Below are 54653 nucleotides of genomic sequence, written 5' to 3'. Positions count from 1 at the left end.
GTCCATTTTGCAGCTTTTCCAATCCGCTGCAACTGGGATATTAGTTGACAGTCCCAAATCATGGTAACTAGGATATCAGATTGGCCACGGCGCACGGAGGCGTCGACGGCCAAATCGGGGAGGGCGTCGTGGCGATCTTGGATGACAATCGGCTGTTTCCGACGGACCCGAATGTGCGTGCCTTGGCGCGCGATCTCTATGAAGGCGTGAAAGCCCTGCCGATCATCAGCCCGCATGGCCACACCGACCCGCGCTGGTTCGCCGAGAACGTGGCCTTCTCTGATCCCGCGCAGCTGTTCGTGACGCCCGATCACTATGTCTTTCGCATGCTCCACTCGCAGGGCATCGCGCTGGAGTCTCTGGGCGTGCCGCGCGTGGACGGGGGTGAGACGGAGCAGGATCCCCGCAAGATCTGGAGCCTGTTCGCCAGCAACTACCATCTGTTTCGCGGCACACCGTCGCGTATTTGGGTCGATCATGCGTTGCAGGAGGTCTTCGGCGTCACCATGCGCCTGTCGGCGCAGACGGCGGACGCGATCTACGATCGGATTGACGATCAGTTGAAGCAGGAGGCGTTCCGCCCTCGCGCCCTGTTCGAGCGGTTCAACATCGAGGCGATATCCACGACAGAACGCGCGGTCGACGACCTGCGGTGGCACCGGATGATCCGCGAAAGCGGCTGGACCGGCAAGGTCGTGACCGCCTATCGCCCCGACGCCGTGGTGGACCCCGATTTCGACGGGTTTGCCCGCAACGTGCAGCTAATGGGCGAAATGGCTGGTGAGGACGCGACGACCTGGACCGGCTACCTTGCCGCGCATCGCAATCGACGGGCCTTCTTCAAGACGTTCGGAGCTACATCTAGCGATCACGGCCACCCGACGGCCCGGACCGAAGATCTGCCGCAGGCAGAGGCGGCAGCCTTGTTCGACAAAGCCCTTCAAGGGACCTGCTCATCCGAGGAGGCCGACCGTTTCCGCGGCCATATGATAACCGAGATGGCGCGGATGAGCTTGGACGACGGGCTGGTCCTGCAAATTCATCCGGGCTCTGCGCGCAACCATTCGCACGATATCCTGCGCCGGTTCGGGCGCGACAAGGGTTATGACATCCCGACGCGCACCGATTACGTCACCGCGCTGCGCCCGCTGTTGAATGCGGTTGGCGGTCGGGCCGACCTGACGGTGATCCTCTTCACGCTGGACGAGACGAGCTATGCGCGCGAACTCGCCCCGCTGGCCGGGGTTTACCCCGCATTGCGACTGGGGCCGCCTTGGTGGTTCCACGACAGTTACGAAGGTATGTGGCGCTTCCGCGAGATGACGACCGAAACCGCCGGTTTCTACAACACGGTCGGCTTCAATGATGACACGCGCGCCTTCTGTTCCATACCCGCGCGTCACGATGTGGCGCGACGGGTCGATTGCTCGTTCCTTGCGACCCTCGTCGAAACCGGTCGGTTGGGACGAGATGAAGCGCCGGAAGTTGCCCATGATCTTTCGTATCGGCTTGCTAAACAGGCATATCGGCTTTGACCGATAAAAGTCTTTTACGGAGCGGGCCTCTGTCGAAACGACCTGTGCCCTGCGGGCCAACCATGTCGCACGCGATCGCTGATAGATATTCTAAGCAATGAGAACTGAGTAAATGCTGAAACCCGAAACCCGATATGCCATCAACCCCGCGACGGCCAGAACGCTGGACACCGATCAGTTGCGCGATCATTTTCATGTCGGAGATCTATTTTCCGAGGGCGAGATTAGGCTGGTCTACAGTCACTATGACCGCCTGATCCTTGGTTCTGCAGTGCCGGCGGGCGGGACACTGACGCTGGACAGCGTTGCATCGACGGGAACAGCCACGATCCTGGAGCGTCGGGAAATGGGCGTGCTCAACATCGGCGCGGACGGGACAATTCGGGTGGGCGGCGAAACCCACGAGGTGAGCAACGGCGAAGTTCTGTACATCGGGAAGGGTGCTGGCCCCGTGGAATTCGGCGGGGCCGGGCGGTTCTACATCCTGTCTGCCCCGGCGCACCACTCCTATCCGACACGTTTGATCCGGCAGGACGACGCGCGCCGCGTCGAGATGGGCGCAGGGGAAAGCGCGAACAAACGGGTAATCCTCCAGTTCCTGCACCCCGAGGTTTGCCCCAGTTGTCAGCTTTCGATGGGCTACACGCAGTTTTCCGAGGGTTCGATCTGGAACACGATGCCCGCGCATGTGCATGATCGGCGGATGGAGGCCTATCTCTACTTCGACCTGCCCGAAGATGGTCGGGTATTTCACCTGATGGGCGAGCCAAGCCAGACCCGCCACATCGTCATGGCCAACGAGGAGGCGGTCATTTCGCCGCCATGGTCCATCCATGCGGGGGCTGGCACGGCATCCTACACGTTCTGCTGGGCGATGGCGGGCGACAACGCTGATTTCACCGACATGGACATGATCGAAATGGGGGATCTGCGATGACAAATCCTTTCTCACTTGAGGGGCGCCGCGCGATGGTGACGGGGGCCAACACGGGTATCGGTCAGGCGATCGCCGAGGGTCTAGCGCAGGCGGGCGCAGAGGTGATCTGCGTCGGCCGCCGCTCTTGCGACGAAACCGTCGCCCGGATCGAAAGTGCCGGCGGGACCGCATCCTCCCTCATGGTGGACTTCAGCGATCCGATGGCCGGCCAGAGCCTGTTCCAGGGACGCGATATCGACATCCTGATTAACAACGCGGGCATAATCCGCCGCGCCGACGCCATCGACTTCTCCGAGGAGGACTGGGACGACGTGATGGACGTGAACCTCAAGGCGCTGTTCTTTACCACGCAAGGCTTCGCGCGGGCCGTGATGGACAGGCACGGGCAGGGGGCAGTCGTGAATATCGCCTCGCTTCTATCGTATCAGGGCGGGATACGCGTGCCGTCATATACGGCGTCCAAACACGGAGTGGCCGGATTGACCAAACTTCTGGCGAACGAATGGGCGGCGAAGGGCATCAATGTGAACGCCATTGCCCCCGGCTACATTGAGACGAACAATACCGAGGCCCTGCGTGCCGACCCTGAGCGCAACAAGGCCATCCTTGACCGTATTCCAGCCGGTCGCTGGGGCGAGGCGTCGGACATCGCGGGGGCGGCAGTCTATCTTTGCACACCGGCGGCCCGTTATGTGCATGGCGCAGTCCTGAGCGTAGACGGGGGCTGGCTTGGCCGCTGACGCACCGGACCCGCGCCCGGCAACCGGCATCGTGCACCTGGGCCTCGGGGCGTTCTTTCGCGGTTTCGGCTGCGTCTACGTGGCCGATGCGATGGCGGCATCGGGCGGAGATTGGGGCATCGTCGGCGTCTCTCTGCGCAAGCCGGACACGCGCGATGCCCTGCGGGCGCGCCACTGGGCCTATACCTCGGTAACGCTGGGTCAGGATGGTGAGAAATGGCGCGATATCAATGTTCTGAATGATGTTCTTGTGGCACCCGAGGCACCGGAGGACGTCCTGGCCGCGATGGCCGACCCCGCCGTCAAGATCGTCACGTTGACCGTGACTGAAAAGGGTTACTGCCATAACCCGGCCACGGGGGCGTTGAACCTGGATCACCCGGATATCCGGCATGACCTGAGCCATGATTTGCCCATCTCGACGTCCGGCTTCCTTGTACGCGCGCTCGCCCGTCGATGGGCGGCGGGCGTTCCGCCCTTTACTGTTCTGAGCTGTGACAACCTGCCGGATAACGGGAAGCTGGTGCGGCGCGTGGTTCTGCAACTGGCCAAGCGTATCGACCCAGATCTGGCCGACTGGATTACAGAACAGGGGCGCTTTCCGTCAACGATGGTGGATCGCATTACCCCCGCCACCACACCGGAAGATATCGCCCGCATCGACTCCCTGACGGGGTACCACGATGCAGCCCCCGTCCTGCACGAGCCGTTTTCCCAATGGGCGGTCGAAGATGACTTCGTAGATGGTGCACGGCCCGACCTTGCTGCGGCTGGGGTTCAGATGGTGGTCGACGTCATGCCGCACGAGCATATGAAGCTGCGGATGCTGAACGGTACGCATTCCGCGCTTGCCTATACCGGCTACCTAGCGGGGCACGAGACCATCGCCGAAGCGATGGCCGATCCGGTTTTTGCAGACTACGTCCGTGCACTTTGGCATGAGATCGCGCCGACCGTTCGCGCGCCCGACGGCGTAGACCTTGCAGAATATGCGCAGGCGTTGTTCGCGCGCTACGCCAACCCGGCCATTCGCCACCGAACCTGGCAGATCGCGATGGATGGGAGCCAGAAGCTGCCACAACGCATTCTCGGCACACTTCGCGACAACCTCGACGCCGGGCGCGTCGTGCCGGGCCTGTGCCTCGCCGTGGCGGCGTGGATGCGCTACGTCTGCGGCACCGACGAGGCAGGACAGCCGATCGACCTGCGCGACCCCCTTGCTGGGACCCTGCGCGCGCTTACCGAAAACTGTACGACGCCGGCCGAGGTTGTGGCGGCGCTTCTTTCAATGGACGAGATTTTCCCCGCGGATTTGGCGCGCAGGCTGCGTGTCCCTGTGACCGAAGCCGCGACGACGCTGTGGGCCGGCGGCGCACGTAGAGCCATCAAAGGGGTGACAACATGATCGAGAGCTGGCGCTGGTACGGCGAATTCGACAGCATCACCCTTGCCGAGGTTGCCCAGACGGGCGCGCGCGGCATCGTGACTGCGCTTCACGGTATTCCATACGGCGAGGTGTGGTCGCGCGCGGCGATTGCCGACCGCAGGGCGCGGATCACGCAGGCCGGTTTCGACTGGGTCGTGGTGGAAAGCCTGCCGGTGCATGAACGGATCAAGCGCGGTGAAGGCGATCTGTCGGGTCTGTTCGCCAACTATCGCCAGTCGATGGTGCACCTGGCCGCCGAGGGCGTGACGACCATCTGCTATAATTTCATGCCTCTGCTGGACTGGACCCGGACGGACCTGACCGCGCCCGTGGACGGCGGCGCAACTTGTCTGCGATTCGATGCGACGCGGATGGCGGCATTCGAGATCCACATGCTGGGGCGGCGCGATGCCGAGGGCGATTACCCCGAGGGTGTGCTGACCAACGCCGCCAACTGGTTTCAACAGGCCACGCAAGCGGACCGGGACGGCCTTCTGGCGGCGATCATGGCCGGGATGCCCGGTGCATTCGATCGCTACGACGTGGCAGGGCTGAAGACAGCAATCGGGGGGTATGACGGGATCGGCCGTGATGGATTGCGAGCGAACTACAAGCGGTTTCTGGAAGAAGTCGTACCAACGGCCGAAAATCTGGGCATCCGGCTCTGCGTCCATCCCGACGACCCGCCGCGTGACATCATGGGGCTACCCCGGATCGTGTCGAATGGTGACGACCTGGAATGGGTGCTGCGCGCGTATGACAGCCCGGCCAATGGGATCACGCTGTGTTCCGGCTCGCTTGGGGCCAATCCTGCCAATGACGTGACGGCAATCGCGGCGAAGGTGGCTGATCATATTCACTTCGCCCACCTGCGCAACGTGCGCAAGGAAGCCGACGGCTCCTTCGAGGAGGCCGCGCATTTGGACGGCGACACCGATATGGTCAGCCTGATCAAGGTCCTGATGACCGAGGAGGCGCGCCGCTTGGATGCCGGGCGCGGCGACCACGCGATCCCGTTCCGCCCGGATCACGGTCACCACATGCTCTCGGATCAGGTGCGCGAGATGATTCCGGGCTATCCGCTTGTCGGTCGTCTGCGTGGCCTTGCGGAGTTGCGTGGAGTCATGCGCGGTCTGGCCTACACCTAGGCCCGACCGCGATGTTGAGTGCGCCGCGTCCCGCCAACACGCAAGGCCGCTCCAACGGACGATCTGTGACGGCAATACCGCCGACCGGCACGGGTTGATGATTTCGATACGCCGGACGCCCGTCTTCCGGTCAGACAATCCGGTTCGTAAGCCTGCCCAGACCGCTGATGCTGACCTCCATGATGTCCCCTGCGATCAGGTATCTCGGAGGCTTAAAACCGATGCCCACACCTTCCGGGGTGCCGGTTGCAATGATGTCGCCCGGCAAGAGAGTCATTGTCTGGCTGATGGTCGAGATGAGCGTCGGGATGTCGAAAATCAGGTCCGCGACACTGGCCTTTTGACGGACTTCGGTGTTGATCGTGGTCTCCAACTGCATAGCGCGCGGGTCGCCTGCTTCGTCGGCTGTCACGAGCCAGGGGCCCATGGGGCAAAAGGTGTCGATTCCTTTGCCGATAACCCATTGGTTGTGCTTTTGTTGCAGCTCCCGCGATGTGACATCGTTGATGATGACGTATCCAAAGATACAATCCATCGCCGCGTCGCGCGATACTTGGAAGGCACGCGTCCCGATCACCACGCCCAATTCGCCCTCGTAATCAACGGTTCCGGTCGTATCGAGTGAGCCTCTGACCTCCGCATCCGGGCCCACAACCGTTGTCGTTGCCTTGGTGAAGACGACCGGGTCGCTCGGCACCGCTGCCTTGGCGGTCGTGTCGAAGCCCGAGGAGTGAAACTCCGCGGCGTGAGCACGGTAGTTCTTGCCGACGCAAAAGATGTCGCGACGGGGTTCGGGGATGGGGGCAAGCAGTTGGACATCGGACACCGGATGGCGCGCATCGGCCTTGGCCTTCCAGTCGGCCAGGGATCCTGACGCACCGGATACCAGATCGCGTACCGCATTGCCTGCATCAGGTCCGGACGCGCAGGTCACCACGGCATCACCGTCCAGGAATCCCGCACAGACTTTACCGCCAATCTCGAATGTAACCAATTTCATTTCATTGATTCCCCAAATTTAATCGATGAAATGGCGTTTCATCGATAGAAAGGACTGTCAAATGCCTTTGGCCCACCATATTTTCAGGGCACCGTAAGCGATTAAATCTTGAAAGGTCGGTCAGTGCTGCAAGATCATGCACCCAGCGTGTCAGATGCCCGCGCCACCTCGCTCTCGCGTGAAGGTGGCGGGACGCTAACAGACGCGGCCTACGATGCGCTGCGGGTGGACATCATCCGTGGCCTGCGCGGTCCGGGCGAACGATTGCGGATTGAACGGCTCAAGGCCCTCTACGGTGTCGGGCCGACCCCCTTGCGCGAAGCGCTCCAAAGGTTGTCGGCTGACGGTCTGGTAGCGGCATCGGGCAACCGGGGGTTTTCCGTCGCATCGCTCGATGCCGCCGAATTCATCGATCTCAATATCGCGCGAACTGCGCTTGAGACCCAAGCCCTCCGCCTGTCGATCACCAACGGCGACGACCTGTGGGAGGCGGGGGTCGTCTCGGCGGCCTATCGGATGGCCAAGGCAGACACGACGCTGATGTCCGATGGGGGGGCCTCCATCGACGCTTGGGAGGGAATGAACGAGATGTTCCACCTTGCAATGGTCGCGGCATGCGGGTCGGACTGGCTCCTTCGGGTGCGCAAGAGACTGCACGATCAATGCGAACGCTATCGCCGGGCCGCGCTTGACCGGCGGCGCGGCGCGCGAGATCTCAGGGCCGAACACGCCGCCATCGCCGACGCGGTGTTGGCGCGCGACGTGGAGCGCGCTCTCGACCTGACCAAGTCTCATTTTGACGCCACCGTCGAAACACTGTCGGGGCGCGCCGCTCGCTGACTGTGACCGGTTTCGCCGTCTACGTTCTGGCGGTCGCGATAGTTATACTCGTTTCGGGAATGCGATTGCCGAACGGATATCGCATATTGGCGGGCTGACTGCGCCGCTCCTGCTGAGCTGGATCGTGCCGCGTCAGCCGTATTCGAGGAAGACCTGCAACAGGTCCGCACGGTCGAGCATCCCGACAAGTTCTCCATCCTGGACCACCGGGTAGCGGCGAAACGGTCGGTCCAGAAAGATATTCGCGGCCGCCACGATATCGGTATCGTGGTCCATCGTGGACACATACGTGCTCATCGCGTCCGCGACCGTTCCGCTCCATTGTTGATAGTAGCTGGCGTTCAGCGCGGGGCGAAAACAATCCTTCTCGGTCAGGATCCCGATCAGCCGCCCCGCGGCGTCAAGGACGGGTGCCGCTGACTGCCGCTGATCAAGAAGGCGCGCTGTGGCCGTGCGGATCGGGGTATCAGCAGACAGTCGAAGGACGTTGGTCCGCATAACGGATGAGATGCGCCCGTCAGTCATCGGAATTCGCGGTTTGGAGGCGGCGCGGACAGACATCGCATCTCCCTCCGCCGATGCAGGACACACCCTCGCACGCCGTCCGGGGCGGTCGCCCCGTCAGCACAAGTCCAAGCGCCAAGCCCCCGAACACGAGGGTGAATATGCAGATGGACAGGATCAGCTCCATGGGATTGGAAGGCCTCAAGTGTGGTCATTTTTCCAAAATGGTACCGCATGGCCGGTCGCCGGTCCATCGAGGTATTAGATTCAGGCAAACGATGATTTCTGGCGCTGGCAGGTGTGTTCTGAATGCCTCTCCAGCAAGAGTCGTATCGGGAAAACGGACTGACCCTTCGAACAGTCCACCCTCTACTCTCGAACCCGGTGCGACGAATGCGGGGGTCGCATTGACAAGCCCCGATATAAGAGCTGCTCGCTCCTGGATATGGACGTGCGAAAGCCGGACCTGGGCCGTCTGATTCCGGCCATGCGTAAGCGCATGGCGAGTGAACGACTTTCGGGGATTAATCACTCTGCGGGGCATGGGTATCTGACGCCTGACGCACGAGGTATTTGCGCATATTTCAGGCGAGAGGCTTTCCATGACAGTCGTAACCCGGCGCGAATGGGCTCTGCTCGCGTTCATTCTCGTGTATAGTTTTATTCCGACTTTCGGCGGGTTGTTTCGCGTCGTCGAACTGTTTGGCGGCCCGTCGATCGCACCGCCAAATCCGCGCGCCGTCGCCGCCCCGCTCCCCGTCGTGTTGCACATTCTGAGCAGTTTCCTGTTTTGCATCGTCGGCGGGCTGCAATTCCTGCCGAGTCTCAGGCACCATCATCCGGCATTGCACCGCGCGGTCGGGCGCGTAATCGCCAGCGCCGGTTGCGTCAGTGGCTTGACCGGGCTGTGGATGACCCACGCCTATGCGCTCCCGACCGAGCTTCAGGGTGAATGGCTCTATCGCACTCGGATCATACTGAGCCTTTCGATGGTCGGGCTGATCGCCTGGGCCTTTCTGGCCATCAGGGTCCGGAACGTCACAGGGCATCGCGCCGCCATGCTGCGCGCCTATGCAATCGCTCAGGGGGCCTCGACGCAAACGGTTCTTGGCATCTGCTGGATGATCGCGTCCGGGACGGAGCTTTTGGGACCGGTCAGGGATGGCATGATGATTTTTTCATGGGCTATCAATTTTTTGGCTGCCGAAATCGTGATCGGCAAAGTCTTTGCGTCACCATCCCCGCAGACCTGAGGGCTACGGCGCGATCGTGAGTCATTCCGAATGGGTCATGTCGCCCCGATGTGTCGCTCATCAAAATACTTCAACGATTTGTGGTCCAAACCTCGGGACCGTCGCGTTTCCAGCGCAGGTTTTACCCCGGTGCTTGCCGCGGTCAGGCCCGCACCATAACGGGTCGGCAAGGGCCACGCGCATCAAGGATTGGCCCCGGTTGCGATGGGGACAGACGGATCAGTCGGTTGTGATCGTTTCGGGCCGGACCAGCCATTCATGTCCCCTGAGCATGCCTTGCCAATAAAACGGCGGCAGGATCTTTTCCTTTAACAGCCATGCCGCGCGGCTGGGCCGGGTTCCATCGATCAGCATCTTAGGGAAGCTGGGCAGCAGAGTGCCACCGTATCCGAACTCGGCCAAGACAACCTTTCCCCGCTCCACCGTCAGCGGACAGGATCCGTAACCGTTGTACTGTGCCACCGGGGCGCGTCCGCGGATGTCGGCCGTGATGTTTGCGGCCACGACCGGGGCCTGCATCCGGGCCGCCGCCGCGGTCTTGGCGTTGGGCGCATTCATGACATCGCCCAGCGACCAGATGTTGTCCCACCTGGTATGGCGCAGCGTTGCCTGATCGACTGTGACCCAGCCCGCATCGTCCGCCAGCGGTGAAACCCGTATAAAATCTGGGGCGGTCTGGGGCGGGCAGACGTGCAGCATGTCGAACGGCATCTCCACCCGCTCGGGTCGAGTGTCAGGGTGCGACACTTGGAAGGTCGCAATCTTTGCGGGCCCGTCGACGGAAATCAGGTTGTGATGAAAGTCGAGGGCCACGCCGTACAGATCAATGTATTCCATCAGGGCAGGGACATAATCCTTCACCCCGAACAGCACCCCGCCCGCGTTGGCGAAATGGATGTCGATATCGCCAAGGACGCCGCGCCGTTTCCACGCGTCGGCAGACAGGTAAATTGCCTTTTGGGGCGCACCCGCGCATTTGATCGGCATCGGCGGCTGCGTGAACACGGCCCGCCCCTTGCTCAAACCCTGGACAAGCTCCCAAGTGTAGGGTGCAAGATCATAGCGATAGTTTGACGTCACGCCATTGCGGCCCAGCGTCTCGACCAATCCGTCAACCGCGTGCCAGTCGAGTTTAAGCCCCGGACATACGATCAGGCGATCGTATCGCACCACGCGGCACCCATCGAGGATGATCACGTCCGCGTCCGGCTCGAACGCGGCAACGGCGGCCTTTATCCAGCGAACGTCCTTGGGGATGAGCGAGCCCATCGTCCGGGCGGTCTCCGCCGCGTCGAATATACCGCCCCCGACCATGGTCCAGCCGGGTTGGTAATAGTGCGTGTCGGCAGGGTCGATGATCGCGATCTCGACGCGGGGCAGGCGCTTGCGCAAACTGGCCGCGACGGCGATACCGGCTGCCCCGCCGCCGACGATTACGATTTCAAAGGTTGCATCGGCCTGTTCCGTCGGGGTGCGCCCGCCGTTGGCAATACGGCGCACGACGCCGCCCATGTCATAGCCCGCCGCCTTGCTGGTCGCCAAAATCTCGGCCACGTCCAACCGGTCGGCCTGCGACAGCGACCAGAGCGTCGCCGATCGAGTTCCTGTCCGGCAGAAGGCCAACACCGGGCCGGGTAATTCGGTCAGTGCGCGGTCAAATTCCTGCGTATCGGTGTCGGTCACTTTGCCTGTTTCGATGGGCAGGTAGCGGGCCTCCAGCCCCTCTTTGCGGGCGGCGGCCTCGATCTCGGCGAACGACGGCTGATCCGGCCCCTCCCCATCGGGCCGGTTGCAGATGATCGCGCGGTATCCGGCGGCAGCAATGGCCTTCATGTCGCCCGGCGCGATTTGCGGGCTGACGGTGAGGCCGGAGGTGAGTTTGCGGAACTCCATGAGCTTTCCTTCAGATACCGTTGACAGGAACCTTAAGCACCGGGTGTCCGTCAGGATCGCGCGGCAGTTCGCCGGCCCGCATGTTCACCTGCAATGACGGCAGGATCAGCTTGGGCACGTCCAACGTCTTGTCGCGCTCGGTGCGCATCTTGACGAAGGCTTCGCGGGTCGTCCCACCGCCGACATGGATATTGTTCGCCTTTTCTTCGCCGACCGTCGTCTCCCACGCGATGTCGCGTCCGTTGGGACCGTAATCGTGGCACATGAACAGGCGCATCGCGTCCGGAAGGGCCAGTACCTTCTGGATGCTGTCGTAGAGCACACCGGCATCCCCGCCCGGAAAATCAGCGCGGGCCGAGCCTCCGTCGGGCATGAAGAGCGTGTCACCTACGAAGGCCGCATCGCCCATCACGTGCGTCATGCAGGCGGGCGTGTGGCCTGGCGTGTGCATCGCAAGGCAGGCCATACCGCCAACTTCATAGGTGTCGCCGTCGCGGAACAACCGGTCGAACTGGCTGCCGTCGCGCTGAAACTCGGTCCCCTCGTTGAAAACCTTGCCGAAGGTTTCCTGCACGGTGACGATATCGGCCCCGATGCCGATCTTGCCGCCCAGTTGCTCCTGAATATAGGGCGCGGCCGAAAGGTGGTCGGCGTGGACATGCGTCTCGATGATCCAGTCCAGCGTCAGGCCTCGACTGCGGATTTCTTCGATCAGGGCGTCTGCGTGGCCCTGCGTGATCCGCCCCGCAGCGTAGTCGATGTCCATGACGCTGTCGATGACGGCGCAATGCGTGCTGTCTGGGTCCTTCACGATATAGCTGATCGTGTTGGTCGCCGGGTCGAAATGGGCCGAAACATCGGGACGGACATCCATATTCACGGGATAGTTGGTCATGGTTCCTCCTCTCAGACGTCCGCCGCGTGCGGAGCGGTCAGGCGTTGAAGGGCGCGGGCAATCCAGATGCCCGCGATGACGGCGGCGACGAAGATGAAAACCGCAGGGGTACCGGTTCCAAGCGCCGGAAGCGCTCCACCGGGGCAGAAGCCCGCGATGCCCCAGCCGACGCCGAATAGCGCCGAGCCACCGATCAGACGTGCATCCAGATCGGTGCGGGTCGGAACAAGAAACCGGGTTGCCAGCAGCGGCCTGTTGGCGCGCAATACAAACCGGTAACCGATGGCCGTTACGATCAGCGCGCTGCCCATAACGAAGGCAAGGCTAGGATCCCAACTGCCGAAGATGTCGAAAAAATTCAGAACCTTCGCCGGGTTCGCCATCCCTGAAAGGGAAATGCCGACGCCAAAGACGAGGCCGACAATGTAGCTTGCGATCAGTCTCATCCGATCACCCCGCAATCACGTGGCGGATCACATAGACCGTGACCGCGGTTGCAATCATGAAGGTGACCGTCGCGACGATCGACCGGGGCGACAGGCGCGCCATGCCGCAGACGCCATGCCCGGAGGTGCAGCCCGATCCGAAGGTGACGCCGATTCCGACGGTCAACCCGCCGAGGATCAGCATAGGCGTGGTGACAGGTACCTGAACTGGCGGCATTGCCCCCGTCATCAAGAGAACGGCGGCAGGCCCGCTGACCATCCCGATCAAAAGCACCGTGCGCCAGGTCCATTCAGAGCGATTGCTTGGTGCCACGATCCCGGCAAGAATGCCTGTCGCGCCCATGATGCGGCCCATCAATCCCATCAGCATAACAGCCGCGAGCCCGATCAGGGCACCGCCCAGAAGCGATTGCACGGGGGTGAAAAGTGTTTCCATGGCTCAGACCCTATCGCGCGGGGCAGATGGATCATTGATCGTCATCAACGCAGAGGGGTGTAAGCGGGAGTGATTGAACATGAGTCGAACCTCCTTTGGACCCGACCACTGTGTCAGATCCGCGGTAGTGGGTCGGTGACAATGTCACCGTGGTCTCAGGTCCGGGGGATCAGGTACTGTCGCCTAGGCGTTGCAGGCCATCGCGGTCCAGCAGGTCGATCGTACCGCGCGATTGGGCGATCCAGCCGCGGCGCTGGAATTCCTGCAACTGGCGGGTGATGACTTCGCGCGCGGTGCCAAGTTCGACCGCCAGTTTCTGGTGCGTCGTCGAGAGCACATCCGCGCCGTCCGACAGCTCCAGTAATTTCTGGGCCAGCCGTACGTCGATCCGTTGAAACGCGACCTCTTCAATTACCAGGAACAAGTCCGTTATCCGCTTGGAAAAGGTCGCAAAGACGAAGTTCCGAAAAGCCGAAGATTTCGCGACCAGATCATCGAAAACCGTGCGTGGGACGGCTACGGCCCTTACTTGGGTTTCGGCCAGTCCTTCAGCTGAATAATCGTCGTATGCCAACAGGCACGCCGTCGTCAAAACACAGCTTTCGCCTGCATGAATCCGGTAGAGCACGATTTCGCGCCCGGTGTCCGACACCTGTTGCACCCGGACCGAGCCATCCAGAAGGAAAAGCATGTTTTCAGGCGACTTTCCCGGCCCGAAAACGACGGTTCCGGCGGGCATCTTGACCACTTGGCTCCGTGACAGCAGAAGGTCGCGGATCGGCTGTTCCAGGCGTGAAAGGCCGGGAAAGCGTGCGGTCCAGTCAAAGATGGTATCAGTCATGTCTTGCCGCCGCGATCAAACCGTTCCGGCGACCCAATCGGCCAGCGCGGGCAGGATCGGGTCCAAGGCTTGTTGAAATGCCGGAATCAGAAGATCAGGACTTTCGGACGCAGCCACGACCGTACCCGTAAAATCGCGGGAGCCCAGAAAGCGCTGATCGCGGTCCCGGATAAGGCTGCCCGATAGGGCGACGCGAACCGGGATCGCGGCCTGATCGGGGATGGGTTCCGCCTGAAACGCGTCGATACGTAGCAGAAGCGCGACGTCAGGTACCGGGCCGCTTTCGGCCGTGCCGACGTGACCAAGGCGCCCGGTCCCGGCGATGGAGCGGATGACCAGCGATTGCACCAGCATCGGCACCTCCTCGGACCAGCGGGCGTCGGGCAGATAGGCCACCGAAAGCGGGTCTGGTTTCACCAGGATACGGTCGGTGGCGATGGCGGCGGGCGCTTCGGGGCGCGCCACGACCAGCGTCACCTGGCGACGCGCGCCGGTACGGCCGGGCACCGGGGCCAATTCGTACGTCGGCAAGGCCCGCGATGCGCCCGCGAACGCCCCGAGCGTCGTGCAACCCGAGCAGCTTGCGGCAAGGCCTATCATCAGGGCACGGCGGGGCAGGGGCATCATCGCATCATCTCCGGTATTCGGGCACTTGGCTGCCTTGAATGAAGCCCGCCGGGTTCTGTTCGATCCGACGCACCACATCAGACAGGTTGCGGATCAGCGACCGGGCATCGGTGGCGAGCCGTCCGTATTCCGGCAAGGTCGAGGTGCCAAAGGTCCTCAGACCGGGGGTCACGGCGGCGACGGCACCGCCAATGTCTACAAGGACGGATTCCGCACGTGCCGTCAACGTAGGAAGGTCGCGCGCGACAGCGGCGGCGGCGGCGCGGATGTCCGACATTGCCGGACCGATGTCGGCCCGAAGGGTGTCGGCCGCCGAGGTCAGCGCGCTGTCTGCGGCGGCAAGCGCGCTGTCCAGCCGGTCAAGGCTTGGGCCTGCCCGGTCCAGCAGTTCGGTTGCGCTGGCGATGGCTGCCCGGGTCTCCGTGGCCAGCGGGTCCAGCTGATCCGTGGCACCGGCGATGTCCTCGGTTATCCGCCCCAAGGCGGCGCGGGTTTCTGTGCCTGCCGCCCGCAGATCGGCCAAGGCCGCAGGGAGATCGTCACGCAGGGCAGGGGCCGCAGCGTCCATCGCCGCGCGCGCGGAGGACAGGAGCGCGGTACCGTCACCCGACGCCAGCGCTTCGATCCGGTCCGAAGTCTGTTCAAGCGACGCGAACGCCGTCTCGGCAGAGGCCAGCGCGGCGTCAAGGCGCCCCACGCCCGACCGCCAGGCGTCCAGCGTCTGCGGCGCGTCCTCGGCCAGTAAGGTCTTGGTCAGATCGACGACTTCGCGCGCCTCCTCCAAGGCCGGCGTGGCTGCCTCGAAGGCCTCCGCCGCCGCGATCAAGGCTGCATCGGCGTTGGTCAGCGTGTCGCGGACCTGGCCCTCCAGCGCGCTGATCGTATCGCCCAAGCCACCAATTTGCGTGGCGGCCGATGCCAGCCCTTCGGTCAGCCCTGCCATCCCGTCGAGCGTCTCGTCCAGCTTGCCCGAGGCCGCATCCAAATTGGTCAGGATACGAGCGACCTTATCCCGCGTCTCGGGTTGGACGAAGCCGCGCAGATCGGCGATCAACGCTGCGGCATCCGCAATCATTTCCGGTGCATCGGTCAGCAGGGCCTGAAACCCGGTCTGCTGCGACGGGATCAATGGGGGGGCGGCATTGTCCGTGACCAACCGAGGGGCATTGGAGGTGCTGCCCGTGAGTGAGACATAGGCAACGCCTGTGACACCTTGGGACGACAACTGGGCCATCGTGTCCTCGCGGATCGGCGTTTCGGCTTCGACCTCGATCCGGGTGTAGATCAGCGAAGGATCCTGTTCGTAAAGCCGCAGGTCCGTCACACGTCCCACCGGCAGACCGTTGTAAACGACCTCGCCATTGACCGTCAGACCGGAGACATCGGTGAACAAAACGCCGTAAACCGCCGTCTCCCGATCCAGCCGGACCGCGCCCAGCCACAGGAACGCGCCCAGCACGGCACCCATCCCAAGCAGGGTGAACAGGCCGATCAGCAGGAAGTTCGCCTTGATTTCCATCAGCCAGCCCCAATCGCGGCCCGTCCCCTCGGGCCTCCGAGATACTCTTGAAGCCAAGGATGTTGCAACTCGCGTAATTCCGCCAGCGTGCCGGTGGCCAACACGCGCCCCTCGGCCAGAACGGCCACGCGGTCGCAGATCGCGTGCAGCGTATCCAGATCATGCGTCACCAGAAACACGGTCAGCCCAAGAGCATCGCGCAGTTGCGCGACCAGTGAATCGAGCGCCGCGGCCCCTATCGGGTCAAGCCCAGCAGTCGGCTCGTCAAGAAAAACGATCTCTGGGTCGAGCGCGATGGCCCGGGCGAACCCGGCCCGTTTGCGCATCCCACCCGACAGGGCGGATGGCGGTTTGTTCATCGCGTTTTCGGGCAGGCCGACCATCCGGACCTTTATAGCGGCCAACGTGCGGCGCAGATCCTCGGGCAGGTCCATCTGCTCGCGCATGGGGGCCTCCACGTTCTCGCGCACGCTGAGCGATGAGAAGAGCGCGCCGCCCTGAAACATCACGCCCCAGCGGCGGCGCAGGCGCACGAACGCCTCGGGGCTGGTGTCACGGACCGGCTCTCCAAGTACCTCGATCTCGCCGGCAGACGGTTCCAGCAGGCCGACGATCTGGCGCAGCAAGACCGACTTGCCGGTGCCCGACCCGCCGATCACGCCCAGGATTTCGCCACGATGCACGTCGAGGTCCAGCCCTTGGTGAACAACGTTGTCGCCGAACCGGGTTTCCAGCGCGCGGACCTTGATCACCGGGTCATTCATTAGACCCCCACAATGGCGAAAAATACCGAGAAGATTGCGTCAGCGACGATCACGAGGAAAATTGCCGCTACCACGGAGGATGACGTCTGACGTCCAAGGCTTTCGGCGTCGCCCCCGACCCGAAGTCCGTTCCGGCAGCCCACCACGCCGACGATCAGGGCAAAGAACGGTGCCTTGATGAGGCCGACTGCCAAATGCCACGGACCAATGCCCTCGGCGATCCGCGCCGCGAAGGCGACCGGAGTGATGCCGAGGTCCAGCCAAGCCATCGTTGCACCGCCGATCAACCCGGAAATGTCGGACAATATGCCAAGGATCGGCAGGACCAGCACCAGGGCCAGGATACGCGGGGCCACCAGCACCGTGATCGGGTCGAGGCCCAGGGCGCGAAGGGCGTCGATTTCCTCGCGCATCTTCATCGATCCGATGGAGGCCGTGAACGCCGAGGCGGAGCGGCCCGCTACGATGATCGCGGTCAGCAGGATGCCGAGTTCCCGCAGAACGGAAATGGCGATCAGGTCGACCACAAATATCTCGGCACCGAATTGCTGAAGTTGGCTGGCCCCTTGAAAGGCGACGACGACACCGATCAGGAAGGACATCAGGACGACGATCGGAACCGCGTCGACGCCCGTAGCCTGCATATGGTGGACCAACGAAGTCACGCGCAGGCGGCCGGGATGGCGCAGCAGGCGGAACATCTCGACCACCACCTGACCCAGAAATGCGGTCAGGGTCAGCCCCTCGCGCGCGATGTCCCAGACGGCATGACCCAGACCCACAAGTGTATTGCGCAACGGGCGGTGGGTCTCAGGCTCCGGATCCGAGGAAAGGTTCCGGCGGACGGTTTCGATCAGGGCGGCCTGCGTCTCGGTGGCCCCTTCGATGGTGGCCCCTCCCAGTCGCTGTGCGAGGTCAAGAACCAGCCAGGCACCCGCCGTATCAAGGCGCGACACATCGGTCAGCAGAACGCGATCCGCCTTCGCGTCGGCCGGCAACGCGACCTCGCTGACGTGGGCGATCGACAGGTCACCCGACAGGTAAAGACTGCTATCAGAGAGGCGCAGATCGACCCCGCTCACCTAGGGTGTCCCAGCCCGATGCGGGTACCGGCGTTCCCTTCCAGCATCTCGGCGGCGTCCTCCAGCCGTCCTATATATGCACTTCGGCCCGTGCGTCGGGCAAAATCCGCCGCTGCATCGACCTTCGGGGCCATGGATCCGGCCGGCAGGTCCATGTGGCCGGCTTCGTCGGGGGTCATGTGGGGGATGCCGCGGGCGTGGCTGGTGCCGAAGTCCGCCATGACCGACCGCACGTCGGTCAGTAACAAGAGGGCCCCTGCCTCCAGTCTCCGCGCCAGAAGCGATGTTGTCCGGTCCTTGTCGACAACGGCCTCGACACCGCTGAGTCGTCCATCCGGACCGCGGACCACCGGGATGCCTCCACCGCCGCCGCAGATGATCACCGCGCCGCTCTGCAATAGCAGTCGCAGAGCGCGCATATCCGGAATTTCGATAGGCGTCGGAGAAGCCACGACCCGGCGCCAGCCGTTGCCGTCCTTCGCGATTTTCCAACCCTTCGGAAGAGCGCGGGCCTCGGCCTCGGCCCGCGTCCAGACGGGGCCGACGAACTTGGTGGGGTTTTTGAACGCAGGGTCGGCGGCGTCGACAAGGACCTGGGTCAAGAGGGTTGCGACAGGGCGGTCATGGTCCAGCGCATTCTCAAGCTCTCGTTCAATGACATAACCGATCATCCCATCGGTCTCGGCCCCCAGGATATCGAGGGGCCAGAGGTCGGACTGCATCGCCAACATTCCGATCTGCGGCCCGTTTCCATGGGTGATCACCAGATCATGTCCCGCTCGGACGATTCTGGCCAATGCCTCGGCGGCGCGCCCTACATTGCCGCTCTGCGCCTCGGGAGTCATCGCCTGGCCGCGCTGCAAGAGAGCATTGCCGCCAAGTGCGGCCACCACCAGCATGGTTCATCGCCCCAAGGTGACCACGAGGGCCGCCTTGATCCAGTGCTTCCCACGGTCGCCGACAATGGAATGTGGACTTTTGAAGATGTTGTTCGACACCTCGGTTTCCTTCAACCCAAACCGCGCGCAAAGCGTTGCGCGTACCCCTGTCTTGTCATCATGGATATACGATTGGCAATGGATGCTCCGCAGGCCACCGCCCCGAGTGCGCGGTATTTCGATCGACTGGGGGCGGCGTGCTGCGGGGCGATTGCGGGCAAGACGGGCGATGATGCATCCAGCTGCATCGCAGCGCGATTACGATAAGTGTTGCTGGCGATGAGGCGCTCCTTCCGGCCGGTCAGAAGTCGGTCATGTTTCAAGAGTGTTCATACCCAGCAGGCGGTAGAGCGGGCACATACGGAGCAGCCCGGTAGCGACCAGAACCAGTCCGACGATGATCGAGCCGTAGGCCAGCACACCGCTTGACCAGATGGCCGGAATATTGAGTAACGGGGCCAAGATCAGGACCAGGCCCACGACAAGTCGGACCACGCGGTCCACGGTTCCCACATTCGGTGTCATATTGTTCTCCTTAGACGTCGAGCCCGGCTCCTTGTGAAACCTGTGAGCCCATTGCGGTTATGCGCGCGGTCTCGGTCAGATAATCTGACACGATATCGTGCACGAAGTTCGCCCCGATCTGTTGCGCATCAGTCGGCGAAGTGCAGTTGAACAACTGATGCTGAATTTCGGCGTCCTTGGTCAGGCGCTCCGCTAGAAATCGGGCCCATTCGCCTTGAATCCGTGTGGCCCCTTCGAGCATGGTCAGCGGCATTTGTGCCCCGATAGCCCATGGCACCATCGGGAACATGCTCGATGCCGCAGACGCCGGGAATGGGGCGTCGATCTTTGGCGACTTGGACTGCCGTTCGGTCATCATCTGTCTCCTGTTCGGGGCGTTTTCCTGTCATAAAGTTAGGCGCGACGCGGGCCTCGTGCCTTGATCCCCGTCAAGTTGTGCCGGTGTGACCTGCTCCATGATCCATGTGGGACAGTAGGAGCTAATAAATGCTCGAGCACGGACACTCCCCAGAGGAAATCGCCTCCCGGCTGGCGGCCCCGGACGGACCCGGCCATCTGCGCGACGCTCTCTATGGGGGAATTGACGGAGCGGTCACGACCTTTGCGATCGTCGCGGGCGTGGCCGGGGCGGGACTGCCGGTTAGCGTGGTCTTGATATTGGGCATGGCCAATGTCCTGGCCGACGGGTTCTCGATGGCGGTCGGGAATTATGCGGGGACCAAGGCCGACCGCGACCAACGTGCGCGCCTGCGTGTGCGCGAAGACTGGCATATCCGGATGCATCCCGACGGCGAGCGGGAAGAGCTGCGCCAGATTCTTGCACTCAAAGGGTTAAAAGGCGCGTCTCTCGCTTCTGCTGTCGATGCAATCGCTTCGAACAAAGAGGCCTGGATCGAGATGATGCTGACGGACGAATACGGCCTGGCCCCAACAGACCCGGCACCTTTCGTTGCGGCAGGGGTCACCTTCGGGGCGTTCCTTGCCGCCGGAATGATGCCGTTGCTGCCGTTCATGTTGCCGCTGCCGGACCCGTTCGCGGTGTCGGTCGTCATCACCTTGCTGACGTTCCTGCTGATCGGCGCGATCAAGAGTCGTTGGTCGCTGGCGCGGTGGTGGGTTTCCTCGATCGAAACGTTGGTCATTGGCGGCGCAGCGGCGTGCATTGCCTATCTGGTCGGAGGGCTGTTCAATGTGGGGTAGATCGATACGCCTGACCCGTGTCGCTGGTATCGACATCCGCCTCGACGCCAGCTGGTTCCTGATTGCCGCGCTGCTGACGTGGTCGCTGGCCGAGGGTTATTTTCCAGCGTTGGTTCCAGGGACAGGCCCGGCCGAACTTCTGATTGCAGCACTGATTTCCATGCTGGGACTGTTCGGGTCGCTGATCTTGCACGAGTTGTCACACGCGATGGTCGCCCGCGCCTATGGCATGTCGGTCGAGGGGATAACCTTGTTTGTCTTTGGCGGTGTGGCCGAGTTGCGCAACGAACCGCCGGATGCCTTGACCGAATTTCGCGTGGCCATCGTGGGCCCGCTGGCCAGCTTAGCTATCGCCGCGATATTTCTGATGGCCCGTTGGGTCGCGGCCGCGGTCGGGGCAGCCGACCTGGCGGTTGCGGTCCTGGAGTACATTTCGCTCGCGAATTTCGTGCTGGCGGTTTTCAACCTGTTACCGGCCTTTCCGCTCGACGGCGGTCGAGTGCTTCGCGCATTCCTCTGGCGGCGCAGCCGAGATTTTGCCCAAGCGACGCGTACGGCGGATCGCATATCCACGGGTATCGCGCTGGCAATGATGACCCTTGGGGGCATTCAGATTTTGTGGGGTGCCGGGGCGGCAGGGCTTTGGCCGGTCTTGCTTGCGTTGTTCATCCTCGCGGCCTCGCATTCTGCGCGGCTGCAGACGGATATGCGCGAAGCTCTGGCGGGGCTGACGGTTCGGCAGGTGATGCGGCGCGATCCCATCTCGGTCGACCCGGACCTGACCCTCGCCGTTCTGGTGGAAGACGTGATGATGCAAAACGGGATCACCTTCGTCGCGGTGGTGGAAGACGGCCAGCTTCTGGGCATCGTCGATCATGAGACGGTTCGGCGGATCGAGCGCGAAAATTGGGCCCATACCCGTGTTGACGATGTGTTCCTTGCTCTCGGACCCGAGGATGTCGTGACCCCCGATGTCGACGCGACAGATGTGTTCGAACGGATGATCCGTGGCGATCGGCGCAAGTTCCCCGTGGTCACACACGGGCGTCTCGTGGGGGTCGTGACGCTGGCCGATCTGATGGCCCGCGGTCGGCTCAACACCGAGCTTGGTCATTCGCGGGGCTGAACCGGACTGGTCGGACGTGGCGTGACCTGTCATCGTCTGGGAGGCACAACCGAGGGGCCACGGATGGAAGAGGATAACAAAGCGCTGCTGGACGCGTTGCTGGGCGCTGCGGTGGATGCAATCCTGATCGCAGACGCCGACGGTCGCATTTTGCGCGTCAACGCAGCCGCGGCCACCCTATTCCGGTATTCCGCCGATGCCATTTCGGGGCAAAACCTGTCGATGCTGATGCCCGATGACATGGCCGCTAAACATGGGGAGTTTGTCGATCAGTACCTAACAACCGGCGTCAAGCGTATCATCGGATCGGGACGTGACGTTCAGGGCAAACGCAGCGATGGAACGAGGTTTCCCCTCCATCTGTCGCTGGGACGGACCGATATCAACGGCGAGCCGACATTCGTTGCAATCATGCACGATCAGACCCGCAGGCTGATCGCGGAAGAGGCGTTGACCCGCGCCCAGCGCATGGACGCAATCGGTCAGATGACCGGTGGTATTGCGCATGATTTCAATAATTTGCTAACGATCATCGTTGGTAACCTGGAGCTTTTGGAGCTTGCCGGAGTGGATGGCAAGTCCACCGAACTGATCACGGACGCGCTGTCTGCTGCCGAGATGGGGGCGGATCTGACGTCCCGGCTCTTGCTGTTTTCCCGCAAGGGCGAGCTTCGGCCCGAGCGTCTGGATATTGGCGAGGCTGTGAAAGAAACCATGCGCCTGCTGAGACGTACGCTCAGCGCGCGCATCGAGGTCGAGGAGCGTGTCGGATCGGACCCGTGGCCGGTCTCGCTCGACCCGATGCAGTTGCAGACCGCGATCATCAACCTCGCGCTGAATGCACAGGACGCGATGCCCGGCGGCGGCCGACTGCGGCTGGAGGTCGAGAATGTGACGATCGACGACGATTACATTGCGCAGGACGTAGAGTTTCCGCCCGGACAATACGTCCGACTTTCCGTCAGCGACACCGGCGTGGGCATGACACCTGATCAGCGACGTCGCGCGCTGGAGCCGTTCTTCACCACCAAATCGCCCGGAAAGGGCACGGGTCTGGGCCTGTCGATGGTGTATGGTTATGCGCGTCAATCGGGTGGCCACCTGACGCTTTACAGCGAAGTTGGTAGGGGTACGACCGTATCGATGTATTTTCCACGGGCTGAAAAACAGCCATTTCCCAAAAGCCTCCCACACAAGGAAGTCGCCACGTTTGGAGACCGGCGCATGGTGCTGGTGGTCGAAGATGATCCTGTCGTCCGCCGCTTGTCGGAAGCCCGCGTGGCCTCCCTCGGGTTCGATGTCGTTGGTGCGTTCAACGCGCAGGAGGCTTGGGATATTCTGACCGCCCGCGACGACGTGGCCCTCGTCTTCACGGATCTGATCATGCCGGGCGAGATGACCGGCGAGGATCTGGCCCATCGCATTGGTCAGGAACGACCTGACGTCGCAGTCCTGCTGACCTCGGGGTTCTCGGGCGGAATGGCGAACCTGGAAGGGATCGAGGGGGCACCGCGGTTGCTGCGCAAGCCCTATCGCCAAGCCGATCTGGCGGAAGCTTTCGCGACTGTACTCAAGGAGAAGCCCGAGTGACTCAGTGGTCGATTTCCGGCCGCTCCGTCAGCATATAGCCCACGCCCCGGACCGTGCGGATCAGGTCTGGATGCGCCGGGTCACGTTCAATCTTCTTGCGCAGGCGCGCGACCTGGTTGTCGATCGTCCGGTCCAGTGGCGACCAATCTGTCCCGTTGACCAGGTCCATCAACCGATCCCGAGACAGCGGCCGCATCGGATTTTCGACAAGCGCGCGCAGAAGTTTGATGTCTGCCGCCGTCACTTCGCAGGGGGCACCGTTCCGGTCGCGCACTTCCATCCGGTCCAGATCGATCCGCAGGCCGTCCAGCAAAAGGCCCTCGGGCGACTTGTCGGGCCGACTTTTGGTCGATGTCCGGCGGAAGATCGTTTTCACCCGCGCCAGAACCTCGCGCAGATGAAACGGCTTGCAGATATAGTCGTCCGCACCCAATTCCAGCCCGACGACGCGGTCGATGACATCGCCTTTGCCGGTGATGATGATGATGGGGATGTCGGTCTCAGTGCTGATCTCGCGGGCTAGATCCAATCCGTCCTCCCGCTCAAGGTTCAGGTCCAGCGTCACAAGGTCCGGTGTGCGGTCCGACAGGGCGCGGCGCGCAGCCGCGATGTCTGCGGCTTCGTCCACGTCAAAGCCCTCGCTCTCGAAGGTCTTGCGCAACAAGGCGCGGATTTTCTCCTCGTCGTCGATGACGAGTATTCTCCGTGCATTCATGCCATTTCTCCGACGGCAAATGGTGATCCGGCACGGTTCTGGCCCAACCGATCATGCTTTGAAAGCGCTTCTCGCTACAATCTGTGACAAAAAGATACACTGACCACGTAATGACTGCGACAAGGCAAGTCGATGGTGGAGGCTTCCAAACTGGGGGGTTTGAAATGCTTGCGCTTAATCCTAGCGAACGACGCGTCCACGTTGCACCGCGCCGGATACAACTTCATCCTGTCCGCACGCTCCGCGAAGGTGAGTCTCTCTTTCGCGAGACTGATCCCGCGTCGTACCTCTTCGAGGTCGTGTCAGGGGTCTTGCGACTGACCCGCCTGCTGGAGACGGGACGCCGCCATGTGATCGGCTTTGCACATGCAGGCGATATCGTGGGCTTTTCAGCCGATGGAAGGCATTCCGCCGATTGCGAGGCGCTTTCGCCTGCAGCGCTTCTTGCTCACCCAAGGGGTGTTCTGGAGGGTTCGGAAGACGATGGCGACACGCATCAACAGGTTCAGCTGGCCGCCCTGCGTCAGATCGAGACGTTGCAGGATCACCTGCTGCTGATGGCAAGACCGGGAGCCTGTGGAAAACTGGCGTCCTTCATCCTCGCGCTTGCGAACCGTCATGGTTCTGATGTCGAGGGACGCCTCGTCGTGGAGTTGGAGATGCCGCGCGCCGACATCGCCGACTATCTGTGCATGACCGTCGAAACCGTCAGCCGGTCTCTGACCAAGATGCGCACGCGCAACCTGATCCGGCTGGAAACATCGCAGCGCATCATCATCCTTGACCGCACCGGTCTGGAGGAATTGGCGATGGCGGAGTAATTCCGCCATCGCCGGAACCGTACTGAAATTGGCTTCGGTGAAATGGCCTTGAGCGAAATGCTCTCTTGCTGAAACTCAGTCGCCGCCGAGCGTATCCGTTGGCCAGAAGTCACGGATCGCCGGGGGCAATGCATGGCGCACCTGTCGCAATTCGCCGTCGGAGACACGATTGCCGATGGTGGCAAAGACCGCGGCGATGTCCTCGCGCCCGCGGTACCCGTCGACTTGGCCCACCCGGGCCTCAATCGCTTTGATGAAATGCTCGGCGCTGCGGTCCGTGAGAGGCGTAATGGCGGGGCGCCAACCCTCGAAAAACATTCCGCGGATTAAAAGCGGCATCTGCGCCGAAAGCTGCGCGACCTCTTCGTGCGGGATGTGGTCACGTACCTCGGTCAGAACCGCCCGCATCAAGCGTAATGCGTCGCGGCTGCTGGGCCAATCGATCCGTTCGCGCAACTCGTTGACCCATTCATGGGTCAACTGAACCGTGTGATCGAGAACTTCCAGATTCTGTGCCGACATCATCCAACTCCTATCCCGCTCGTCCCGCGGCCTGCGGACACACTTTAAGTCTAGGACGCCGGTCATCCGTCGCATTGACGGACGTCAACGCACGATCTGTCCGCCAGGGGCAAACTGATCCCGCCGATGTGGCAAATCAAATTTTTTCTGGAGACGACATATGTCCAATAAGCACGTGACAAAAACCGAAGTGTCGCAAGGTGCCGGCTGGCCTTTCCTTCCGGCACTGCAGATGGAATTTAACCAGTTGCTTGACCGTTTCGATGGTTTACGGGCCGAAGTCGGATCGCGGCTTGTCCCCGCCATCGACATGTCCGAAACCGACGATGCGGTAGAAGTCACGGCCGAGGTACCAGGACTTAGCCCCGACGAAATCGATGTTTCGATCGTTGATGATCGCCTGGTTCTTAAGGGTGGGCATGACGAAAAGCGCGAAGAGAGCGGCAAGGACTGGCGCATGGTCGAGCGCCGCTCAGGCAGTTTCCGCCGCGTCGTGCCGCTGGGCTTTTCGCCCGATTCCGAGGGGATGAAGGCCAAGCTGGCCGACGGTGTACTGCATCTGACCATCACCAAGCCGAGCGATGCGAAGACGAAAGCGCGCAAGGTAAAGATCGAGGCGGCGTGAAATCTCGCGACGGGGCAGGGGGCGTTCGACACACGTCCCCTGCAAGATCGCCCCCGGATCCGGCGTGATCCAAGTCGGCATGATCGTGGTCAAGGCGCGGTTCCGCGTCATGCGGAATAATGCGCCGATGAAGCATGTCACCTCATTTTCGTTTGCGGAAGTATCGTCCGTTGATACGCACGAACTGCACGATCAGGGCGGTCGCGAAGCCAAATTTGCGGCCTGTCAGGTAGATCGTTCCCGTCAGCGCGCCCAAGGTCGCACCGATGAGGTCGGCCAGCAGGTCGCCCATCGTATCGTTCAAACCGGATTTCTGCATCGTCAGGCCGAAGGTGTGATCCATCGTAAACTCGAACAGCTCCCACATGACACCAAGCGTGATGGCCACGCAGGCGGCAATCAGTGTCAGCGCCCAGATCGGCGCAGCGAAACGGGCCCCCTCAAACAGCATGAGCACGAACAGGAAGCCCGCCATGCCCAAACCCGTGGCGGCGACGGTGTGCAGCGCGATGTCCCACCACCAGATACGCTCGTACATGTCGAACGCCTCCCCAAGCAGAAGCGAGGCCGTCAGAAAGCCGGCCAGTGCCAACACGAAGGGCAGGGGAAGCACGATCTGGAACCGGGCGGCCAAAACCAATGGGGCCACCGTCAGGGCCAAGGCCAGAGTGGACACCGCAGCGAGGATCGGTCGATCCACGACCAGCGCCGTCACGGCAAGCAGCGCGAAAGCGATCCAGACACCGACGATCACGCGGCGTCGCAAACGGGGGCGCAGCCTCCCGGGCTCGTCCGGCTGGCCAGCTACAATATCCGCAAGGCCGTTGGGCTGGACTGGCGGCGGAACCCCGCGCGGATCCTCCGGGTGGCAGACGATATCGGTGCCGACGTCCTGGCGTTGCAGGAGGCCGACAAGCGGCTGGGCCTGCGCCCCTCTGCCTTGCCGCCGGGCCTGTTGGCAAGGTCGGGCTGGCGACATGTGCCGGTCGGGCCGGGTGCGAACCTCGGGTGGCATGGTAATGCGATCTTGCTGGCCCCCGGCTCCAGACTGTTGTGGTCCGAGGCCATCGATTTGCCGGGGCTTGAGCCGCGCGGGGCCCTGCTTGCGGGGATCGAGGCACGGGGCCGGTCCCTGATCGTGGCGGCGGTGCACCTTGGGCTGATGCGGCGGCACCGGCGCAGTCAACTGACCGCCCTGGCCGATCGCCTTCGGGGGCACAAAGGGCCGATCATCGTCGCGGGGGATTTCAATGAATGGTCCCGCAGCGCTGGCCTGGAGCCCCTGACTGAAGAGTTCGATATCCACACGCCGGGCCACAGCTTCCATTCCGCGCGGCCCCTTGCCGGATTGGACCGTTTCGCCGTGCGCCACGGCACACGCCTTCACGGCGGCGGCGTTCTCGATACGCCCGAGGCACGGCGCGCCTCGGATCATTTGCCGATCTGGGCCGACCTCGACCTGACCTGATGCAGGATTATTATCTCCTGACTTCATGCGGAGAAGAGTACAGGCACCTTGGAATGTTCGACAAGGCCGCCGGTCGTGGCCCCCAGGAAGAAGGCATAGGTGCGCGAGTGGCCATAGGCCCCTGCGACGATCATGTCAGCGCCGACTTCATTCGCTTCATGGATCAGCATCTCGGCAACGGATTTTCCGTGCGGCACGCGGTGGGTCATCGTGACGTTGTGGCCATGGTGCGCCAATGTCGTACTTATGTCGGTCATGGCACTGTCTCGCAACTCGTCCACTTCGTCCCCAATATGCACGATGTGGATATCCGCCCCTTTATGAAGCAGCGGCAGCATGTCGAAAGTAGCCCGTGTGGATTCCCGCGTGCCCGCGTGGCCCAGCACGATGCGTTTGCCGACCGTCTCACCCATGCCTTCCTCGGGGATCAGCAGAACCGGCCGTCCGCCGTCTCGGATCACGCGGTCCAGAGCATAGCGCTGATCGGCCCGATCATAGGCCTTGTCCGGCCGTCCCATGACCACAAGATCCATGGCGCGTGCGCTGTCGATCATACGATCAGATGCAGCTGTCGCATCCGCCCGAACAAACCGCCATTCGGCATTGACGCCCCTGCGTTCGGTGACAGACCGAAACACTTTTTCGATCGCCTCACCCTCCTCGCGCTGCGCGATGTTGAATGTCTCGAAAGTCGGGCCGGGTACGTGCATGGCGATGCCGGGATAGATGACGACTGCCTCCATCGTGTGTTGCCCCACGAGATGCGCGTCAAAGCGTTCTGCCAACGCTGATCCTGCCTCGGACAGACGCGCGGCGGAAGGTTCATTGAGCAGGCAGGTCAGGATGCTGCGGATGGTCATGGCGCTCTCCATAGGTGTTTCGGAAACGCTAGCACCGCCGCACGCGCGGCTTCTTGACAAGGATCAAGAGGTTGCCGGGCCGGATGAAGTACCAAGCACAAGATCATCCAGCTTTCGGAGAACTTCAGATGACGTACAGGTTTCTGACTGCAAGCGCTGTGGCCTTGGCGGTCGCGGCAGCCGCTGTCCCAACCACTGCAGAGCAATTCGGCACGACCGTCGGAGGCGACCGCTTGGTGAGTGGCGCGCGCGTTGAGGAGGCGCAGAACGTGCTACGTGATCTTCTGGTTTCGGGGGCACAGATCGTCACCCGCGGTCAGGTGGCTGAGGACGTCCATGCTGCAGGTTTTTCCATCGACGTCGAGGGGCGGACCGGGGGTGATGTCACGGCGGCTGGCGCGCGCGTGCGACTGGATGGTGAGGTCGGCGGCGACGTGACCCTTTCGGGTTTCATCGTCACGCTGGACACCGGCACCGACATCGCGGGAAACGCCCGCCTGTTCGGCGGGACGGCGACATCGCGGGGTTCGGTTGACGGTTCGCTGGTGGTCGTCGCGTCGGAGGTGTTTCTGGATGGCCCCGTCGGAGGCGACGTTCGTATCCTTGCGGACACGCTTAGCTTCGGGCCAGACGCGCGGGTGGACGGACAGTTGACCCTTGCCCTGCCCGAGGAGATTACCGTTCCGCCCGATGTCGCCACCGCCGGACGCGTCAGCTACGAATACATCGAGGGCGGAACCTGGAATAACTATGACGAGATGGGCTGGGAGGGCATGCGCGGTCAGCCTTCGGCCGCGACGATCGGCGGGGGCTACCTCCTGATGCTGGCGTTCCTTTTGGCCACCGGGGCGACATTCCTTGCGCTCATGCCGAATGGCGTCGCGAATATGCGGCGGATGGCATTGAACCGACCCGGCCTGACCATCCTGACGGGCGGACTGGGGATTTCGGCGCTGATCGGGGTTATCCCGGTTGCGATACTGACGGTCATCGGCATCCCGCTTGTTCCGATTGCCGTCCTCGCCGTGATCCTGGCCTGGATTCTGGGATACTTGCTTGGGGCTTACGTCCTGGCGATGGCTATCGCGCAGGCGGCGGGTCTGGGCGACAGTCCGAGTTTTCTGGTGCGTCTGGCCGTGCTGGCCGCGGCGGTGACGGGTATGGCGCTTTTGAATTTCATTCCCTTCGTGGGCTGGGTCCTGAATGTGTCGCTCGTGTTCCTGGGCGTCGGTGCCATGACCGAGGGCGTTCTGCGCTGGGCGATGCCTAACGTTGGTCCGGACGACGGCGACGAGATGATGAAATCCGAAAGCGGAGATTGACCGATGACCGAACTTTCAATTCCTCCCCAAGGGCTGCGCATCCTGATGGACCAACTGCGCGCCCTGAGCGTCAACGACACCCCACCCGAGGAAGGTGGGCACGATATGCGCCGAGACGAATTGCAGGCAGAAATCGAGGCCTTGGACAGAGACCAGCAGCATGAGTTGGTCGCGCTTCTGTGGATAGGTCGGGGTGACTTTTCCCAAGACGAGTGGGAAGAGGCCGTGGCCCTCGCACGCGAGCGGCACGTCGGGCCTTGTTTCGATTACGTGATGACGCATCCAATGGCCGCGGACGAGCTGGCCGCCGGTCTGGAAGAAATCGGACACGAAGACCCGCTGCGCGATGAGCCATAGCACCGCCGCAGGTGGCATCAGAAACAGCAACAGAGCTGCCGCGCAGCGCCGGTGCATCAGTTTTTCCCGTCGCCGGTCATTGCGCGACGACGAAGAGAGTGCCCGGACTGCCTGCATATTGCCTGCAAACCACCGGCGGAACGGTCGGCGAACGGACACGGATGAGCCAACTGGTCAAGCCGCAGGATATTCTGCCCAGGCCGCCACAACACGCTATCCGTGTGCCGCGACGGAAGATCTGACGGCAAGACGGGCACGGCGGCGGCGTCCACCTGGGGCCGGTCTGCTTGGTCAAAAAGCACCTTGGTCATGGTCGCTTTGGTGCCGCGCGAGACCCAATACGCAAGTCGTTCACAGGGATTTATCGCGCGACCGATCTGATGCAAGGTCGACATTGTAACCGTGGCAACCGGAAGGGGGGCATACGTGGACGATGTTGATCCCTTAAGGGCCCCGCCCCTGGACAAGGTCCTTGAGACGTTGATCAAACGGTCAGAATCCGGGCAGGACGTGAGACTTCGGGATATGCTCGATCTGACAGGCAGCCGGGTTCATGGCATCCTGATCCTGCTGCTGGCCTTGCCCGAGGCTGTTCCATTGCCGTTGCCCAGCATCGGCGCGGTCCTGGGGGTGCCGTTGATCCTGATCTCGGGTCACCTTGCTCTCTACGGCGAGCGGATGACCCTTCCCGCGAAGCTCCTGAATCGGCGTGTGCCGGGGCGGGCACTAGCCGTGATGGGCAAATATGGACGTCCGGTGCTGCGTTGGATGGAGCGGTTGTCCCGATCACGAATTCCGTTTGTCGCCAACCGGGAGCGTATGATCGGCTTGCTGGCGGCGGTGATTTCGTTCTTGCTGTTTTTGCCGATCCCGTTCGTCAACGTACCTCTGGCAATGATCCTGTCGGTGCTGGCCTGGGGCATGGTGCAGCGCGACGGCTTGTTCGTTCTGATCGGAGTCGCCGCGACTGTGGCGCTGGCCTTGCTGGCGATGCTGGTTGGTATGGCCGCGCTAGAAGCGCTGGACCGTGTTCTTGAGTGGTAGAAAGGCTTTCGCCCGATCACGACAATATGCGACGCGTTGTGCAGGGGCCTCGGTGAATGGGACTGTCGCCGAGGCAGGACCGTGTGCGGCATCCCTTACTAGGACAAAGTCTGCGACCGGCCCCGGCGGAATACGCGTATCCAAGTTCCCGGTTGATCAGCCGGTTTCGATGCGAAATGCAGCCACAACAGGAGCAGCCATCTGTTTGGGGAAAGGTCGGATATGTGCCCGCGATGGTATCTTCGCAGCAGCTGCCAAACCACTCCCGACAGGCCCGTCAGCGCCCGCTCAAAAGCCGCCTGACGCAATTGGGTGGTGATCGCAGGAGCCGACCGCAAAGCAAGGGGTACCGGGCCAGCGTCGCATATCCCTTGGCCCTCTCGGCTTCTGCTGGCGCGCGCGGGTCCGTTGCCGGTCACTCAATTGCAGGTTCGAGCGCTGGCGATCCGCCGGCTCCGGAGGCGGGGCAACGTCTGGCGTCCCTCGTGCAGTCGCCGCGCCGCTTGCCGGAAGCTGGTACACGCCGACAAGGTCATTGAGGCCTTGCCGCGCATACCGGGATGGCGATGTCCTGCCCGCCGCAATGGTTCAGGACCCATGTACGGCGGGAGGTCTGCGCAGACGACTTGCGTCAGTCCCTTTGCGAGGCGGGGTGACTTTGCAGGAACGAGCGCAGGTCGGTGACCTGTTTCGCGTCCAGCGAGACATAGACAAGGCCCATGTTCGTCCGCTCCGTCACCATTTCACCGGGATAGGGCAGATAGCTGAGTTCGCGCGACCCGAAGGAAGGCGAGGCCGTGCCGACCTGCCATTCCGTCGTGAGCTTCACATCCACCAGTTTCATCGACGGCCCGCCACCGGGCGCTGATATTTCAAGCGGCACGCCGGCGATGCGCAGGTAGGACATTTTGTCCTTGGCTGAGACAAAGCCTTCGATGAACTGCTCGGTCAGGACCTGAAGTTCGGCGGCGTCGTCCGCTTCGTGCATGTGGCTGTGCAGATGATCGGCATCGCCATGGGAATGGTTATGGCCGATGTGCCCGTGGTCGTGTGTGTGCCGGTGCCCGTGGTCGTGACTGTGATCATGTGGCATTGGACCACCGCTTTCCTTCGAATTCGCCGTGGGGAATGGTCACGGGCTTGTCCATGTGCCGCTTGTGCGCGCCCATTTTACCCGATGCGACAAGGCTTCCCAGTACGTCCACGATGACGCGCGTTCCCATCAGCGCCGTAATCTCCGACTGGTCATAGGGCGGTGCGACTTCGACAAGTTCCATGCCGCAGATGCCTTCGGCGGCCACGCGGGATACAAGGCCCAACGCTTCGCGCGGCAGGAAACCGCCCGGTTCGGGCCAGCCGGTTCCCGGCACGAAGCCGCAGTCGATGCTGTCGATGTCGAACGAAAGGTAGACCATGTCGACCCCGTCCCACGCCATTTCCAGCGCCATCTCGGCGGTGCGGTCGATACCCATCTTCTCCATGTCGCCCATGGTGATGATGTTCGTCTCGCGGTCGCGCGCGACCTTCACCGCGTCGCGGGGCACCTGCCAGCCGCCGATGCCGATCTGGACAAGGTTCTTGGCCGGAACATTCGGAAGATTGGTCGAGTGGAACCACGGCGTCGTGTGCATCCGCTCGTCCAGGTCCTTTTCCTGAATGTCGGCGTGGCGGTCGAAGTGAATGATCCCGATTTTTTTCGACGTGCATTGCGCGATACCGCGCACGCAGGGAAAGCCGATGGAGTGATCGCCACCGATCATGATCGGCAGGGAACCCGATGAGGCGACGTGGCTGACCGCGCGACTGACTTGATCGAAGGTTTTCTCGATATTCGCGGGGATGGTGAAGACATCGCCCGCGTCACACAGCGTCATCTGCTCGCGCAGATCGACCGCCATCTCGTAGTTGTAGGGCGTGTAGAGCGCGCTGATCTTGCGCACGCCCTGCGGCCCGAAGCGCGTGCCCGCGCGGTAGGTCGTGCCCCCGTCAAACGGAACGCCCAGTACGGTGGCATCGTAGTCGCCCACCTCGGTCACGTCTTCGGCGTAAGGAGCCTTGAGGAAAGTGTTGATGCCCGCGTAATGCGGCAGCTCGCCGCGTGCGAAGGTGGGGATCGACTTGTCCTCGATGCTGTCGGCCCCCGTCAGGCCCATGCGCAGGGCCCATTTCTTCTCCTGCTCCCAACCGCTTCCGGGGATGTCGGCCTCGGCCTGCATGGCCTTCCAGCCGCGCAACTGGCTCAGGTCGGGGTGGTGGTGGCGGCGGGTATCGACACCCATGTCCTGCGGGTTGTGGGACCGGCTGCGGTCACGCGGGTTGAAGATCATCGAGTTCCTCCTGAAGTGTCTGGAATGGGATGCCGCCATTGCGAGCATCGAAGTCATAGGTGATGGTTGCCCCGTTCAGGCTTGGATCCTGCGGGTCCCAGCGGGTCTTGTCGAAAACCAGCACGCGGTCGCCCAGTTTGAACGCCTCCTCAAGGTCATGGGTGACCATAAACACCGTCATGCCGGTCTCGGCCCGCAGATCGGTCAAGAACGCATGCATTGAAAGCCGTGTGCCTGGATCCAACGCGCCGAAAGGTTCGTCCAGCAACAGCACCTTGGGCCGTGCCATCAAGGCCTGGGCGATCGCCAGCCGCTGCTGCATCCCGCCCGAGAGGGTGGCGGGGTACTGACCCGCCACGTGATCCAGTCCGACGCGGGCCAGCGTTTCGTCCGCACGGGTCAATGCCGCGCGACGCTCTGCCCCCCAGAAGCGGCCCCATCCCCGGCGCAGGCTTTCGCCAGCAACGATATTCTCGCGAACGGTCATGTGTGGAAAAACGGAATAACGCTGAAAAACGATGCCGCGATCTAGTCCTGGCTCGCGCGCCGGCGGGGCACCGGCGATGCTAATGGTGCCGCGGGTGGGCTCCTCCTGCGCTAAGAGCAGGCGCAGGAAGGTGGATTTCCCGCAGCCGGAGGCCCCCACGATGGAGATGAACTCCCCTTCTGCGACCGATACGTTCACGCGCTCCAGGATCGGTCGGCGGTCATAACTCTGGAACAGGTTCGCGACGGTGACAAAGCTCACATCCCGTCCTCCGCCCAAGGAAAGGCACGGCGTGACAGGTGGCGCAGCAGGCGGTCCATGATGAAGGCTAATATTGTTATCCAGATTACATAAGTCAGGATGACATCCATCGCCAGATAGCGACGCACGAGGAAGATGCGATAGCCAAGCCCCGCGTCAGCCGCGATGGCTTCGGCCGCGATCAGGAACAGCCAGGCCGGACCCAGCGACAGGCGCACCGCCTGTATAAGACGCGGCATCAACTGCGGCAGGGCCACGCGCATGGCGATGACCCAGCTGGACGCGCCCAGGGTCTGTGCTTTCACGATCAGTTCCTGCGGAACTTCCAGCACGCGTTGGGACAGGTCGCGGATCAGGAAGGGCAGGGTGCCCACCACGATCAGGACGACTTTCGACAACTCCCCCAGCCCGAAAACGATGAACAGGATCGGGAGAAGTGCCAGCGGCGGGATCATCGAGATCACGGCAACAAATTGCTCCAACAGGCTGCGCGCCATTGGCAGCAGTCCGATAGCCAGCCCGAAGACCAACCCGACAAGTGCGGATATCCCGATACCAAGCGCAAGACGTTGCAGGCTGGCCCATGTGTCTTGCCAGAACAGGATGTCGCCGCTGCGCCGATCAGCTTCGGTCATCAGGCGGATGGCCGTCCCCCAGACTTTTTGAGGGGCTGGTAACAGCTTGTCTGCCGGATTTGCGGTCAGCCGGATGTCCGACCCGACGGCGTAAGCCACGAAGATTGCAACGAATGGCAAAAGCATCAGGGCGACGCCCAAAAGGCGGCCGGGCTTTATGTTTATCAATCGCATGACAGGCGGCCCGTCCCGATCCCGGGGCAGGCCTCTCCCCTAGTTCACAGCGCGCCGTCGGCGGCCATCTGCATATAGGTCGTGTCATAACGGAACATGACGTTGCCGGCGTCGCCCGTGACGGTGCCATCGGGGTATTCCACGCCTACGAAGTCGGCCGAGGGCGCGCCTTCGCCCAGGATCCCCTTGTCGAACAGGAACTCCGCCACGCTGGTCATGGTTACCGGCAATTCGGTACCTTCGGTAAAGCTTACGGCGGCGGCCGGGTCAAAGAACATCTCGGTCGAGGCCAACTGCGCCTGGTATCCCGCCAGATCAGTGCCCGAGGCTTCGGCCATGGCCGTCAGCACGTCTTCATCGCCCGACGCCATCAGGCCCATAACCTCGTACCAGGCCCCGACCATCGCCTTGCCAAAGTCTGGGTTTGCGGCCAGCGTTTCGGTATTGACGACCATCAGGTCAATGATCTCGCCCGGGATGTCGGAGCTGTCGAACAGCATGTTGGCCGATGGACCTTCCATGATCGCAGAGACCAGCGGGTTCCAAGTCACGACCGCTTCCACGTCGTCGGTTGCAAAGGCCGCGATCATATCCGCGTCGGACGTGTTTATCACGCCGTCGAGATCGGATTCTGCGAGCCCCACGCTGTCCAGACCGCGTGCCAGCAGATAATGCGAGACCGACAGTTCGACCAGGTTCACCGGCTTACCTGCCAGGCTGGTCAGATCGCCTTCGCCCTTTAGGATAACGGCATCGTTGCCGTTGGAATAATCCCCAACGATGAGGGCCGTGGTGTCCACGCCGCCGCCAGACGGGATCGAGAGCGTGTCCATGTTCGTGGCCGACACCCCGTCAAATGCACCGGCGGTGTATTGGTTTATCGACTCGATGTAATCGTTGATCTGCACGATCTCGACGTCGATGCCGTACTTGTCGGCCCATTTGTCCATGATGCCACTGTCTTCAAGATAGCCCCATGGCATCCAGCCGACGTAGATCGACCAAGCAACCCGGAAGTCGGTCTTCTCTTGCGCGTGGGCGGTGGAAGCAAGGCACAGGGCCATCGCGGTCAGTGTCGTGAGATTTTTCATTTTCGGTCCCCATCAGTTCAAGAATGGAATGACCGCGTCAGGGCAGAAACGGAGCGCGGGCCAAACCTGCGCAGTAGCCTCCCGGGATTTTGCCCCGCCGTGTACCGCACGGTCTTTCGCCGAGCGGTGATATCTCTTGGACCAGACCCTGCAATGAGGCGGAACCCTAGACATCCTGCATCTTGATTAACCGGACTCTGGCACCGCAGTACAAAAACATTCTGATCGTGAGGGATGAAAAAGCCGCGGAGTGCCTGTTTTTTACGCAAACAGAACGAAGCTGCCTATAGTTGAGAGCATGGCGACATCGACGACGTTATCCGCGCGCCCGGTAATAGGATTTAACGGCCCGTCTTGACGGCAACCGGGGCTGTTCATAGCCGCCGCCCCAAAGCCATGAGATGACTTCGGAGCGAGATTTGTTCGGAAGGGCCAATGAGAAGTAAAACTGTCGCTGGTGTGCACTAGTGGACTGTCAACACGGGGCAATGCGCGTGGGTCGTCAGCTTTTGTGAAACACTTCCCATCAGCAAGCCCTGCAATGTTCCAAGGCCGCGGCGTCCGGCCACGATCAGATCGGTGCCCGTCTTCTCTGCATGAGCCAGAATGGCCTCGGCCGGGCTGCCTTGAAGAGCCTGCGCAGACGCGGAGTCGCAACCAGCTTCCTTAGCGATGCTGGCAGCCCGCGCGAGCGTTTCTTGAGATCGCTTTTTTGTTTCATCGTCATGCACACGGATTTCCACAGCGCCAGCGCCCATCGCGATCGCGGTTGTCTCGACCTCTGGCACATGCGCGATTTCCAGTTTCGCCTGATACTTCTGCGCAAGATCCGCAGCTACACGCAGCGCATGGTCTGCGTGATCCGATCCGTCGAAAGAAACCAGGATTTTCTTGAACATGACAGTATACTCCTTGTGTGTGAGCAGACTATGCGACCGCCATTGGCAGTAAATCCTTGATTGAAATCAATTCATAATTTGTGGTGTCGGGTGTGTTGCAGCGGATTTTACCCTTGGATCTATTGTAGCCGACAGAAGTGGGCCCTGCCGCAATCGAAATTCGTGGCAGCCCTTAAAGCTCAGCGGGCCCGTCTCCGGCATCAGATCAGGAGCACTGAGGGCGTCAAAGACGGACTGTGATTGAACGTCGGATTTGGGACAGCTCATGCGGGCGGAGGCATGGGGACGGTGCGCCTCGTCGAAAAAATACCCGCCTGCTGTTCGATTGAGGATGCGGGGCTCGTTTCAACTGACACATCTTGTCAGTTGGCGTGGCCTAGTTAGCCCAAATCATCTAACAAGGGTTCAGGAGCATCCAATGCCGAAACACATCATTGAAACCGTAATGTTCAAGCTGAACGAGGGCGTCACGCGTGAAGACTTCGCGCAGGCGGCCCAGTCAATGAGCGCCTATGTTACCGGCTGTGCGGGCTTCATCGCGCGCAGGCTGTCCTGCGAAGAGGATGGCACTTGGATCGAGCATATCGAATGGACTGACATGGATGCGGCCAAGGCTGCTGCGGCTGGTCTGGGGACGGATCCCGGCAATGCGGAATGTCTGAGCGCGATCGACGGCTCGTCCGTCAAGATGAGCCACTCCGAGCTGGAAATCTCGGTCAACTGATGCGCCATGCGACGCAGTGAGCGGCTTGCGGAAATTGTGGAGATCGTCCGGGACGGACGGCTCCACTTGGCCCGCGATATCGCTGACGCGTTGGAGGTGTCTTTGCGGACAATCTACCGCGACATCGACACGCTCGCTGCAAGCGGTGTCCCGATAGATGGTGAGCGCGGCGTCGGTTACATCCTGCGTGAACCGGTATTCCTGCCGCCCATGGCGCTTTCACTGATCGAACTGGAGGCGCTCAGCCTTGGAATGGCGATTGTGCAGGAGGCGGCCGACGAGGAATTGCAGTCCGCTGCGCGCTCCTTGCTGGGCAAGGTCGGCGATCATGCCTCAAACCGACGCCGCGCGCCAAAATCTTGGGGGTTTGGTGTCTACGCTTTCGAATGTGCGCAAGAGGGCTTCAAGCATATGCCCCTTTTGCGTCGTGCCATTCGGGATCGGATGAAACTGCGTATCGCGTATCGTTCACTGACCGAGCAGAGCAGCGAGCGGGTCATCCGTCCGTTGCAAGCGGACTACTGGGGACGCGTTTGGACCTGCTCGGCGTGGTGCGAGTTGCGCGGTGGTTTCCGAGCTTTCCGCATTGACCGGATGCTGACCGTTGAGACGACAGGCAAGCATTTTGAACCCGAGCCGGGTAAGACTATTGAGGACTATTTAAAACATGTTGATGACCAAATGGAACGGGATCGAGTCCGTTCATGAATATCTCGTCACGACGTTGAGCGATGTCGTGCCCAAGCCCGCTTGGGGCGAGACGTCATATTTCTACAATCCCGGCTTGCAGTTAAAGTCGGGGACCTACTTCGCAACCATCAAAGAAAGAGATAGCCAAAACGATAACGCCTCTGCATTGAATCGTCCTGGCGTCTGGCGGCTCAATATCGGTGTCAGCAAGAAGTGCTATCTTTCCCACTTTGGCCCGCCACCGCCGCGTCCCGGCAAGGGCGGCGTCGTAGAGGGGCCTTGGGACTTTACCGCATTGGATCGTATTACACCGCATCCGATTTACAGATGGATGTCATGGATAGCGGTCCTGAGTCCGACGGCGGGTACTTGGGTCAAGTGTCAGACGCTATTGGCCGACGCACATTCCAGAGCGCAGATCACCTTTGAAAGGCGTTTGAAAAGCCTGGACCGAGAGTGAACGTAGCGATTACGGGCGGTTCAAATCGACCGCCCACTTTCGACCTTTGGCCACGACGAATTGGATGGCATCAAAGTCACGCGTCCTGAACGCCGTCGTAGAGGCCTAATGCTTCAAGGGTGGTTTTTGCCGTCAACCAAAGCTCCTCTTCGTCGTGCAGGGCTGTGGCAAAGGCGTTCAGTCCTATCAAAAGGTTTTGCAGCGCCAATGCCTTGGCGTGCACGTCCGTCTCGGCGTCCAGTTCACCGCTCTCGACCGCGATCTTCAGCAATTTTTCAAATCGGGCCGCACCTCCTAGAACAGCGTTCGTGATCATCGCGCCAAGTTCCTCATGCGTGCCGCCCAGCTCGGTCAGGCTATTGATCACAAGGCATCCGCGACCCTTTCGATTGCTGGCGCGGGCCGCGCAAACGGCCCGAAATGTCCAGGTCAGCAGTTCAAGAATACGGGTGTCCGGAAGGACCTCATTCAAGGCCGCATCGGGCGATTGCACGAAGTACACGGCCAATGCCTCCTTGAACAGGTCTTCGCGGGACCCGAAGGCGTTATAGAAACTTGACCGCGTTATGCCGAGCGTCTCCGAGATCGCCTTGACGGACGTCGCCTCGTAGCCGTTGCTCCAGAACTCCTGCATCGCGGTCTCGATTGCCGCTCCGCGGTGAAAACTTGACGGTCTCCCCAATTCGGCACTCCTTCACAAACTTATTATGTACACCTATGGACAATATGTCTGAGTCAGTTTTATACATAGATGTACAACTTAGATCAGGTCAAGGAGAACCAGCAGTGACAGCCTTTTTCGTATCCCGTATCAAAGTGAACGACCCAACCAAGATGCAAGAGTATGCGGCGGCAACCGGCCCGACGATCGCCGCGCACGGTGGCAAGCTTGTGCTGCGCGGCGCATCCTCGGCGACGTTGATCGGCGACGAGGCGAAACAGCACATGACGAGCGTGGTGCAGTTCCCCGATCTTGACGCATTGAACGCATGGTTCAACTCCCCCGATTACCAACAACATGCGCGCCTGCGGGATGAAGCCGGCGAAATGCAGTTCGTCTCGTATCAGGCTCCTGCCGCCTGATCCCTTCCAAACCTGAAAACCCAACATAACCGGTACGCGATATCGCCCCGGACTGGAGAGATTATGTCCAATTTCCTGAGACCATCCGCCCTCGCAGCGCTCCTCGCAGTGTCGTTCAATGCCGTTCACGCGCAAGAATCCGGACCCCGATTGCCCGCTGTCACGGTGTCGGAAGAGTTGACCATCGCGCGCCAAGAGATCCCCGTGCTTGAAACGACCATGTCCTATCTGGAGGAGGGGAAGGGCGATCCCGTTGTCTTCTTGCACGGCAATCCCACGTCGGCGTATCTTTGGCGGAATGTAATCCCGTTTGTCAGCGCGACACATCGTGCGATTGCGCCCGACCTGATCGGAATGGGGCACTCAGGCAAGCCCGATCTCGACTATACCTTTCAGGATCATGCGCGGCACCTCGACGCCTTCGTCGATGCGTTGGGCCTGACCGAAATCACATTGGTCGGTCACGACTGGGGGGCGGCACTGGCATGGGATTTCGCCCGTCGCCATCCGGACATGGTTGTCCGCCTGGCCTTTATGGAGGGCCTCCTGCCACCCGCGTTCCCCCAGGCCAGCTATGAAGCGATGGGGGAGGAGATGGGGGACATGTTCCGAGACATGCGCGACCCCGAGCAAGGCCGCCAGATGATCATGGAGGATAACATGTTCGTCGAAGGTATCTTGCCGATGATGGTCAACCGTCCGCTGGGCGACGCCGCCGCCGCGGAATATCGTGCGCCGTATGAAACCGTCGAAAGCCGTCTGCCGACTTGGATGTGGCCCCGCGAAGTGCCTATCGGTGGTGAGCCGACGTCCAGCGTGCAACTTCTCAATGACATCGGCACCTTCATGGGTGAGACCGAGATGCCGGTTCTGTTGGCCTATGCCGAGCCGGGCGCTCTTGTACCGCCACAGGCGGTGCCCTTCTACACGGGCCTGATTGATGACCTTGAAACAGCCTTCGTCGGTCAGGGGCTTCACTTCATTCAGGAAGATCAACCAGTCGCTATTGGTCGCGCGATTTCGGACTGGCTTCGCCGAAATTGACAGGCCCGGGGCGCGCCAACGGCGCGCCCTTTCGCTGGGTCGCCGGGCTGTCCCGAGTGACGGCCCAGGCCGGGGTGCCGGCGCATTTGCCTCCATGGAACACCGGCCACCTATCTTGCCATGTTGTCCATGTCAGTGGGCGGGACCGAAACCATCCCCAACGCGGTGACTGCGGCGGGGATGAGCGTCAGGGGACGCGGGACCTTGCGTGTGAGCAGCAGCGAAAGCAGCACCATGGCAATCGGAATTTCGATGACGACGACGACGACAATGAGGAGCAGCGTCTCGGAAACTTCATTGGCGAGCAGCGTTTCGAGATATGATTTCCTAGCCAGTTGATGAATGTCGCGAAACTGCACGTTGAGAGGGTATTCGCTTCGAGTTTTCTCAAGCGGCGGTCGTTCTTGTTGGGCTATAGTCGCGTGTGCACATCCATTCGACCGTATGCCTTGGCATCAATTGGCCGGACGGCGCGCGACGATAAACGGGCTCATCCGCTTGGCATCGAAGTATGTGCTCCGCTCAACCGTGAAGCCCGCTGCGCCCAGAAGCGCGACAAGCTCATCACGACTCAGGAACGTAAGTCTTGGGGCGATACCGATTGCGCTGAGAATGCGCACCATCACGCGCATCGGTGGGTTCAGGTGTTTCAGGCAGACCGTTTTCGAGATGAAGATACCGCCGGGCTTCAATTGCCGGTAGGAACGTTCCAGCACTTCGGACACATCTCGCACGACATGGAGAAGGCTGAAGGCACAGATGGCTTCGAATTTGGTCGCCTCGGGCATTTCCAACGCGTCGGCGTGTTTAAACGTGACGTTGGCCGGTGCATCGGGCCCAAGCTTGGCCTGCGCGATCTCGACCATGCCACGCGCGCCGTCGGTTGCCGTATAATGTGCGACCCTGGGTGCCAATCGCAACGCCGTTGTGCCGGTGCCGCAGCCGATCTCCAGAACCAGATCACTTGTTCTCAAAAGCGCGGCGACCGCAGACAGGGATTTCTCATAGGCGACAGGGTCAGAGATGGGTTTCCGGGCGTATTTCGGCGCAACTCGGTCCCAAAACCTTATCGATGGGCGAGAAGTGGGTGAGCTTAGCATAGTGGGCCTTTCTTCTGTCGCAGCCTATGTCGGCATACGCAAACGGAAGGTCTATTGTGGAATTTCGTCCAACTGCTATACGCCAACGCATGAACTGGCCGGCAATATCCTTTGATTGGAACCATGTGCGGGCATTTCTTGCCACCGCCGAGGAAGGATCGTTCAGCGGTGCCGCAAGGGCATTGAATTCGACGCAGCCAACGATCGGCCGGCAGATTTCGGCGCTCGAAGAAATACTTGGCGTAACGCTCTTCGAGCGCAGCGTCAGGGGGTTGGACATTACCGAGTCGGGCAGTGACTTGTTAGATCATGTCAAGGCAATGGCCGAAGCGGCGACGCTGATCTCGATGGTGGCCGATGGCAAGTCGCAGTCTGTGACGGGAGACGTCTTCGTCACCGCGACCGATCTGGCGTCGGCTGCGATCCTGCCCGAATTACTCGCACCGTTGCGGAAAACGGCACCGGGGGTGCGCGTGCACCTCGTATGTTCGAGCGATCTTCGCAATCTTGCGAAGCGTGAGGCGGATATCGCCATCAGACATGTCCGCCCCGATCAGCCGGACCTCATCGCGCGACATATCGGCGACTTCCGCGCGAACCTCTACGCGGCAACCAGCTATCTTGATCGGGCTGGCCGACCGCGAACGCCGCTCGACCTTGCCGATCATGCGTTCGTTGGCGGCACCAATCCCGAGCATCTGGTCGCGACATATGCCGACATGGGGATCCCCGTCCGCCCCGAGAGTTTCGTCATGTCAACGGACAGTGGCGTTGTTGCTTGGGAGCTGGTGAAATTCGGCTACGGCATTGCCATGCAACCCGAGGTTCTGGGTGAGGCCGCGCCGGGCGTGGAGAAAGTGTTTCCTGACTTTCCCTCGGTGCAGTTCCCGATCTGGCTCGTCACACATAGAGAATTGAAGACAAACCGTCGGATTCGGCTGGTATTCGATCTTCTCGCGCGGGGTCTGGCCGAGAAAGTCTCGGCGGTGTCGTCGGGGTCATCTATCCAAGGCTGACTCTGTCGATGGTTTCGCGTGGGGGCGGGGCCGTCTAAACAAGAGAGGCTGTCGGTGCGGGCGCATGGTCGATGCCTGAACTCAAGTCCCCGGCATCTAAGCGCCAAATCGTGCGGTCGATCGGGGGTTTCTCCAACCGAGAAGAACGGGCGTTTCAGCCGACCAGGCGACGGCCCGAAACGTCGTTTGAACTGGACCCGGTATTCATCGGAAGAAAGCTTGCTTATATACTGGGTAACATACGTTCTGTCTGTGAAATGAGTCGTCGAAAAATGAGGGAAAATGGGGGGCTTCGGGCTTATTGCTGCGTAATAAATTGACCCACAAGCGACTGAAGATAAATTATAATGCTGAAAACTCAACACGCTAGGCTATCCGTTGCACCCATGATGGACTGGACCGACCGGCATTGCCGTGCGTTCCATCGTGTCTTGTCGCGACAAGTGTTGCTTTACACCGAGATGGTCACCGCGGCCGCTTTGATCAGGGGAGGGGCCAGGCATCTGTTGGACTTCGACACCAGAGAACATCCGGTCGCCCTGCAATTGGGTGGAAGTGACCCAGCTGAATTGGCCGAGGCCACGCGGATGGGCGTCGACCGAGGCTACGCGGAAGTCAATCTGAACGTCGGATGCCCTTCGGACCGGGTTCAGTCGGGGTCATTCGGCGCGATCCTTATGGAAACACCGGTGTTGGTGGCGGATTGCCTGCGTGCGATGGCTGACGCGGCGGGTTCGGTTCCGGTCACCATGAAGTCCCGCATCGGTGTGGACGAGCAGGAGGCGGAACAGGTGCTTCCCGACCTGTTGGCGCGGATGGGCGATGCCGGTGTGCGCCGTGTGCAGATCCATGCCCGCAAGGCGTGGTTGCAAGGACTGTCCCCAAAGGAAAACCGAGATATTCCGCCGCTCGACTACTCGTTGGTCCATGCGATGAAGGCCCGTTTTCCCGAATTGCACATTTCGATTAATGGCGGGATCGCGACACTGGATGAAGCCGTTGAGCAGTTGAAACATGTAGATGGCGTGATGATCGGGCGCGCGGCGTACCACGATCCGGGCAATGTCCTGCTTTCCGCCGATAGCCGGGTCTTTGGCCAGCCGTGTCCGCAAGCGGATCGCGTGGCAGCGGCCATGGCCATGGTGCCGCACATCAAGGCGCATCTGGCCGACGGTGGCAAGCTGAACCAGGTGACGCGACATATGCTGGGGCTTTTTGGCGGCTTGCCGGGGGCTCGTGGCTGGCGGCGCACTCTGTCCGAAGGCGCGGCAAAGCCCGGGGCAGGGGCCGACGTCCTGCATGCAGCGTTAGACCACGTGGTTACAGCGGCGGCCTGAGGCAGCGAAACTCAACCGGCGGCGTTGCCCCCGGCACTTGCCAACGTCGAGACATCTCCGGCCCTCCCAATAGGACGGTGTTCAGCGTCGATACCGCCCCACGACATCCAGTTTAGAATCTCAGAATGCGCGATCGACACTGGTCGCGCGGTAGGGGGGCTTGTATGGGCGTCCTAATACAACCGGAGGCCCCGATGCCCGATTTTGCCACGCTTCTTCCGCTCATTGCTTTCCTTCTGGTCGTCGGCGCTTTCGCGGGCGTGTTGGCCGGACTTCTGGGGGTCGGCGGCGGCATCGTTCTGGTGCCTGCGTTCTACTACGTGTTCCAGATCCTGGGCTATGAAAGCGGCAGCATCATGCAGGTTTGCGTCGCCACGTCGCTGGCGACGATCGTGGTGACTAGTTGGCGATCGGTCCGAGCGCACCACGCCAAGGGCGCGGTCGAGCTTGCGATTCTGAAAGGCTGGGGGCTGGGTATCGTGATCGGTGCCTTGGTCGGCTCGCTTGTCGCGACGCAGCTTCGCTCTCAAACGCTGACGGCGATTTTCGCCGTGCTGGCCCTCATTGTGGCGGTCTATATGACCTTCTCCAAGCCGAACTGGCGCCTTGCAGAGGTTATGCCGACAGGCTGGAAGCGCTTCATCTACTCACCCGCCGTGGGCTTTGCTTCGGTCCTGATGGGCATCGGTGGGGGCAGCTTCGGCGTGCCGCTGATGACGCTGCACGGGGTGCCGATCCACCGCGCCGTCGCTACAGCGGCCGGTTTCGGAATGTTGATTGCAGTCCCTGCCGTCATTCTCTTCCTGGTGCTGCCAGCGGGCGATGGATTGCCGCCCTTTACGGTTGGGCTGGTCAACGGCCCGGCTTTTCTGATTGTCATTGCGATGACCATGCTGACTGCACCGTTGGGCGTGAAACTGGCGCATTCGATGAACCCGGCCCCGCTAAAGCGGGCGTTCGCGTTCTTTCTGTTCCTCGTCGCGCTGAACATGCTGCGCAAGGCAATATTCTGACGGACTACCGCTTCAGCCGAGCGGTACGCCCCCCGCGTCGGCCCTTGGCCAATCCCGCACGATCCGCCAGTTGATCCATAACCGCCCGGCGATCCTCCGGGGCCATGCGCGACCAAGCGGTAATCTCGTCTATGGAGCGGTGGCATCCGGCGCAAAGCCGGGTCTCCGGGTGCACCACACAGAGTTTCACGCACGGGCTTTCGATTTCAGCGCGCGACCAGATACGGTCGGAGGTCGGGTCGTTCGTCACGGGCTCACTCCAAGATGGCGCAGGCGATCCAGCGCGCCCTGCAAGATATATCCTGCGGCGACATGATCGATCACCTCCGCGCGACGCTTTCGTGACGTATCCGCCTCCAGCAGCGCGCGTTCGGCGGCAACCGTCGATAGGCGTTCGTCCCAATAGGTGATGGGCGTGTCAATGCGCCGGGACAGATTGCGTGCAAAGGCGCGGGTCGATTGCGCGCGAGGCCCCTCGCTCCCATCCATGTTCAGCGGCAACCCGAGAATAAGGCCGACGACCGCACGTTTGGCAAGAATGACCTCCAGCGCTTCTGCATCGGCGGTGAACTTGGTCCGGCGCACGGTCTCCAGTGGGGTGGAAACGCTGCGGAACGTGTCGCTGACGGCAACGCCGCAGGTCTTGGTGCCAAGGTCCAAGCCCATCAGCGCCCCCATACCTGGGATGGAGGCGGCGAAATCTTCGATGGTTTCGTGGATCATGGGTTCACGCCGGCGCGGTCCGCTGCACGGGCGAGCGTGTCCAGCGCATCTGGGTCGGACGCGAAAACCGTCTTCGCCTCCTCGTAGATGGCGAAAGCATCATCAGTTCGCCCCAACACGCCATAGGACGTGATGAGCCGAGCCCAGTCGGCCGCGCTTCCGCCCTCAGTGGCAAGGCGTTCGGATAAGCCCTGAACCATGTTTCCGATCATCTCGACCCGCTGTTCGGGGGTCAGGTCCTGACTGGCTGCGATATCGTCCGACGATGGTCCCAGTGGTTGCGGCAGCTCGTCGATCGGGGTCGGATCGCCGGCCAGAACCGACACGCGCTCGATCTGCGCGTATATCGGGGCCAGCCACGGGGCGTCGGGCGTACTGTCGGCGATCAGGGACCGCCAGATCGTGAACGCCCGGTCAGGTCGTCCGCCTTGCGCATACATTGCGCCCGCATAGTAGCGCGCGGTGCCATTGCGCGGGTCACGGCGCACGGCTTCGGCCAGGGCTGTCTCGGCCTGCGGACTGACATAGCCGTCGGCAGCAAGGATCATCAGCTCGGCCAGCAAGGCGAAATCGGCACCACGGGCCTCGTCGCCCATGATCGCAAGCACCCGGTTCTGCGACCGCCAAGCGGATTCCATATCGTTGAGGCCAGACTGCGTCTGCACCGCCAGCTGCCACCCCTGCAGATCGTCCGGCCGTTCCAGCAGGACCTCCTTAAGCTTCGCTGACATCTCGATGATGTCGTCGCGGCTGTCGTCAATCATATCGGGCACGGCCGCCTCGGCGGTGGCCTGGTCGGGTCGGTCGGCGCGATTTGCCTCGATTTGCGCGATCCGGCCTTGCAGTGGGAGATCGGGATAGCCGGGCGCGCCCAGCGCGAGATATGTCCAGAGTGAGATTCCGATGACGGGCACGGCGATCAGGGCAAGCCCGATATACTTGTTGCCCGAACCGTGGCTGATACGGGCCGTCTGCTGATCCGCCGCCAGCAGGCGCCGTGCGACTTCGGCGCGGGCAGCCTCGGCCTCCTCCGACGACAAAGTCCCGCGGGCACGATCCCGGTCCAGTTCCTTCAGTTGATCCCGGTAGACTGCGACATCCGGACGCGCATCATCGGACCTGATGCGCAACGCACCGGCCACGAATACCACACTCAGAGCCAGAAGAAGGCCCGCGACGATCCAGAACAGCATTTATCCACCAAGTAAATTTGCCCTTCATCTAGCGATGAAAGCGGGCCGACTGAACCCCCGTTGGCATCATCGTGAGCGGACGAATGGGCGCAGGTGCGCGCCATGTCGCAGGGGGATGTCGCAAAGGTTCAAGAAGGTGCCGCTGCACCGCCATTGACGACCGCCGAGACATTGCACACCAAGGACAACGGATGATGGGGAGTCTGAACCCGAATGCGACGCTTTTCCGCCTTCGCCATCGCGCGCGAGGCCATGAGAAACCACGAAGGCTGGGGCAGGACCTGGGCCAAACGCCCGGCGCAGAAGCGCTACGACGTGATAATCGTCGGCGCAGGCGGCCACGGGCTTGCGACGGCGTACTACCTTGGCAAGAATTTCGGAATAACCAATGTGGCGATCCTCGAAAAAGGCTGGCTGGGTGGGGGAAACACCGGCCGCAACACGACGATCATCCGGTCGAACTACCTTCAGGACCCGTCCGCGGCGATCTATGAAAAAAGTCGCAACCTCTATGAAGGCCTGAGCCAGGATTTGAACTACAATATAATGTTCAGTCCGCGTGGAGTGATCATGCTGGCCCAAACCCATCACGAGGTCCGGGGCTACAAGCGGACGGCCCATGCCAATTCGCTGCAAGGTGTCACAACCGAATGGATCGATCCGCAGCGGGTCAAGGAACTTTGTCCGATCATGAATATCGAAGGACCACGCTATCCGGTCCTCGGTGGTCTGTGGCAGGCGCGCGGCGGGACGGCACGCCACGATGCCGTCGCCTGGGGCTATGCCCGCGCGTGCACCGACATGGGGATGGATATCATCCAGAAATGCGAAGTGACCGGCATCGTGCGGGACGGTCGCAAGGTCACCGGCGTGCAGACCACGCAAGGCGACATTGCTTGCGACAAGCTTGGGGTCGTGGTCGCAGGGCACTCGGGCGTGCTGGCAAAGATGGCGGGCTTCCGTCTGCCGCTGGAGTCGGTGGCGCTACAGGCGCTGGTCTCCGAGCCGATCAAGCCCTGCATGGATGTGGTCGTAATGGCAAACACAGTTCACGGCTATATGAGCCAGTCGGACAAGGGTGAGATGGTCATCGGCGGTGGAACCGACGGATACAACAACTACACGCAACGCGGCAGCTTCCATCACATCGAGGAGACGCTGCGCGCCCTCGTCGAAACATTCCCGATGATTTCTCGGCTTAAGATGCTGCGTCAGTGGGGTGGTATCGTGGACGTGACGGGCGACCGGTCTCCAATCATGTCGAAGACGCCGGTCGAGGGCATGTTCGTCAACTGCGGCTGGGGCACCGGCGGATTCAAGGCCATCCCCGGATCGGGCTGGGGCATGGCAGAGCTGATCGCCAAGGGGCATTCACCGCTGACCGCCGCCTTCGGGATGGAGCGGTTTCGCGAGGGACGGTTCATCGACGAATCCGTCGCGGCGGGGGTGGCGCACTGATGCTTTGTATCCAATCCGCACACTTACGGTTTCCCATGACGCGCCAATCGAGGACTAGGCGGATGTTCGCCGATGGTGTACACTGGATTCAGTTAATTGGTGCAACGAGAGGCCACCTGCCATGGCTTATCAATCTTACCGTCGCCTTCCGCGCGGGATCAACTTCCTGCTTGGCGGGACCGTCGTCGCTATCGGTATCGCTGTGTTCGTCCTTCTTGGGGGCTCACTCGATTTTGCGGTCGGCGGCGCGCCAAGCGTACGGATCGACTGAACGGACAACGGGTAGCCCCGACAGTATCGCGGGTGCACGATGCTGTTGCTGACATGTCCGAACTGCGGCCTGCAGGTCGAAGAGACCGAGCTTTCGCCCGGCGGCGAGGCGCATCTGAAACGCTCAGGTCCGGGGGCTTCAGACGGCGACTTTGAAGAGTACCTATTCCTGCGCGACAATGTGAAGGGCGTCCATTTTGAACGCTGGCGTCATGCCTATGGCTGCGGCAAATGGTTTCTGGCCGCGCGCGATACGGCAACGCTACAGGTTTTCGGGACCTATTCCGCTCAGACGACAGAACCCCCAGCCGATATCCTGGCGCACATTGCGGAAGGACGCTCCCAATGAGCCGTCGCTTGAAAACCGGTGGTCAGTTAATCGATCGCTCCAAGCCTTTGGAATTCACCTTCGATGGCAAGCCGATGCGCGGTTACTCCGGTGATACGCTGGCCTCGGCCTTGCTTGCGAACGGCCAGTTGGTCATGGGGCGCAGCTTCAAATATCACCGGCCCCGCTCTGTCGTCGGCTCCGGTCCGGAGGAACCAAATGCCCTGATGCAAATCGGTGAGGGAGGACGTTCCGAGCCGAACCAACGCGCGACCGTGCAATCCTTGTGGGACGGGATGGTTGCGCGCAGCCAGAACGCCTGGCCTTCGCTGGCCTTCGACGTGGGTCGCGTGAATGATCTGGGTGCGCGGTTCTTGCCCGCCGGCTTCTACTACAAGACCTTTATGGCTCCGCAGCCGTTCTGGAAGCACGTCTTCGAACCCGTAATCCGCAAGGCCGCCGGGCTTGGCGCGGCCCCGACCGAGGCGGACGCTGATCGTTACGAATTTCGCTACGACTTCTGCGACACACTTGTTGTCGGCGGTGGGATCGCCGGCCTAATCGCGGCATTGGGTGCGATGAGGCGGACCGATGAGCGGGTGATGCTCGTCGAGCAGAAGGGCCATTTCGGCGGTCGCGCGATGGTCGATGGTGGCGTCATTAATGGACAGCCTGCTGCGGAATGGGTGAAAAACGCCGTTGAAATACTTGAAAATGCTAATAACGTTAAGCTTGTGAATCATTGCGAAGGCTCTGGCGTCTACGACCATGGATATGTTCTCTGCACGCAGGACCTGACCGGTTTTAAATCGGACAAGACGGGACCGAGAGAGCGCGTCTGGCGTCTGCGCGCCGGGCGTGTGATCACGGCCACCGGTGCCATCGAGCGCCCCTTGTCATTTGCAGGCAACGACATCCCCGGCGTTGTTCTGGCCTCGGCGATGCGCGACTTTGTGGTGAACCATGGTGTGTCGATTGGCGAACGCACAGTTATCGTCACGAACAACGATGACGCCTATCGGACTGCCAAGGTCTTGATCGCCCAAGGGCTCCGGGTAGCGGCAGTTGTCGACGCACGACCCAATCCGAACAGCTTGATCGTCAACGAAGTCAGAGCGATGGGGGTCAATGTTCATGTCGGTCGCGCGGTTTCGCGCGTTCACGGCGATGATCGCGTTACGGCTGTATCCATATGCTTGCAGGCGGGTGAAGGTGCCGTGATGCAGGAAATCCGCTGCGACGCCGTCGCGATGTCTGGCGGTTGGTCACCGGTGGTGCATCTTTGGTCACATTGCGGTGGCAAGCTTTGGTGGGACGAAGCCCGCGCGATGTTCCGCCCGGACGAAGATAATCCGCCGAAAGGTGCCGACGGCAGGGGTTTTGTGATCACAGCGGGTGCGGCGTCGGGCGCATTGACGCTTGCCGAGGTGATCGAGGATGCAATCGAGGTTGCCGGTGCGGATGCCATCGACTGTTCCAGCCCCGAAGAGGACGCGATCCTGCCGGTCTGGATCATGCCGGAAGGAGCTGGGCCCAAATTGCGCGCGAAGATGTGGCTGGACTTCCAGAACGACGTGAAGGTGTCGGACATCCGACTGGCTGCGCAGGAAGGTTTTGAAAGCGTCGAGCACGCCAAGCGCTATACCACGCTGGGAATGGCGACAGACCAAGGTAAATTGAGCAATATCAACGGACTTGCGGTTCTGGCTGATCGGTTGGACAGCACAATTCCTCAGGTCGGCACTACGACATTTCGTCCGCCCTACACACCGACGACTATTGGGGCCCTGGCGGGCGAAGCCCGAGGCCCAACTTTCCAGCCTTTGCGGAAGACACCCACGCATGAATGGGCCGAAGCGCGTGGTGTATATTGGGAACCGGTCGGTTATTGGCGGCGGGCGTATTGCTTCCCCAAGCCGGGAGAAACACATGAACAGGCAGTCGCCAGAGAGGTGAAGAACACCAGGCAAAGCCTTGGTATAATTGATGCATCGACATTGGGAAAGATACTTGTGCGCGGTCCTGATGCCGGGCGTTTCCTCGACATGATGTATACGAACACGATGTCGACCCTAAAGCCCGGACGGTGTCGCTATGGTCTGATGTGCGACGAAAACGGGTTTCTGATCGATGATGGCGTGGTTGCCCGGATCGATGATCAGTCGTGGCTATGCCACACAACGACCGGCGGGGCGGATCGGATCCACGCATGGATGGAGGATTGGCTGCAATGCGAATGGTGGGACTGGCAGGTCCACACCGTCAACCTCACGGAACAGTTCGCGCAGATCGCCGTCGTCGGACCCAATGCACGCAAGGTAATTGAAAAGCTGGGCGGTATGGATGTCTCATCTGAGACACTGCCGTTCATGGCCTGGGCTGACGGACGATTAGGGGATTTCGATGTCCGGGCGTATCGGATCAGCTTTTCTGGTGAACTGTCCTACGAACTCGCTGTTGCATCGGCACAGGGCTTGGCTCTGTGGGAGGCGGTGATGGAAGCGGGAGCCGAATTCAATGTAACTCCTTATGGCACCGAAGCCCTGCATATAATGCGGGCGGAAAAGGGCTTTATCATGATCGGCGACGAGACTGACGGGACGGTCATTCCGCAAGACCTCGGCCTCGACTGGGCGATCTCAAGAAAGAAGGACGATTTCCTCGGCAAGCGCGGCCAGCAGAGGGCGGAATTCCAGAAGCCGGATCGCTGGAAATTGGTCGGGTTGGAAACGCTCGACGGATCTGCGCTTGAGGATGGGGCCTATGCGATCGGGCAGGGGATAAATGACAACGGTCAAACGCATGTCCAAGGACGCGTTACATCGACCTATATTTCCCCCACATTGGGGCGTGGCATTGCCATGGGATTGGTGGAGCGTGGCCCGGATCGGATGGGCGATGTGATCCAGTTTACCCGCATTGGTAAGGATCCGGTCGATGCGAAGATCGTGTCCCCGGTATTTTTTGATGCGGAGGGCGAGAAGGCAAATGTCTGACATTTCGATTGCCGCCTTGCCGCCCATGGGCATGATCACACTGCGGGGTGATATCGACAAATTGAACTGTGCCGTCGAAATGGTGACGGGGTGCGATGCGCCCGCACGACGGATGTCGACCCGCTCGGGCGACATTACGTCAATGTGGATGTCGCCCGACGAACTATTGGTTGTCTGCGGCTACAAGGCGGCGCAGGATATTGCTAGACGCATTGACGCGGAGCTTTCAAATGATTTTGCGACCGTCTCGATTGTTAGCGACGCCCGGCAAGTATATGATATAAAAGGTTTCGGGTGCGAAGACCTTCTGGCTGCGCTTATGCCCGTGGATTTTGTCCGGCTTGGCGCGACCGAAGTTCGACGGACGCGGATGGCCCAGATTCCAGCGGCGATCTGGCGGCATTCTGACGGATTTCACCTGATCTGTTTTCGATCCGTTGCCGAGTACGCGCGCGACCTGTTGGAAAATGCTAAGCTTGCTAGGGGTTGACCCGAGCCGAATTGGCCCGACATGTGCCACCAAGACGCAATCAACAGGAGATGACTAATGGCTTTCGATCTTCCCGATCTTCCTTATGCCCACGACGCACTCGCCGCCAAAGGCATGTCAAAGGAGACGTTGGAGTATCACCACGACCTGCATCACAAGGCCTACGTCGACAACGGCAACAAGCTGATCGCCGGTACCGAGTGGGAAGGCAAGTCTCTGGAAGACATCATTACCGGTACGTATGATTCCGGTTCGGTGGCGCAATCTGGAATATTCAACAACATTAGCCAGTTGTGGAACCATAACCAGTTCTGGGAAATGATGGGTCCGGGCGAGAGCAAGATGCCGGGGGAGTTGGAGGCCGCACTAGTCGAGAGCTTCGGCTCGGTTGATAAATTTCACGAGGCCTTCGCCGCCGCAGGTGCCGGTCAGTTTGGCTCGGGCTGGGCATGGTTGGTGAAGGACAGTGATGGCGGCCTTAAGGTCACGAAGACCGAAAACGGCGTAAACCCGGTCTGCTTTGGCCAGACAGCTTTGCTGGGCTGTGATGTGTGGGAGCATTCCTACTACATCGACTACCGCAACAAACGCCCAGCTTATCTTGATAACTTTCTGAAGAACTTGGTGAATTGGGAGAATGTCGCGTCGCGCATGTAAGGCAGAACCCAAATGATTGATATTTGAAGAGGGGGCCATCTGGCCCCCTTTTTTTCTAGGGGGTGTTCGCAAGCCGTGTTTGTCCACAGTACGGGACGCAGCTGCCGTTCATAGACCAAGGCCCTCGAGCGCTCAGTAGCTGCCTTTGTCTAAACCGGCTAAATCAATTAGCTGGCTTCCCGGTAAGCCTTCTCAGAAGGCCACTCGGATTCGCCGGCTACGATCTTGACCAGGGCCATAACTGTCGCGTTGCGCGCCTTTCGAGCGGTACGGACGATATATGCAAGGTCAGGCGGTGACGGAAAAGGTTCCGTGAGGACGCCGCAACAATGTGTCTGACGTCAGCGCCAATGGGACAGTTTAGGTCGATTTGATAAGGGAGGGTTTCTGGCTCATCGTAACCACCGAGGAGTGGAGATGAGACAGAAAGCCGGAACCAAGCAGAGCCACGGCGAGAAGGTCGTCAAAGACATTCGCCGCGCGACGCGAAAGCAGTATTCGGCGGAGGAGAAGATCAGGATCGTTCTGGACGGCCTGAAGGGCGAGGGCAGCATCGCCGAGTTGTGCCGCCGCGAGGGCATTGCCCAGAGCCTGTATTACAGTTGGTCCAAGGAGTTCCTCGAAGCTGGAAGGAAGCGCCTGGCGGGCGACACGGCGCGCGCTGCGACTTCAGGCGAGGTCAAGGATCTACGCCGTGAAGCCCGCGATCTAAAGGAGTTCGTGGCTGAACAGGCCCTTGAACTGCGGCTGCTCAAAAAAAGCATGCTCGGAGATGGGGGCGACCAAGAATGAGGTATCCTGCATCCGAGAAACTGGAGATCATCCGCCTCGTCGAAGGGTCGCACCTGCCGACAAAGCGCACGCTGGACAGGCTCGGCATTCCGAAGACCACCTTCTATCGCCCCCTCTCGGCAGATTTGCTATGCAAATCGCCTGCCGGGCAATGGGATATGACCGATATCTGGCGGGCGGCCCCGAGGCGCTTGAGGATCAAATCCCCAAGCCGTCCCGGGTCTGGAACCGTATCCCCGAACCGGTGCGCGAGAAGGTCAAGGACCTCGCACTGAAGGAAAGCGATCTGTCGCCGCGGGAGTTGGCCGTGTGCTTCACCGGAACGGAAAAGTATTTTGTGTCCGAGGCTTCAGCCTATCGCATTCTCAAGTCCTACGACCTGATCACCAGCCCGGCCTACGTAGTT

The 54653-nt window shown here is 61.4% G+C and carries 61 protein-coding genes, 1 pseudogene and 1 riboswitch; of the genes and pseudogenes, 31 read left to right on the top strand and 31 right to left on the bottom strand.

The annotated features are described in order from the left end of the window. The first annotated feature begins 128 nt into the window (after positions 1-128). From uxaC to uxuA, 5 genes are all read left to right on the top strand, one after another. Positions 129-1535, top strand: a complete 1407-nt coding sequence (gene uxaC / locus BLV27_RS13480; protein ID WP_092646943.1) for a glucuronate isomerase — start codon at positions 129-131, stop codon at positions 1533-1535. Between the two features lie 112 nt (positions 1536-1647). After that, positions 1648-2472 (top strand): 5-dehydro-4-deoxy-D-glucuronate isomerase, encoded by an 825-nt coding sequence (gene kduI / locus BLV27_RS13475; RefSeq protein WP_092646850.1) that lies wholly within the window; start codon positions 1648-1650, stop codon positions 2470-2472. After that, a complete protein-coding gene (gene kduD, locus BLV27_RS13470) occupies positions 2469-3212 on the top strand; it encodes a 2-dehydro-3-deoxy-D-gluconate 5-dehydrogenase KduD (RefSeq protein ID WP_092646848.1) in 744 nt (247 codons plus the stop codon). The genes kduI and kduD overlap by 4 nt, the downstream gene beginning before the upstream one ends. After that, positions 3202-4617, top strand: coding sequence for a mannitol dehydrogenase family protein (locus BLV27_RS13465; RefSeq protein ID WP_244504669.1), 1416 nt, complete (start codon positions 3202-3204; stop codon positions 4615-4617). The genes kduD and BLV27_RS13465 overlap by 11 nt, the downstream gene beginning before the upstream one ends. Beyond that, on the top strand, positions 4614-5786 hold the full coding sequence (gene uxuA, locus BLV27_RS13460) for a mannonate dehydratase (RefSeq protein WP_092646846.1): 1173 nt from the start codon (positions 4614-4616) through the stop codon (positions 5784-5786). The genes BLV27_RS13465 and uxuA overlap by 4 nt, the downstream gene beginning before the upstream one ends. Positions 5787-5916: 130 nt before the next feature. Here uxuA and BLV27_RS13455 read toward each other — a convergent pair whose 3' ends face one another. After that, positions 5917-6786, bottom strand: coding sequence for a fumarylacetoacetate hydrolase family protein (locus tag BLV27_RS13455; protein WP_092646844.1), 870 nt, complete (start codon positions 6784-6786; stop codon positions 5917-5919). Between the two features lie 147 nt (positions 6787-6933). Here BLV27_RS13455 and BLV27_RS13450 point away from each other — a divergent pair, with 147 nt between their 5' ends. Next, complete coding sequence (locus tag BLV27_RS13450) at positions 6934-7626, top strand: GntR family transcriptional regulator (protein ID WP_092646941.1); 693 nt, start codon at positions 6934-6936, stop codon at positions 7624-7626. Between the two features lie 132 nt (positions 7627-7758). On the opposite strand, the gene BLV27_RS13445 is transcribed toward BLV27_RS13450, so the two are convergent. Beyond that, positions 7759-8187: a CBS domain-containing protein gene (locus BLV27_RS13445; RefSeq protein WP_244504668.1), complete on the bottom strand. Its 429-nt coding sequence runs from the start codon at positions 8185-8187 to the stop codon at positions 7759-7761. Positions 8188-8732: 545 nt separating this feature from the next. On the opposite strand from BLV27_RS13445, the gene BLV27_RS13440 reads away from it, so the two are divergent. Then, positions 8733-9383, top strand: coding sequence for a DUF2306 domain-containing protein (locus BLV27_RS13440; protein ID WP_092646840.1), 651 nt, complete (start codon positions 8733-8735; stop codon positions 9381-9383). A gap of 219 nt (positions 9384-9602) precedes the next feature. Here BLV27_RS13440 and BLV27_RS13435 read toward each other — a convergent pair whose 3' ends face one another. From BLV27_RS13435 to BLV27_RS13380, 12 genes are all read right to left on the bottom strand, one after another. Next, positions 9603-11276 (bottom strand): bifunctional protein tyrosine phosphatase family protein/NAD(P)/FAD-dependent oxidoreductase, encoded by a 1674-nt coding sequence (locus BLV27_RS13435; protein WP_092646838.1) that lies wholly within the window; start codon positions 11274-11276, stop codon positions 9603-9605. Positions 11277-11286: 10 nt separating this feature from the next. Then, entirely contained in the window at positions 11287-12171 is an 885-nt protein-coding gene (locus BLV27_RS13430; protein WP_092646836.1) for an MBL fold metallo-hydrolase, read from the bottom strand. Between the two features lie 11 nt (positions 12172-12182). Further along, entirely contained in the window at positions 12183-12617 is a 435-nt protein-coding gene (locus BLV27_RS13425) for a DUF6691 family protein (RefSeq protein ID WP_092646834.1), read from the bottom strand. A gap of 4 nt (positions 12618-12621) precedes the next feature. Further along, entirely contained in the window at positions 12622-13053 is a 432-nt protein-coding gene (locus tag BLV27_RS13420) for a YeeE/YedE family protein (RefSeq protein WP_092646832.1), read from the bottom strand. Between the two features lie 169 nt (positions 13054-13222). Continuing rightward, complete coding sequence (locus BLV27_RS13415) at positions 13223-13894, bottom strand: Crp/Fnr family transcriptional regulator (RefSeq protein WP_092646830.1); 672 nt, start codon at positions 13892-13894, stop codon at positions 13223-13225. Between the two features lie 15 nt (positions 13895-13909). Beyond that, positions 13910-14521: an ABC-type transport auxiliary lipoprotein family protein gene (locus BLV27_RS13410; protein ID WP_244504667.1), complete on the bottom strand. Its 612-nt coding sequence runs from the start codon at positions 14519-14521 to the stop codon at positions 13910-13912. Between the two features lie 4 nt (positions 14522-14525). Beyond that, the gene (locus tag BLV27_RS13405; RefSeq protein WP_092646828.1) at positions 14526-16040 is read right to left on the bottom strand and encodes an MlaD family protein; all 1515 of its coding nucleotides are present in this window, start codon (positions 16038-16040) and stop codon (positions 14526-14528) included. Beyond that, positions 16040-16804 carry an ABC transporter ATP-binding protein gene (locus BLV27_RS13400; RefSeq protein WP_092646825.1) on the bottom strand — a complete coding sequence of 255 codons (765 nt, stop codon included), beginning with the start codon at positions 16802-16804 and terminating at the stop codon, positions 16040-16042. The genes BLV27_RS13405 and BLV27_RS13400 overlap by 1 nt, the downstream gene beginning before the upstream one ends. Continuing rightward, positions 16804-17886, bottom strand: a complete 1083-nt coding sequence (locus BLV27_RS13395; protein WP_244504666.1) for an MlaE family ABC transporter permease — start codon at positions 17884-17886, stop codon at positions 16804-16806. Before BLV27_RS13395 ends, BLV27_RS13400 begins: the two co-directional genes overlap by 1 nt. Beyond that, positions 17883-18785 carry a carbamate kinase gene (locus BLV27_RS13390; RefSeq protein ID WP_092646823.1) on the bottom strand — a complete coding sequence of 301 codons (903 nt, stop codon included), beginning with the start codon at positions 18783-18785 and terminating at the stop codon, positions 17883-17885. The genes BLV27_RS13395 and BLV27_RS13390 overlap by 4 nt, the downstream gene beginning before the upstream one ends. Before the next feature lie 351 nt (positions 18786-19136). After that, a complete protein-coding gene (locus BLV27_RS13385) occupies positions 19137-19349 on the bottom strand; it encodes a YgaP family membrane protein (protein ID WP_092646821.1) in 213 nt (70 codons plus the stop codon). A 10-nt stretch (positions 19350-19359) separates the two neighbouring features. Beyond that, complete coding sequence (locus tag BLV27_RS13380) at positions 19360-19704, bottom strand: hypothetical protein (RefSeq protein ID WP_139176657.1); 345 nt, start codon at positions 19702-19704, stop codon at positions 19360-19362. A 131-nt stretch (positions 19705-19835) separates the two neighbouring features. Here BLV27_RS13380 and BLV27_RS13375 point away from each other — a divergent pair, with 131 nt between their 5' ends. The 3 genes from BLV27_RS13375 (at position 19836) to BLV27_RS13365 (ending at position 23265) form a co-directional block, all read left to right on the top strand. Then, entirely contained in the window at positions 19836-20549 is a 714-nt protein-coding gene (locus BLV27_RS13375; protein WP_092646817.1) for a VIT1/CCC1 transporter family protein, read from the top strand. After that, positions 20539-21675 carry a site-2 protease family protein gene (locus BLV27_RS13370; RefSeq protein WP_092646815.1) on the top strand — a complete coding sequence of 379 codons (1137 nt, stop codon included), beginning with the start codon at positions 20539-20541 and terminating at the stop codon, positions 21673-21675. The genes BLV27_RS13375 and BLV27_RS13370 overlap by 11 nt, the downstream gene beginning before the upstream one ends. Positions 21676-21738: 63 nt before the next feature. Beyond that, the gene (locus tag BLV27_RS13365; RefSeq protein WP_092646813.1) at positions 21739-23265 is read left to right on the top strand and encodes an ATP-binding protein; all 1527 of its coding nucleotides are present in this window, start codon (positions 21739-21741) and stop codon (positions 23263-23265) included. A 1-nt stretch (position 23266) separates the two neighbouring features. Here BLV27_RS13365 and BLV27_RS13360 read toward each other — a convergent pair whose 3' ends face one another. Then, positions 23267-23980, bottom strand: coding sequence for a response regulator (locus BLV27_RS13360; protein ID WP_092646811.1), 714 nt, complete (start codon positions 23978-23980; stop codon positions 23267-23269). A gap of 164 nt (positions 23981-24144) precedes the next feature. Between BLV27_RS13360 and BLV27_RS13355 the strand changes: the two genes are divergently transcribed. Further along, the gene (locus tag BLV27_RS13355; protein WP_170831461.1) at positions 24145-24801 is read left to right on the top strand and encodes a helix-turn-helix domain-containing protein; all 657 of its coding nucleotides are present in this window, start codon (positions 24145-24147) and stop codon (positions 24799-24801) included. A gap of 75 nt (positions 24802-24876) precedes the next feature. Here the strand turns inward: BLV27_RS13355 and BLV27_RS13350 are convergent, their stop codons facing one another. Beyond that, the gene (locus tag BLV27_RS13350) at positions 24877-25323 is read right to left on the bottom strand and encodes a DUF2267 domain-containing protein (RefSeq protein ID WP_092646807.1); all 447 of its coding nucleotides are present in this window, start codon (positions 25321-25323) and stop codon (positions 24877-24879) included. 160 nt (positions 25324-25483) lie between these two features. Here BLV27_RS13350 and BLV27_RS13345 point away from each other — a divergent pair, with 160 nt between their 5' ends. Next, complete coding sequence (locus BLV27_RS13345; RefSeq protein ID WP_092646805.1) at positions 25484-25948, top strand: Hsp20/alpha crystallin family protein; 465 nt, start codon at positions 25484-25486, stop codon at positions 25946-25948. A gap of 142 nt (positions 25949-26090) precedes the next feature. Here the strand turns inward: BLV27_RS13345 and BLV27_RS19790 are convergent, their stop codons facing one another. Then, entirely contained in the window at positions 26091-26702 is a 612-nt protein-coding gene (locus BLV27_RS19790) for a DUF2238 domain-containing protein (protein WP_244504672.1), read from the bottom strand. A gap of 42 nt (positions 26703-26744) precedes the next feature. Here BLV27_RS19790 and BLV27_RS19785 point away from each other — a divergent pair, with 42 nt between their 5' ends. Continuing rightward, positions 26745-27416 carry an endonuclease/exonuclease/phosphatase family protein gene (locus BLV27_RS19785; RefSeq protein WP_244504671.1) on the top strand — a complete coding sequence of 224 codons (672 nt, stop codon included), beginning with the start codon at positions 26745-26747 and terminating at the stop codon, positions 27414-27416. Positions 27417-27439: 23 nt separating this feature from the next. On the opposite strand, the gene BLV27_RS13335 is transcribed toward BLV27_RS19785, so the two are convergent. Beyond that, the gene (locus BLV27_RS13335) at positions 27440-28276 is read right to left on the bottom strand and encodes a universal stress protein (protein WP_170831460.1); all 837 of its coding nucleotides are present in this window, start codon (positions 28274-28276) and stop codon (positions 27440-27442) included. A 128-nt stretch (positions 28277-28404) separates the two neighbouring features. Between BLV27_RS13335 and BLV27_RS13330 the strand changes: the two genes are divergently transcribed. Together BLV27_RS13330 and BLV27_RS13325 are read left to right on the top strand one after the other, a co-directional pair. Further along, positions 28405-29598 (top strand): bactofilin family protein, encoded by a 1194-nt coding sequence (locus tag BLV27_RS13330; protein ID WP_139176655.1) that lies wholly within the window; start codon positions 28405-28407, stop codon positions 29596-29598. 3 nt (positions 29599-29601) lie between these two features. Beyond that, positions 29602-29955 carry a DUF3775 domain-containing protein gene (locus tag BLV27_RS13325; RefSeq protein ID WP_092646799.1) on the top strand — a complete coding sequence of 118 codons (354 nt, stop codon included), beginning with the start codon at positions 29602-29604 and terminating at the stop codon, positions 29953-29955. 56 nt (positions 29956-30011) lie between these two features. Here BLV27_RS13325 and BLV27_RS19575 read toward each other — a convergent pair whose 3' ends face one another. Beyond that, positions 30012-30266 carry a hypothetical protein gene (locus BLV27_RS19575; protein ID WP_139176652.1) on the bottom strand — a complete coding sequence of 85 codons (255 nt, stop codon included), beginning with the start codon at positions 30264-30266 and terminating at the stop codon, positions 30012-30014. Between the two features lie 91 nt (positions 30267-30357). On the opposite strand from BLV27_RS19575, the gene BLV27_RS13320 reads away from it, so the two are divergent. Continuing rightward, entirely contained in the window at positions 30358-30999 is a 642-nt protein-coding gene (locus tag BLV27_RS13320) for an exopolysaccharide biosynthesis protein (protein ID WP_342025011.1), read from the top strand. Positions 31000-31630: 631 nt separating this feature from the next. Here the strand turns inward: BLV27_RS13320 and BLV27_RS13315 are convergent. From BLV27_RS13315 to BLV27_RS13290, 6 genes are all read right to left on the bottom strand, one after another. After that, entirely contained in the window at positions 31631-32092 is a 462-nt protein-coding gene (locus tag BLV27_RS13315; protein ID WP_092646795.1) for a hypothetical protein, read from the bottom strand. Then, the gene (locus BLV27_RS13310) at positions 32082-33326 is read right to left on the bottom strand and encodes an agmatinase family protein (RefSeq protein ID WP_092646793.1); all 1245 of its coding nucleotides are present in this window, start codon (positions 33324-33326) and stop codon (positions 32082-32084) included. The genes BLV27_RS13315 and BLV27_RS13310 overlap by 11 nt, the downstream gene beginning before the upstream one ends. Further along, positions 33307-34074: an ABC transporter ATP-binding protein gene (locus BLV27_RS13305; protein WP_092646791.1), complete on the bottom strand. Its 768-nt coding sequence runs from the start codon at positions 34072-34074 to the stop codon at positions 33307-33309. Before BLV27_RS13305 ends, BLV27_RS13310 begins: the two co-directional genes overlap by 20 nt. Next, entirely contained in the window at positions 34071-34883 is an 813-nt protein-coding gene (locus BLV27_RS13300) for an ABC transporter permease (protein WP_092646789.1), read from the bottom strand. The genes BLV27_RS13305 and BLV27_RS13300 overlap by 4 nt, the downstream gene beginning before the upstream one ends. A gap of 44 nt (positions 34884-34927) precedes the next feature. Beyond that, positions 34928-35974 (bottom strand): putative urea ABC transporter substrate-binding protein, encoded by a 1047-nt coding sequence (locus BLV27_RS13295; protein ID WP_092646787.1) that lies wholly within the window; start codon positions 35972-35974, stop codon positions 34928-34930. 76 nt (positions 35975-36050) lie between these two features. Beyond that, a riboswitch (guanidine-I (ykkC/yxkD leader) is annotated at positions 36051-36155 on the bottom strand. A gap of 283 nt (positions 36156-36438) precedes the next feature. After that, positions 36439-36873 carry a universal stress protein gene (locus tag BLV27_RS13290; RefSeq protein ID WP_092646785.1) on the bottom strand — a complete coding sequence of 145 codons (435 nt, stop codon included), beginning with the start codon at positions 36871-36873 and terminating at the stop codon, positions 36439-36441. A 418-nt stretch (positions 36874-37291) separates the two neighbouring features. On the opposite strand from BLV27_RS13290, the gene BLV27_RS13285 reads away from it, so the two are divergent. The 3 genes from BLV27_RS13285 to BLV27_RS13275 are packed head-to-tail and all read left to right on the top strand — an operon-like array spanning position 37292 to position 38747. Continuing rightward, positions 37292-37597: an antibiotic biosynthesis monooxygenase family protein gene (locus BLV27_RS13285; RefSeq protein WP_092646783.1), complete on the top strand. Its 306-nt coding sequence runs from the start codon at positions 37292-37294 to the stop codon at positions 37595-37597. Between the two features lie 6 nt (positions 37598-37603). Further along, entirely contained in the window at positions 37604-38305 is a 702-nt protein-coding gene (locus BLV27_RS13280; RefSeq protein WP_092646781.1) for a helix-turn-helix transcriptional regulator, read from the top strand. Continuing rightward, entirely contained in the window at positions 38271-38747 is a 477-nt protein-coding gene (locus tag BLV27_RS13275) for a DUF6194 family protein (protein WP_244504664.1), read from the top strand. The genes BLV27_RS13280 and BLV27_RS13275 overlap by 35 nt, the downstream gene beginning before the upstream one ends. A gap of 76 nt (positions 38748-38823) precedes the next feature. On the opposite strand, the gene BLV27_RS13270 is transcribed toward BLV27_RS13275, so the two are convergent. Next, positions 38824-39429 carry a TetR/AcrR family transcriptional regulator gene (locus BLV27_RS13270; RefSeq protein ID WP_139176650.1) on the bottom strand — a complete coding sequence of 202 codons (606 nt, stop codon included), beginning with the start codon at positions 39427-39429 and terminating at the stop codon, positions 38824-38826. Positions 39430-39533: 104 nt separating this feature from the next. Here BLV27_RS13270 and BLV27_RS13265 point away from each other — a divergent pair, with 104 nt between their 5' ends. Then, entirely contained in the window at positions 39534-39830 is a 297-nt protein-coding gene (locus BLV27_RS13265) for a DUF1330 domain-containing protein (protein WP_170831458.1), read from the top strand. A 63-nt stretch (positions 39831-39893) separates the two neighbouring features. Next, positions 39894-40874 (top strand): haloalkane dehalogenase, encoded by a 981-nt coding sequence (locus BLV27_RS13260; protein WP_092646773.1) that lies wholly within the window; start codon positions 39894-39896, stop codon positions 40872-40874. A 110-nt stretch (positions 40875-40984) separates the two neighbouring features. On the opposite strand, the gene BLV27_RS13255 is transcribed toward BLV27_RS13260, so the two are convergent. Both BLV27_RS13255 and BLV27_RS13250 read right to left on the bottom strand, forming a co-directional pair. Next, complete coding sequence (locus BLV27_RS13255) at positions 40985-41233, bottom strand: hypothetical protein (protein ID WP_092646771.1); 249 nt, start codon at positions 41231-41233, stop codon at positions 40985-40987. A 96-nt stretch (positions 41234-41329) separates the two neighbouring features. After that, positions 41330-41974 (bottom strand): class I SAM-dependent methyltransferase, encoded by a 645-nt coding sequence (locus tag BLV27_RS13250; protein ID WP_092646769.1) that lies wholly within the window; start codon positions 41972-41974, stop codon positions 41330-41332. Positions 41975-42063: 89 nt separating this feature from the next. Between BLV27_RS13250 and BLV27_RS13245 the strand changes: the two genes are divergently transcribed. From BLV27_RS13245 to BLV27_RS13235, 3 genes are all read left to right on the top strand, one after another. Further along, positions 42064-42990, top strand: coding sequence for a LysR family transcriptional regulator (locus BLV27_RS13245; protein WP_092646768.1), 927 nt, complete (start codon positions 42064-42066; stop codon positions 42988-42990). A 347-nt stretch (positions 42991-43337) separates the two neighbouring features. Continuing rightward, positions 43338-44327, top strand: coding sequence for a tRNA dihydrouridine(20/20a) synthase DusA (gene dusA / locus BLV27_RS13240; RefSeq protein WP_092646766.1), 990 nt, complete (start codon positions 43338-43340; stop codon positions 44325-44327). Between the two features lie 194 nt (positions 44328-44521). Beyond that, a complete protein-coding gene (locus BLV27_RS13235) occupies positions 44522-45340 on the top strand; it encodes a sulfite exporter TauE/SafE family protein (protein WP_092646764.1) in 819 nt (272 codons plus the stop codon). Positions 45341-45344: 4 nt separating this feature from the next. On the opposite strand, the gene BLV27_RS13230 is transcribed toward BLV27_RS13235, so the two are convergent. From BLV27_RS13230 to ccmI, 3 genes are read right to left on the bottom strand one after another with little or no spacing between them, the layout of a single operon-like run. After that, complete coding sequence (locus BLV27_RS13230) at positions 45345-45590, bottom strand: DUF1289 domain-containing protein (RefSeq protein WP_092646762.1); 246 nt, start codon at positions 45588-45590, stop codon at positions 45345-45347. Further along, positions 45587-46063 (bottom strand): Holliday junction resolvase RuvX, encoded by a 477-nt coding sequence (gene ruvX / locus BLV27_RS13225; protein ID WP_092646760.1) that lies wholly within the window; start codon positions 46061-46063, stop codon positions 45587-45589. Before ruvX ends, BLV27_RS13230 begins: the two co-directional genes overlap by 4 nt. Next, complete coding sequence (ccmI, locus tag BLV27_RS13220; protein WP_092646758.1) at positions 46060-47256, bottom strand: c-type cytochrome biogenesis protein CcmI; 1197 nt, start codon at positions 47254-47256, stop codon at positions 46060-46062. Before ccmI ends, ruvX begins: the two co-directional genes overlap by 4 nt. Positions 47257-47469: 213 nt before the next feature. Between ccmI and BLV27_RS13215 the strand changes: the two genes are divergently transcribed. The 7 genes and pseudogenes from BLV27_RS13215 to BLV27_RS13190 form a co-directional block, all read left to right on the top strand. Then, positions 47470-48714, top strand: a complete 1245-nt coding sequence (locus tag BLV27_RS13215; protein ID WP_092646756.1) for a sarcosine oxidase subunit beta family protein — start codon at positions 47470-47472, stop codon at positions 48712-48714. Positions 48715-48835: 121 nt separating this feature from the next. Continuing rightward, positions 48836-48985, top strand: coding sequence for a hypothetical protein (locus BLV27_RS19395; RefSeq protein WP_170831457.1), 150 nt, complete (start codon positions 48836-48838; stop codon positions 48983-48985). 39 nt (positions 48986-49024) lie between these two features. Further along, positions 49025-49333, top strand: coding sequence for a sarcosine oxidase subunit delta (locus tag BLV27_RS13210; protein WP_092646754.1), 309 nt, complete (start codon positions 49025-49027; stop codon positions 49331-49333). Then, positions 49330-52308 (top strand): sarcosine oxidase subunit alpha family protein, encoded by a 2979-nt coding sequence (locus BLV27_RS13205; RefSeq protein ID WP_092646752.1) that lies wholly within the window; start codon positions 49330-49332, stop codon positions 52306-52308. The genes BLV27_RS13210 and BLV27_RS13205 overlap by 4 nt, the downstream gene beginning before the upstream one ends. Further along, complete coding sequence (locus BLV27_RS13200; RefSeq protein WP_170831456.1) at positions 52301-52798, top strand: sarcosine oxidase subunit gamma; 498 nt, start codon at positions 52301-52303, stop codon at positions 52796-52798. The genes BLV27_RS13205 and BLV27_RS13200 overlap by 8 nt, the downstream gene beginning before the upstream one ends. Positions 52799-52855: 57 nt before the next feature. Next, complete coding sequence (locus BLV27_RS13195) at positions 52856-53455, top strand: superoxide dismutase (RefSeq protein ID WP_092646748.1); 600 nt, start codon at positions 52856-52858, stop codon at positions 53453-53455. Positions 53456-53872: 417 nt separating this feature from the next. After that, positions 53873-54653: pseudogene (locus tag BLV27_RS13190) on the top strand (helix-turn-helix domain-containing protein); the annotation flags it as partial.

The sequence above is a fragment of the Jannaschia faecimaris genome, from assembly GCF_900107415.1.
Lineage (GTDB): Bacteria > Pseudomonadota > Alphaproteobacteria > Rhodobacterales > Rhodobacteraceae > Jannaschia > Jannaschia faecimaris.
This window is presented reverse-complemented; position numbering and strand designations above follow the sequence as displayed.

What these genes read in the sequence shown, in the direction of transcription:
- ccmI (WP_092646758.1), bottom strand. Translation starts at nt 47,256, where the DNA reads ATGCTGTTCTGGATCGTCGCGGGCCTTCTTCTGGCTCTGAGTGTGGTA.
- BLV27_RS13390 (WP_092646823.1), bottom strand. Translation starts at nt 18,785, where the DNA reads ATGCTGGTGGTGGCCGCACTTGGCGGCAATGCTCTCTTGCAGCGCGGC.
- BLV27_RS13405 (WP_092646828.1), bottom strand. Translation starts at nt 16,040, where the DNA reads ATGGAAATCAAGGCGAACTTCCTGCTGATCGGCCTGTTCACCCTGCTT.
- BLV27_RS13350 (WP_092646807.1), bottom strand. Translation starts at nt 25,323, where the DNA reads ATGTCGGCACAGAATCTGGAAGTTCTCGATCACACGGTTCAGTTGACC.
- BLV27_RS13365 (WP_092646813.1), top strand. Translation starts at nt 21,739, where the DNA reads ATGGAAGAGGATAACAAAGCGCTGCTGGACGCGTTGCTGGGCGCTGCG.
- BLV27_RS13420 (WP_092646832.1), bottom strand. Translation starts at nt 13,053, where the DNA reads ATGGAAACACTTTTCACCCCCGTGCAATCGCTTCTGGGCGGTGCCCTG.
- BLV27_RS13250 (WP_092646769.1), bottom strand. Translation starts at nt 41,974, where the DNA reads ATGCTAAGCTCACCCACTTCTCGCCCATCGATAAGGTTTTGGGACCGA.
- BLV27_RS13300 (WP_092646789.1), bottom strand. Translation starts at nt 34,883, where the DNA reads ATGCGATTGATAAACATAAAGCCCGGCCGCCTTTTGGGCGTCGCCCTG.
- BLV27_RS13215 (WP_092646756.1), top strand. Translation starts at nt 47,470, where the DNA reads ATGCGACGCTTTTCCGCCTTCGCCATCGCGCGCGAGGCCATGAGAAAC.
- BLV27_RS13290 (WP_092646785.1), bottom strand. Translation starts at nt 36,873, where the DNA reads ATGTTCAAGAAAATCCTGGTTTCTTTCGACGGATCGGATCACGCAGAC.
- BLV27_RS13295 (WP_092646787.1), bottom strand. Translation starts at nt 35,974, where the DNA reads ATGAAAAATCTCACGACACTGACCGCGATGGCCCTGTGCCTTGCTTCC.
- BLV27_RS13415 (WP_092646830.1), bottom strand. Translation starts at nt 13,894, where the DNA reads ATGACTGATACCATCTTTGACTGGACCGCACGCTTTCCCGGCCTTTCA.
- BLV27_RS13330 (WP_139176655.1), top strand. Translation starts at nt 28,405, where the DNA reads ATGACGTACAGGTTTCTGACTGCAAGCGCTGTGGCCTTGGCGGTCGCG.
- uxuA (WP_092646846.1), top strand. Translation starts at nt 4,614, where the DNA reads ATGATCGAGAGCTGGCGCTGGTACGGCGAATTCGACAGCATCACCCTT.
- BLV27_RS13370 (WP_092646815.1), top strand. Translation starts at nt 20,539, where the DNA reads ATGTGGGGTAGATCGATACGCCTGACCCGTGTCGCTGGTATCGACATC.
- BLV27_RS13200 (WP_170831456.1), top strand. Translation starts at nt 52,301, where the DNA reads ATGTCTGACATTTCGATTGCCGCCTTGCCGCCCATGGGCATGATCACA.
- BLV27_RS13440 (WP_092646840.1), top strand. Translation starts at nt 8,733, where the DNA reads ATGACAGTCGTAACCCGGCGCGAATGGGCTCTGCTCGCGTTCATTCTC.
- BLV27_RS13410 (WP_244504667.1), bottom strand. Translation starts at nt 14,521, where the DNA reads ATGATGCCCCTGCCCCGCCGTGCCCTGATGATAGGCCTTGCCGCAAGC.
- BLV27_RS13375 (WP_092646817.1), top strand. Translation starts at nt 19,836, where the DNA reads ATGCTCGAGCACGGACACTCCCCAGAGGAAATCGCCTCCCGGCTGGCG.
- BLV27_RS13355 (WP_170831461.1), top strand. Translation starts at nt 24,145, where the DNA reads ATGCTTGCGCTTAATCCTAGCGAACGACGCGTCCACGTTGCACCGCGC.
- BLV27_RS13445 (WP_244504668.1), bottom strand. Translation starts at nt 8,187, where the DNA reads ATGTCTGTCCGCGCCGCCTCCAAACCGCGAATTCCGATGACTGACGGG.
- BLV27_RS13235 (WP_092646764.1), top strand. Translation starts at nt 44,522, where the DNA reads ATGCCCGATTTTGCCACGCTTCTTCCGCTCATTGCTTTCCTTCTGGTC.
- BLV27_RS13205 (WP_092646752.1), top strand. Translation starts at nt 49,330, where the DNA reads ATGAGCCGTCGCTTGAAAACCGGTGGTCAGTTAATCGATCGCTCCAAG.
- BLV27_RS13335 (WP_170831460.1), bottom strand. Translation starts at nt 28,276, where the DNA reads ATGACCATCCGCAGCATCCTGACCTGCCTGCTCAATGAACCTTCCGCC.
- BLV27_RS13260 (WP_092646773.1), top strand. Translation starts at nt 39,894, where the DNA reads ATGTCCAATTTCCTGAGACCATCCGCCCTCGCAGCGCTCCTCGCAGTG.
- BLV27_RS13425 (WP_092646834.1), bottom strand. Translation starts at nt 12,617, where the DNA reads ATGAGACTGATCGCAAGCTACATTGTCGGCCTCGTCTTTGGCGTCGGC.
- dusA (WP_092646766.1), top strand. Translation starts at nt 43,338, where the DNA reads ATGCTGAAAACTCAACACGCTAGGCTATCCGTTGCACCCATGATGGAC.
- BLV27_RS13455 (WP_092646844.1), bottom strand. Translation starts at nt 6,786, where the DNA reads ATGAAATTGGTTACATTCGAGATTGGCGGTAAAGTCTGTGCGGGATTC.
- BLV27_RS19575 (WP_139176652.1), bottom strand. Translation starts at nt 30,266, where the DNA reads ATGACCAAGGTGCTTTTTGACCAAGCAGACCGGCCCCAGGTGGACGCC.
- BLV27_RS19395 (WP_170831457.1), top strand. Translation starts at nt 48,836, where the DNA reads ATGGCTTATCAATCTTACCGTCGCCTTCCGCGCGGGATCAACTTCCTG.
- BLV27_RS13430 (WP_092646836.1), bottom strand. Translation starts at nt 12,171, where the DNA reads ATGACCAACTATCCCGTGAATATGGATGTCCGTCCCGATGTTTCGGCC.
- BLV27_RS13345 (WP_092646805.1), top strand. Translation starts at nt 25,484, where the DNA reads ATGTCCAATAAGCACGTGACAAAAACCGAAGTGTCGCAAGGTGCCGGC.
- BLV27_RS13210 (WP_092646754.1), top strand. Translation starts at nt 49,025, where the DNA reads ATGCTGTTGCTGACATGTCCGAACTGCGGCCTGCAGGTCGAAGAGACC.
- BLV27_RS13315 (WP_092646795.1), bottom strand. Translation starts at nt 32,092, where the DNA reads ATGCCACATGATCACAGTCACGACCACGGGCACCGGCACACACACGAC.
- BLV27_RS13435 (WP_092646838.1), bottom strand. Translation starts at nt 11,276, where the DNA reads ATGGAGTTCCGCAAACTCACCTCCGGCCTCACCGTCAGCCCGCAAATC.
- BLV27_RS13360 (WP_092646811.1), bottom strand. Translation starts at nt 23,980, where the DNA reads ATGAATGCACGGAGAATACTCGTCATCGACGACGAGGAGAAAATCCGC.
- BLV27_RS13275 (WP_244504664.1), top strand. Translation starts at nt 38,271, where the DNA reads ATGACCAAATGGAACGGGATCGAGTCCGTTCATGAATATCTCGTCACG.
- kduI (WP_092646850.1), top strand. Translation starts at nt 1,648, where the DNA reads ATGCTGAAACCCGAAACCCGATATGCCATCAACCCCGCGACGGCCAGA.
- BLV27_RS13285 (WP_092646783.1), top strand. Translation starts at nt 37,292, where the DNA reads ATGCCGAAACACATCATTGAAACCGTAATGTTCAAGCTGAACGAGGGC.
- BLV27_RS13245 (WP_092646768.1), top strand. Translation starts at nt 42,064, where the DNA reads ATGAACTGGCCGGCAATATCCTTTGATTGGAACCATGTGCGGGCATTT.
- BLV27_RS13380 (WP_139176657.1), bottom strand. Translation starts at nt 19,704, where the DNA reads ATGACCGAACGGCAGTCCAAGTCGCCAAAGATCGACGCCCCATTCCCG.
- kduD (WP_092646848.1), top strand. Translation starts at nt 2,469, where the DNA reads ATGACAAATCCTTTCTCACTTGAGGGGCGCCGCGCGATGGTGACGGGG.
- BLV27_RS13310 (WP_092646793.1), bottom strand. Translation starts at nt 33,326, where the DNA reads ATGATCTTCAACCCGCGTGACCGCAGCCGGTCCCACAACCCGCAGGAC.
- BLV27_RS13400 (WP_092646825.1), bottom strand. Translation starts at nt 16,804, where the DNA reads ATGAATGACCCGGTGATCAAGGTCCGCGCGCTGGAAACCCGGTTCGGC.
- BLV27_RS13325 (WP_092646799.1), top strand. Translation starts at nt 29,602, where the DNA reads ATGACCGAACTTTCAATTCCTCCCCAAGGGCTGCGCATCCTGATGGAC.
- BLV27_RS13195 (WP_092646748.1), top strand. Translation starts at nt 52,856, where the DNA reads ATGGCTTTCGATCTTCCCGATCTTCCTTATGCCCACGACGCACTCGCC.
- ruvX (WP_092646760.1), bottom strand. Translation starts at nt 46,063, where the DNA reads ATGATCCACGAAACCATCGAAGATTTCGCCGCCTCCATCCCAGGTATG.
- BLV27_RS13280 (WP_092646781.1), top strand. Translation starts at nt 37,604, where the DNA reads ATGCGACGCAGTGAGCGGCTTGCGGAAATTGTGGAGATCGTCCGGGAC.
- BLV27_RS13385 (WP_092646821.1), bottom strand. Translation starts at nt 19,349, where the DNA reads ATGACACCGAATGTGGGAACCGTGGACCGCGTGGTCCGACTTGTCGTG.